At 45.2% G+C, this 57,671-nt stretch carries 33 protein-coding genes (1 of these 33 cut by a window edge); 20 read left to right on the forward strand and 13 right to left on the reverse strand.

Going from position 1 to position 57,671, the window contains the following annotated elements; genetic code table 11:
* From phnD to phnE (AC3CKG_RS09640), 4 genes are all read left to right on the forward strand, one after another.
* Positions 1–705: the 3' portion of a phosphate/phosphite/phosphonate ABC transporter substrate-binding protein gene (gene phnD / locus AC3CKG_RS09625; RefSeq protein ID WP_488528262.1), read on the forward strand. It extends 252 nt beyond the left edge of the window; the window shows 705 of its 957 coding nt (coding positions 253–957); the start codon falls outside the window, past its left edge; the stop codon is at positions 703–705.
* Between the two features lie 142 nt (positions 706–847).
* A complete protein-coding gene (gene phnC, locus AC3CKG_RS09630) occupies positions 848–1,666 on the forward strand; it encodes a phosphonate ABC transporter ATP-binding protein (protein WP_372144711.1) in 819 nt (272 codons plus the stop codon).
* The gene (phnE, locus tag AC3CKG_RS09635) at positions 1,663–2,517 is read left to right on the forward strand and encodes a phosphonate ABC transporter, permease protein PhnE (RefSeq protein ID WP_372144709.1); all 855 of its coding nucleotides are present in this window, start codon (positions 1,663–1,665) and stop codon (positions 2,515–2,517) included. Before phnC ends, phnE (AC3CKG_RS09635) begins: the two co-directional genes overlap by 4 nt.
* A gap of 10 nt (positions 2,518–2,527) precedes the next feature.
* Positions 2,528–3,358, forward strand: coding sequence for a phosphonate ABC transporter, permease protein PhnE (gene phnE, locus AC3CKG_RS09640; RefSeq protein WP_488528263.1), 831 nt, complete (start codon positions 2,528–2,530; stop codon positions 3,356–3,358).
* Between the two features lie 285 nt (positions 3,359–3,643).
* On the opposite strand, the gene AC3CKG_RS09645 is transcribed toward phnE (AC3CKG_RS09640), so the two are convergent.
* Both AC3CKG_RS09645 and AC3CKG_RS09650 read right to left on the reverse strand, forming a co-directional pair.
* Positions 3,644–5,797: a heparinase II/III domain-containing protein gene (locus AC3CKG_RS09645; protein WP_488528264.1), complete on the reverse strand. Its 2,154-nt coding sequence runs from the start codon at positions 5,795–5,797 to the stop codon at positions 3,644–3,646.
* 2 nt (positions 5,798–5,799) lie between these two features.
* The gene (locus tag AC3CKG_RS09650) at positions 5,800–7,998 is read right to left on the reverse strand and encodes a heparinase II/III domain-containing protein (protein WP_136996253.1); all 2,199 of its coding nucleotides are present in this window, start codon (positions 7,996–7,998) and stop codon (positions 5,800–5,802) included.
* Positions 7,999–8,331: 333 nt separating this feature from the next.
* Here AC3CKG_RS09650 and AC3CKG_RS09655 point away from each other — a divergent pair, with 333 nt between their 5' ends.
* From AC3CKG_RS09655 to AC3CKG_RS09675, 5 genes are all read left to right on the forward strand, one after another.
* Positions 8,332–8,667 carry a cupin domain-containing protein gene (locus tag AC3CKG_RS09655; protein ID WP_009846518.1) on the forward strand — a complete coding sequence of 112 codons (336 nt, stop codon included), beginning with the start codon at positions 8,332–8,334 and terminating at the stop codon, positions 8,665–8,667.
* Between the two features lie 34 nt (positions 8,668–8,701).
* Positions 8,702–9,634, forward strand: coding sequence for a 2-dehydro-3-deoxygluconokinase (gene kdgK / locus AC3CKG_RS09660; protein ID WP_102308420.1), 933 nt, complete (start codon positions 8,702–8,704; stop codon positions 9,632–9,634).
* 73 nt (positions 9,635–9,707) lie between these two features.
* Positions 9,708–10,334, forward strand: a complete 627-nt coding sequence (locus AC3CKG_RS09665) for a bifunctional 4-hydroxy-2-oxoglutarate aldolase/2-dehydro-3-deoxy-phosphogluconate aldolase (RefSeq protein WP_017110887.1) — start codon at positions 9,708–9,710, stop codon at positions 10,332–10,334.
* Between the two features lie 618 nt (positions 10,335–10,952).
* Positions 10,953–12,719: a sodium:solute symporter family transporter gene (locus AC3CKG_RS09670; protein ID WP_004733505.1), complete on the forward strand. Its 1,767-nt coding sequence runs from the start codon at positions 10,953–10,955 to the stop codon at positions 12,717–12,719.
* A 261-nt stretch (positions 12,720–12,980) separates the two neighbouring features.
* Positions 12,981–13,745, forward strand: a complete 765-nt coding sequence (locus AC3CKG_RS09675; protein WP_102308422.1) for a transporter substrate-binding domain-containing protein — start codon at positions 12,981–12,983, stop codon at positions 13,743–13,745.
* 74 nt (positions 13,746–13,819) lie between these two features.
* Here AC3CKG_RS09675 and AC3CKG_RS09680 read toward each other — a convergent pair whose 3' ends face one another.
* From AC3CKG_RS09680 to speA, 4 genes are all read right to left on the reverse strand, one after another.
* Positions 13,820–30,721, reverse strand: coding sequence for a T1SS-143 repeat domain-containing protein (locus AC3CKG_RS09680; RefSeq protein ID WP_488529244.1), 16,902 nt, complete (start codon positions 30,719–30,721; stop codon positions 13,820–13,822).
* A 158-nt stretch (positions 30,722–30,879) separates the two neighbouring features.
* On the reverse strand, positions 30,880–34,203 hold the full coding sequence (locus AC3CKG_RS09685; protein ID WP_488528265.1) for a retention module-containing protein: 3,324 nt from the start codon (positions 34,201–34,203) through the stop codon (positions 30,880–30,882).
* Between the two features lie 664 nt (positions 34,204–34,867).
* Positions 34,868–35,797, reverse strand: a complete 930-nt coding sequence (gene speB, locus AC3CKG_RS09690; protein ID WP_488528266.1) for an agmatinase — start codon at positions 35,795–35,797, stop codon at positions 34,868–34,870.
* Positions 35,797–37,686 carry an arginine decarboxylase gene (gene speA, locus AC3CKG_RS09695; protein WP_029223534.1) on the reverse strand — a complete coding sequence of 630 codons (1,890 nt, stop codon included), beginning with the start codon at positions 37,684–37,686 and terminating at the stop codon, positions 35,797–35,799. The genes speB and speA overlap by 1 nt, the downstream gene beginning before the upstream one ends.
* Before the next feature lie 442 nt (positions 37,687–38,128).
* On the opposite strand from speA, the gene AC3CKG_RS09700 reads away from it, so the two are divergent.
* From AC3CKG_RS09700 to AC3CKG_RS09720, 5 genes are all read left to right on the forward strand, one after another.
* Positions 38,129–38,833 (forward strand): class I SAM-dependent methyltransferase, encoded by a 705-nt coding sequence (locus tag AC3CKG_RS09700; RefSeq protein WP_102486498.1) that lies wholly within the window; start codon positions 38,129–38,131, stop codon positions 38,831–38,833.
* A 248-nt stretch (positions 38,834–39,081) separates the two neighbouring features.
* Positions 39,082–40,518 carry a coniferyl aldehyde dehydrogenase gene (locus tag AC3CKG_RS09705; protein ID WP_488528267.1) on the forward strand — a complete coding sequence of 479 codons (1,437 nt, stop codon included), beginning with the start codon at positions 39,082–39,084 and terminating at the stop codon, positions 40,516–40,518.
* Entirely contained in the window at positions 40,515–41,093 is a 579-nt protein-coding gene (locus AC3CKG_RS09710) for a TetR/AcrR family transcriptional regulator (RefSeq protein ID WP_065103388.1), read from the forward strand. Before AC3CKG_RS09705 ends, AC3CKG_RS09710 begins: the two co-directional genes overlap by 4 nt.
* A 489-nt stretch (positions 41,094–41,582) precedes the next feature.
* A complete protein-coding gene (locus AC3CKG_RS09715) occupies positions 41,583–43,157 on the forward strand; it encodes an ABC-F family ATP-binding cassette domain-containing protein (protein ID WP_488528268.1) in 1,575 nt (524 codons plus the stop codon).
* A 114-nt stretch (positions 43,158–43,271) separates the two neighbouring features.
* On the forward strand, positions 43,272–44,510 hold the full coding sequence (locus AC3CKG_RS09720) for a leucine-rich repeat-containing protein kinase family protein (RefSeq protein ID WP_280620338.1): 1,239 nt from the start codon (positions 43,272–43,274) through the stop codon (positions 44,508–44,510).
* 92 nt (positions 44,511–44,602) lie between these two features.
* Here the strand turns inward: AC3CKG_RS09720 and AC3CKG_RS09725 are convergent, their stop codons facing one another.
* From AC3CKG_RS09725 to thrS, 6 genes are all read right to left on the reverse strand, one after another.
* The gene (locus AC3CKG_RS09725; RefSeq protein WP_280620339.1) at positions 44,603–45,037 is read right to left on the reverse strand and encodes a hypothetical protein; all 435 of its coding nucleotides are present in this window, start codon (positions 45,035–45,037) and stop codon (positions 44,603–44,605) included.
* A gap of 40 nt (positions 45,038–45,077) precedes the next feature.
* On the reverse strand, positions 45,078–45,395 hold the full coding sequence (gene yqfB, locus AC3CKG_RS09730; RefSeq protein ID WP_280620340.1) for a N(4)-acetylcytidine aminohydrolase: 318 nt from the start codon (positions 45,393–45,395) through the stop codon (positions 45,078–45,080).
* Positions 45,396–45,584: 189 nt separating this feature from the next.
* Complete coding sequence (rplT, locus tag AC3CKG_RS09735) at positions 45,585–45,938, reverse strand: 50S ribosomal protein L20 (RefSeq protein WP_004733517.1); 354 nt, start codon at positions 45,936–45,938, stop codon at positions 45,585–45,587.
* A 42-nt stretch (positions 45,939–45,980) separates the two neighbouring features.
* Positions 45,981–46,175, reverse strand: coding sequence for a 50S ribosomal protein L35 (gene rpmI, locus AC3CKG_RS09740; RefSeq protein WP_004738430.1), 195 nt, complete (start codon positions 46,173–46,175; stop codon positions 45,981–45,983).
* A 104-nt stretch (positions 46,176–46,279) separates the two neighbouring features.
* Entirely contained in the window at positions 46,280–46,750 is a 471-nt protein-coding gene (gene infC, locus AC3CKG_RS09745) for a translation initiation factor IF-3 (protein WP_009846505.1), read from the reverse strand.
* Positions 46,751–46,833: 83 nt separating this feature from the next.
* Positions 46,834–48,762 carry a threonine--tRNA ligase gene (gene thrS / locus AC3CKG_RS09750; RefSeq protein WP_029223062.1) on the reverse strand — a complete coding sequence of 643 codons (1,929 nt, stop codon included), beginning with the start codon at positions 48,760–48,762 and terminating at the stop codon, positions 46,834–46,836.
* Positions 48,763–49,164: 402 nt separating this feature from the next.
* On the opposite strand from thrS, the gene AC3CKG_RS09755 reads away from it, so the two are divergent.
* Positions 49,165–50,148, forward strand: coding sequence for a DUF3187 family protein (locus AC3CKG_RS09755; protein ID WP_488528269.1), 984 nt, complete (start codon positions 49,165–49,167; stop codon positions 50,146–50,148).
* 119 nt (positions 50,149–50,267) lie between these two features.
* Here the strand turns inward: AC3CKG_RS09755 and AC3CKG_RS09760 are convergent, their stop codons facing one another.
* Positions 50,268–51,011 carry a sporulation protein gene (locus tag AC3CKG_RS09760; RefSeq protein ID WP_280620342.1) on the reverse strand — a complete coding sequence of 248 codons (744 nt, stop codon included), beginning with the start codon at positions 51,009–51,011 and terminating at the stop codon, positions 50,268–50,270.
* A 181-nt stretch (positions 51,012–51,192) separates the two neighbouring features.
* On the opposite strand from AC3CKG_RS09760, the gene hutC reads away from it, so the two are divergent.
* The 5 genes from hutC (at position 51,193) to hutH (ending at position 57,638) form a co-directional block, all read left to right on the forward strand.
* Positions 51,193–51,906: a histidine utilization transcriptional repressor HutC gene (gene hutC / locus AC3CKG_RS09765; protein WP_280620343.1), complete on the forward strand. Its 714-nt coding sequence runs from the start codon at positions 51,193–51,195 to the stop codon at positions 51,904–51,906.
* A gap of 113 nt (positions 51,907–52,019) precedes the next feature.
* Positions 52,020–53,270: an imidazolonepropionase gene (gene hutI, locus AC3CKG_RS09770; RefSeq protein WP_488528270.1), complete on the forward strand. Its 1,251-nt coding sequence runs from the start codon at positions 52,020–52,022 to the stop codon at positions 53,268–53,270.
* A complete protein-coding gene (gene hutG / locus AC3CKG_RS09775; RefSeq protein WP_488528271.1) occupies positions 53,257–54,306 on the forward strand; it encodes a formimidoylglutamase in 1,050 nt (349 codons plus the stop codon). The genes hutI and hutG overlap by 14 nt, the downstream gene beginning before the upstream one ends.
* 90 nt (positions 54,307–54,396) lie before the next feature.
* Positions 54,397–56,091, forward strand: coding sequence for a urocanate hydratase (gene hutU, locus AC3CKG_RS09780; protein ID WP_280620346.1), 1,695 nt, complete (start codon positions 54,397–54,399; stop codon positions 56,089–56,091).
* Positions 56,092–56,105: 14 nt separating this feature from the next.
* Positions 56,106–57,638 (forward strand): histidine ammonia-lyase, encoded by a 1,533-nt coding sequence (gene hutH / locus AC3CKG_RS09785; protein WP_488528272.1) that lies wholly within the window; start codon positions 56,106–56,108, stop codon positions 57,636–57,638.
* Positions 57,639–57,671: the final 33 nt, after the last annotated feature.

A 57,671-nucleotide genomic window follows, 5' to 3' on the forward strand; every position in this document is an offset into this window, starting at 1 on the left:
AAAACGGTTCGTTTCTTCCCTGTTCAAAATAACGCAGCTCAAATTGAAGCAATGCGTTCAGGTCGTCTACATATCGCAGGTTTCAACACAGGTTCAACGCCGCTAGCAGTTAACTGTGCTGGCTTTGCTCCATTCACAATGATGGCGGCTGAAGATGGCTCTTTCGGTTACGAAATGGAAATCATCACACACCCAGGTTCGGGCATCGAAAAAGTGGAAGACCTAAAAGGCAAAAACCTATCATTCACATCGCAAACGTCAAACTCTGGTTTCAAAGCCCCTTCTGCGATTCTGGATGCTGAATACCAGCTTCAACCTGAGCGTGATTTCAAACCGGCTTTCTCTGGTGCGCACGACAACTCCATTTTGGGTGTGGCACACAAAGATTACGACGCAGCAGCCGTCGCTAACTCAGTACTGAACCGTATGCTTTCACGTGAAGTCGTGAAAGAGGGTCAAATCAAGAGCATTTACAAATCACAAACCTTCCCAACAACGGCTTACGGCACAGCGCACAACCTGACACCAGAGCTTCAAGAGAAGATTCAAAAGGCCTTCTTCACTTTCGACTGGGAAGGCACGAAACTTCAAGAAGAATTTGAGCGTAACGGCGAAGCGAAGTTTGTTCCGATCACTTACCAGGAGCACTGGGAAGTGATCCGCACTATCGATACCGCGAATAAAGTGTCTTACACGTGTAGCTAAGTTCAACCGAACTAAAAAGCCAATCACACATTGATAAAACTAACTGCGGGCTTACGCGCCTGCAGTTATTCATCACTCTTTCGGTTTACTTTCCATGCCTGTCTCAGGCGAACTCTTAGTACACCGCTCTTATAGGAATTCTATGTCTACTCTTACCCTTAAAGGGCTTACCAAGCACTACTCCAGTTCTGATAAAGCCCTGACCAACGTTAGCTTATCGGTGAATGCCGGCGAAGTGGTTGGATTGATTGGCCCATCTGGTGCGGGTAAATCAACGCTGATTCGCTGTATTAACCGACTAACCGAGCCCACCAGCGGCGAAGTTATCTTCTCCAACACCAACCTTGAGGCACTGTCTAAGCGACAACTAAGACATTCACGACGTGAAATAGGGATGATTTTCCAAGAGTACGCATTGATTGAACGCTTAACGGTGATGGAAAACGTACTATCTGGGCGTTTGGGATACGTAAACTTCTGGCAAAGTTTTACTCGTCGCTTCCCAGAGTCGGATATCCAAGCCGCTTATGCCCTACTTGACCGTGTTGGCTTATTAGAGCACGCCAATAAAAGAGCCGACGCCCTATCAGGTGGCCAGCGTCAACGTGTTGGTATTGCACGCGCACTCGCTCAGAAACCAAAATTACTTTTGATTGATGAGCCAACAGCAGCACTTGACCCACGTACGGCTCGCCAAATCATGCGATTGATCAGCGAGATTTGTTCAGAGCAACAACTCCCTGCGATCATCAATATTCACGATGTTCAGTTAGCCAAACAGTTTGTCGACCGTGTTGTCGGCCTAAATGCTGGCTGTGTGGTATTTGATGACAAACCAAATTTGCTGACCGAAGACGTACTCACACAGATCTACGGTGAAGAAGATTGGAGCCAACAAGTAGAAGAAGAGGAAGATGATCTCATCATCATGAACCCTCGCTTGTCTGAGGCAACAATATGACTCAGCCATATCCAAAACAAGCTCAACGGCATTTAAAGTCTGCACAACAGAACCCCAAACAATACCCGACACAGTGGGCCAAGCCGCCACTGATATCTAATTCATGGTTACGTTGGAGTTTGATCATCATCGTCGCGGTGTACTTATACCTTGCGACTCAATCGGTACACGTCAACTGGGCTCGAATTTACGAAGGCAGCGAACGCGGCTGGCAGTTCATTTTGGCTTTCATGAACCCAGATTTTGGTGGCCGTTGGAACAACATCTCACAAGGTTTGATTGAGAGCTTAACCATGACGCTCACATCAACCGTGGCAGGTGTCATTCTTTCAATCCCATTCGGATTAGGCGCAGCCAAAAACCTTGCCCCTACTCCCGTTTATCTATTCTGCCGTGCGTTTATTTCGGTTGCTCGTAGCTTACAGGAGATCATCGTTGCGATTCTGTGTGTGGCTCTGTTTGGCTTTGGTACGTTTGCGGGGTTTGTCACGCTGACATTCGCAACCATCGGCTTTCTCGCAAAACTGTTTGCCGATGAGATTGAAGCCATTGACCCAGCACCACTCACCGCAATGCGTGCGACTGGCGCGAGTTGGTTACAACAAGTGAACTATGCGATTCAAGCACAGGTAATGCCACGCTTTATCGGGCTTTCGATGTACCGACTCGACATCAACTTTCGTGAATCTGCTGTAATCGGTATTGTTGGCGCAGGGGGTATCGGCGCAACATTGAACACCGCCATGGACCGCTACGAATACAGCGCAGCGGCCGCTATTCTATTGATTATTATCGTGATCGTGATGTTTTGTGAATACCTATCGACCATCATCCGCAAGCATGTGCAGTAAGGAACGACCAATGAGCACGCTAAATGACACACCTTCAAGCGCCATGAATCGTACCCAATGGGAACGTTACGACAGTAAACAGAGCCTAATGCTATGGCTAGGCTGGCTTTGCTTTGTTGCCCTAACGGTTTTTGCATGGCAAGTCATGAACAAGGACACGATTTGGTACTTTGTGACTGACTCACCGAATCAACTTGCTGATATATCGTCACGTATGTGGCCACCAAGATGGAGTTATTTAGAGTCACTTTGGAACCCTTTGTGGGACACAATCAACATCGCAACACTTGGCACACTGTTAGGGATCGTACTGGCATTTCCAGTCGCGTTCTTAGCCGCCCGCAACACAACGCCAAGCACAACGTTTATCAGGCCTATCGCACTGTTCATCATTGCGGCAAGCCGTTCGATCAACTCCCTAATTTGGGCGCTCCTGTTGGTGGCTATCATCGGCCCGGGGTTATTGGCCGGTATTATCGCGATAGCGCTACGTTCGATTGGTTTCGTGGCTAAATTGATGTACGAAGCGATTGAAGAAGTGAACGTCACGCAGATGTCAGCGATTCAATCAACGGGGGCATCCCCACTGCAAGTATTGAACTACGGCATTCTCCCGCAAGTAATGCCAAGTTTCATCGGCACGAGCTTGTTCCGTTGGGACATCAATATTCGAGAGTCTACCGTCTTAGGTTTGGTGGGCGCAGGCGGTATCGGCTTAAAACTGCAAGAGTCGATGGCAATGCTCGCATGGCCTCAAGTAACCGTGATTTTCTGTGCGATTCTAGTGACGGTCATCTTCTCCGAATGGGTGGCTGCCAAAGCAAGAAAAGCCCTTATCTAAATACTAAAAACAACGTCAAATAGACGGTTAGCTAGTCAATAAGATCAAAGCCTACTCACTGAGTAGGCTTTTCGTTTGTTGGAACGTTCCATTTGTTTCCTATACGCATAAAAAAACCGAGCAACTCGCAGTGAGTTACTCGGTTTGACTTATTCCCGATGTATTCAGTCGTTGTTGGTATCAACGAACGATTTTGCAATCACGACTGAATTCAATGTGATGCTTCGTTCCCGCAAAGCACCACATCAACACAAGCCATCGTTAAATAACTTGCGTGTCAATCATTTACAGTTGAGCAAATGATCCTTCCCACGAGTATGTCTCACCCGCGAACTCAACAGTGTGAGTTGCTTGCTGCGTGTCTTCAGCTTGGTTTGAGATACCGTAGTGGTAAGTGTTGCCAGAAGTAGTCTGAATGCGAACAACAGTCCCGACACTGTTATGGCCCACAACAGATACTGATTTAACTAGACCACGAGCGCCTACAGAGGCTTCGATAGACTCGTTAAAGTAACCATGCGTTTCTAGTACAGAAGCAAACACGTGGTTTTGACCAGACTGACGTAAGATGAACGCAGGCTCACTCTTAAGATTGAAGTCTGGATCGTTAGCACCAGTGCGAGCAAAAATCACTTCGCTGCCCGCATTCGCGCTGGTTACTAGGCTGTAGTAGCTGCTGTCATGTAGCCAGCTAACTAAAGAACCTTCTTCGTTCACTTTGCCTGAAGCCACGTTCCACAGATGTTGGTAACCGTTGTCTTCACCTAGCGGCTTAAGCGTTGTTTCCATGTTGTAATCAAAGTCAGTACGGATGATCTGGCCAGAGTGGTGAACTGGTAGGTCGTACTGGTGCTCAGCGTCAGCTTCGATGCGGTACACATCAATCACTAGCGGTTTTTCGAACTCAGGAAGTTCAGCAAGAATCACGCTGCGTTGCATGTCTACGCCAGTGTAGTACTCAGAAATAGTGCCGCTCATGCCTTGTAGAGACAGGTCGTCTGCTACGAAGAAGTGCTTTTGACCAAACTTAGACTCAGCCAATGCGGTGTTGAAGTTGTTCTGTGTTTTCTGATCAACCGTTACTGTGTTGTGAGCAACCGTCTGCTTACAGTAAGACTTGTTCTCTGGGATGTAACGCCCGCCAAACTTAGGCTCAACGTTTACCCAGCGACCGAAACCGTAATCGTGCAGCACTTCGTGGCCACGGTTGAATACGCTTAGGTGCAGGCCATCGTAGTGACCGTGGTCTAGCGCAGAGTGGTACTGGTGATCGCTGCCGTGTTGACCAAACCAGATCAACGCCATTGTGTCGTCGTCTTTCTCATCACGGTGACGAAGAATGCTAACGCCGCCTTTCTCACCTTCAGGGCCGTCGGTAACAAACAGGCTACCCCAGTTGAATGGTTTGATTTCATCAGCTGCTTCAACAGCATCAGACAATGTTTGACCTGAAGCATGAACCCAAACGTTTTGTTGGTGGTTAGCCATACCAAGCAGAGTTTCAGTCTGCTCGTAACGGTGGTAACACACAGACGTTGCCATGATAACGCCTTCATCGTTGATAGAGATTGTCTTCGATGAATCGTTCAGAGCTGGCAATGTACCGTCTGGGAATGCGGTTTTGAATACAGAGTAAGACGTTGTCTTGATCACTGAATCGTTGAATTCATAGATACCCACTTCAGGCTGACGACGTTCAATCGCTTCTGCGAACAGGTAGATTGGACGTAGAGAGAAACGGTGGTAGTAAGGACCTTCCATGTAGTAGCCGTCAGGCGAGAACAGTTGGTCAAGTTGCGCTAAGAAACCGCCGCTTACTTTATCTAGTTTCAGGCCGTAAAGCGCTTTGTCTACAGACTCTTGGTCGTTGATTGCGTAACCACAGATACCTACTGCTGCCACTGCCCATAAGCCGTGGTTGTGTACGATATCGAAGTCGTGCGCGTAAGTCACAACGAACATTTCGATCATTTGCTTAAGAAGATCGTCTTCGATCAGACGTTTTTGCTCTTCAGAGATCGTGTGGTAGATGCAGCTGTACGCACAAGAAGCGTAAAGCATCCACATGTTCTCGTTCAACGTTTGGTGGAACAACTTACCCGGAGGGTTAGAGTCACGGCTTACGTTGCTTTCAAGCGTTGGGTATACCGTCGCGTACGCAGTGAGCATATCAACGATGTAGTCACGGTATTTTGTTTCCTCAGTGATAAGGAACAAACGGCCAGCTAGATCCATGTGGATGTAGTTTTGCTTGTGACGGTTATGTTCGTAACCGCCGCCTTCACCGTGACCTGGAACTTCAATGCCAACTTCAACCATGTAAGCGTCAGTTTGTTTAATATCGCGAGTCAGTGTGTTACCTAAAAGGCTATCCTTGCCAAGTTCTTTACGAAGCTCTGCTGCTTCATCAAAGTTAAGTAAAAGTGGTTGATAGCTCATTATTATTTCCCCTGCTCTGCTGTGCTTGCTAATTCTGGGTTTAAAATTGTTTCTACTGAGTAGAAGCCTGTCCAGCTGTATACTTTGCCGTTCAGTTCTACTTTGTGTTCAGTGCTGTCAGTCGCGCCAAGTTGGTTGCTGATCATCACTGTCACGTTTGATTTCTCTGTCGTAATTTCTACTACTGAACCGATATTGGTGTGAGCCACTACTTTGATGTCTTTCACAACACCACGTGCGCTTACAGATTGCTCGAATTCTTCGTTGAAGTAACCATGCGTTTCAACAACAGAAGCAAACAGTGTTGTTTCGCCTTTGCTGCGTAAAATGAATGCAGGCTCTGAACGTAGGTTGAAGCTTGGATCGTTAGCGCCAGTGCGAGTAAAGATCACTTCAGCATTGTCGTTAGAGGTTGCGCCTAGCCAAGTGTAGTAAGTGTTGTTTTGTAGCCAGCTTACAAGTGCTGTGCCCTTCACTTCACCGCTTGCCACGTTCCATAGGTGTTGGTAACCGAAATCGTCACCTAGAGTGTTTAGCTCTTTGTTTGCTTGGTATTCAAAGTTAGTGCGAACAATCTGACCCGCATATTGGTGTGAATAGTCGTATTGGTGTTCGCCTTCGCCGCCTTTTGTAGAATCTAAGCGGTATAAGTCTAACAATAACGGAGATTCTAGCTCTTCAAGGTTTAGCATGAACACGCTGCGTTGCATGTCAAAGCCTTGGTAGTGATCGTTAGCAAATGCACTCATACCGTTAATTTGATCGTCTTCTACTTTAAAGAAGTGAGGTAAACCGTGTACTGAGTCTGCACGTTCAACATCAAAGTTGTTCTGACATTTTTCATCAATCGTAACTGCATTGTGAGCAATCGTTTGACGAGCGTAAGATTTGTTTTCGTCTAGGTAACGGCCGCCGAATTTAGGCTCAACGTTCACCCAACGACAGAAGCCGTATTCACGTAGCACTTCTTGACCACGGTTGAAGAAAGAAATACCCAGCGTATCAAAGTTGCCGTGACCCATGCCGTGTTGGCCGTAGTTCATAACAAGTTGAGAAACGTCGCCTTTCTTATCCTGCATACGGATAAAGCCTTGCGCACCGTTGTGACCTTGAGGGCCTTCATTCAATTCAACACTTGGCCAGAAAGGCATGCCGATTTCTTTCTCTGCAGAAGCGGCTTCGTATGCTTTAGATAGCTCAAGACCACATGGGTGCATCCATACTGCGTCTTGAATCTTCGCCATACCAAGAATGTTTTGGTCTACACCGTTTTCAGAAGAGTAGTGCTTACTGTAAACACTTACCGCAACCTGAACACCCATGTCTGTGATACCCATTGTACGAGAAGCATCATTCAGAGCCGGGAACTCACCGTTCGGGTAAGCCGTCGCAAGCATCGCTTGTACTGTGTTGCCAATCACGCCACCTTTGTAGTCATAGATATCTACTTCAGGCATGTGGCGGTGAATCACTTCAGCGAACACACACGTTGGGCGAATCGCATAACGGTGGTAGTAAGGGCCTTCCATGTAGTAACCAGAAGGTGCAAATAGCTGAGAAACTTGCGCTAGAAAACCGCCAGTATCGTTACGGTCGATGCCGTACACTGACATCTCAAGGTACTCGCGTTTGCCTAAAGCAAGACCACAGATACCGACAGCAGCAACAGCCCAAATGCCGTGGTTATGGATACGGTCAAAGTCGTGTGCGTATTTAACAGTGAACATTTCTAGCATTGGTTCAAAAATGCGAGACTCAATGTTGTCACGCTGCTCTTGTGTCAGTGTCGAAGCAACACAAGAGTAAGCTAAGCTTGAGAACATTAACCAGCAGTGTTCGTTCAGGATTTGGTGGAACAAACGACCGGTAGGGTTGGTGTTTTTCTGTACGTGATAATCAAACGTTAGATATTTGTCTGCGTACTCTTCGAGTAATTCTGTAACAAAGTCAGCGTACTTTTGCTCTTTAGTGATCAAGAACATGCGACCAGCTAGGTTCATGTACGTGTAATTTTGCTTGTGGCGGTTATGTTCGTAACCCCCAGCTTCACCATGACCTGGGACATCAATAGGTAAACGCATGAATGCTTCTAGATCTTTCGCGTTCGCTGCAATGGTTTTGCCCATTAAGCTAGAACGGCCCACTTCAAGATGAAGCTGCTCGATTTCTGCTTCAGTCAACAATACTGGTTTAGTCGTCATATTCTTTGTCACCCTCAATAAAGAGTTTATCTGCTTAAACTTTGATTAAATTTTTAAACTCCATATAAAGTAATACAATAAGAGCTTTAATTATACCTATTCGTTACCAAATGATGATTAGAGTCACACAATCAACCGTAAGTCATTGATAAAAATGACTAATGATAAATATCAGCCATTTATTAAGTTATTGATTTATTTACGCTATATAAAGTATCGCTTGATCAATATCACACAAATTTAGATATATTGTATTACAATTGAGCTCATTCCCTTATGATGGATCCAAGTTAAGTAACACTTAAAAGATTTAAACAGATTAGGAGATACACAATGAACTCTTTCTTTATCCTAGATGAAAACCCATGGGAAGAACTTGGTGGCGGCATTAAGCGTAAAATCGTTGCTTACACTGACGATCTTATGGCTGTACACCTGTGTTTTGATAAGGGCGCGATTGGCCATCCTCATACTCACGAAATTCACGACCAAATCGGTTATGTTGTTCGTGGTAGCTTCGAAGCTGAGATTGAAGGCGAAAAGAAAGTCCTTAAAGAAGGCGATGCTTACTTCGCTCGTAAACACATGATGCACGGTGCGGTTGCACTAGAGCAAGACAGCATCCTTCTTGATATCTTCAACCCTGCGCGTGAAGATTTCCTAAAATAATTAATAGCGCAACCTCAGTTGCTAAGGTAAGCATATGAAATCATTAAACATCGCGGTCATTGGCGAGTGCATGGTTGAGCTACAAAAGAAACAAGACGGGCTTAAGCAAAGTTTTGGTGGCGATACGCTGAATACGGCACTTTACTTGTCACGCTTAACAAAAGAGCAAGATATCCAAACAAGCTATGTTACAGCGTTAGGTACTGATCCATTCAGTGTCGACATGTTGAAAAAGTGGCAAGCAGAAGGTATCGACACGAGCTTAGTGGCTCAGCTTGATTACAAACAACCAGGGCTTTACTACATCGAGACCGATGAAACTGGTGAGCGCAGCTTCCACTACTGGCGTAGTGACGCTGCCGCGAAATTCATGTTTGATCAGCAAGACACCCCTGCTCTACTTGATAAGTTATTCTCTTTTGACGCGGTTTACCTAAGTGGTATTACGCTTGCTATCTTGACTGAAAACGGACGTACGCAGCTATTCAACTTCTTAGACAAGTTCAAAGCTCAAGGCGGCCAAGTATTCTTCGACAATAACTACCGTCCTAAACTTTGGGAAAGCCAACAAGAAGCAATTTCTTGGTACTTGAAAATGCTTAAGTACACTGACACGGCTCTACTCACGTTCGATGACGAACAAGAGCTGTACGGTGACGAAAGTATTGAACAGTGTATTGCACGTACGTCTGAGTCTGGTGTGAAAGAGATCATCATTAAACGTGGTGCAAAAGATTGCTTAGTGGTTGAAAGCCAAAGTGCTCGATACGTTGCACCGAACCCTGTAGACAACATCGTTGATACTACCGCAGCTGGTGATTCATTCAGTGCTGGCTTCTTAGCTAAACGCTTAAGTGGTGGTAATGCTAGCGATGCAGCATTAGCAGGTCATATTGTGGCAGGGACTGTGATTCAGTATCCAGGTGCTATCATACCTCTAGAAGCGACGCCTGATTTGTCTCTATAATTACGCACTTTATATATTAATCAAGGGTTTGCTTAGTTGAAAGCAAGCCCATAATTAACGTGAGAAAGAATTCATGACTACATTAAATGAACAACTAGCAAGCCTAAAAGTAATCCCTGTAATCGCTATCAACCGTGCTGAAGACGCTATCCCTCTAGGTAAAGCACTTGTTGAAAACGGCATGCCATGTGCAGAAATCACACTACGTACAGAATGTGCAATCGAAGCGATTCGCATCATGCGTAAAGAGTTCCCAGACATGCTAATCGGTTCAGGTACGGTACTGACTAACGAGCAAGTTGATGCATCTATCGAAGCAGGCGTTGATTTCATCGTAAGCCCAGGTTTCAACCCTCGTACTGTTCAATACTGTATCGACAAAGGTGTTGCAATTGTACCGGGTGTAAACAACCCAAGCCTAGTTGAGCAAGCAATGGAAATGGGTCTTCGCACGTTGAAGTTCTTCCCTGCTGAGCCTTCTGGCGGTACTGGTATGCTTAAAGCACTAACCGCAGTTTACCCTGTTAAATTCATGCCAACTGGCGGCGTAAGCTTGAAGAATGTAGATGAATACCTATCTATCCCTTCTGTACTTGCGTGTGGCGGTACTTGGATGGTTCCAACTAACCTTATCGATGAAGGTAAGTGGGACGAACTAGGCAAACTTGTTCGTGACGCAGTTGATCACGTTAACGCTTAATCTGTTTTAGATTTCGTGATAAAGCCTCATTTCGGTGGGGCTTTTTGTTATCTGAGGTTTTTCAATAACTGAAGATTTTGTTATCTAGGTCTTTGAGTAACTGAAGTTTGATAGTTTGTTGGACAAACCAAGCCCCCAACACAAGAACAACAGAAAATTTGGCGGATAAATCGCGTAGATAAAGAGTACGGATAAATAACGAACAGATCGGGACGTGAAATAGAAAATAGCGACATAAAAACAATAAGCTACACTTAAATTCCAGAAACAATATTTTGCGATTTAGCACTGAGATTTAACGTGAATCCGATCGCACAACCATGCTCAGTTGTAGCACATTTGTTACGGTTATAATTAAAATCTTATAAATAAGCTCAACCAACACACCATTACTTATATTGTAATACATATAAACATTTGAGCATCAATTTTCCTTGAATCTGAAGCAAATCATAAAAACAAATAAACCCAACAAAAACAACATCTTAAATTAACTTACAGAGCCATTCCAAAAATCAATGCGACCTAGATCATACTAAAGACATATTGTAGTACAAATAAACCTTTGGACGCGTTAATCTAAGCGCAGTTAATTATGATATTTAAAAGGCTGAAAAGATGACTATTGATACTTTTGTTGTTCTCGCCTACTTCTTCTTTTTAATCGCTATTGGTTGGATGTTCCGTAAGTTCACCACGTCGACTAGTGATTACTTCAGAGGGGGCGGCAAAATGTTGTGGTGGATGGTTGGTGCAACCGCCTTCATGACACAGTTTTCAGCATGGACGTTTACAGGTGCCGCAGGACGCGCGTTCAATGACGGTTTCGTTATTGTAATCCTATTCTTAGCCAATGCTTTTGGCTACTTCATGAACTATATGTACTTCGCTCCAAAGTTCCGCCAACTTCGTGTGGTAACAGCGATCGAGGCTATTCGTCAGCGCTTTGGTAAAACGTCTGAACAGTTCTTCACATGGGCAGGAATGCCTGACAGCCTTATCTCTGCGGGTATCTGGCTAAATGGTCTCGCTATCTTCGTAGCAGCGGTATTCAACATCCCAATGGAAGCAACCATTGTGGTAACGGGTATGGTTCTAGTATTGATGGCAGTAACAGGCGGCTCTTGGGCGGTTGTTGCTTCTGACTTCATGCAAATGCTTGTTATCATGGCGGTAACCATTACTTGTGCGGTTGCAGCTTACTTCCACGGTGGCGGCTTAACGAACATCGTTGCTAACTTCGACGGCGACTTCATGTTAGGTAACAACCTAAACTACATGAGCATCTTCGTTCTTTGGGTTGTGTTCATCTTCGTGAAGCAGTTCGGTGTAATGAACAACAGCATCAACGCTTACCGTTACCTATGTGCAAAAGACAGTGAAAACGCACGTAAAGCGGCAGGCCTAGCATGTATCCTTATGGTTGTTGGCCCACTAATCTGGTTCCTACCACCTTGGTACGTAAGTGCATTCATGCCTGATTTCGCATTGGAGTACGCTTCAATGGGTGATAAAGCGGGTGATGCTGCTTACCTAGCATTCGTACAGAACGTAATGCCAGCAGGTATGGTTGGTCTTCTTATGTCAGCAATGTTCGCTGCAACAATGTCTTCTATGGATTCAGGTTTGAACCGTAACGCTGGCATCTTTGTAATGAACTTCTACAGCCCGATTCTTCGTCAAAACGCAACTCAGAAAGAGCTGGTTATTGTAAGTAAGCTAACCACTATCATGATGGGTATTATCATCATCGCGATTGGCTTGTTCATTAACTCTCTACGTCACTTGAGCTTGTTCGATATCGTAATGAACGTAGGTGCGCTAATTGGCTTCCCAATGCTTATCCCTGTACTACTTGGTATGTGGATTCGTAAAACGCCTGACTGGGCTGGTTGGTCTACGCTAATCGTTGGTGGCTTCGTTTCTTACATCTTCGGTATCTCGCTTCAAGCAGAAGACATCGAGCACCTATTCGGTATGGAAACAGCGCTTACTGGCCGCGAATGGAGCGACTTGAAAGTGGGTCTTAGCCTAGCGGCTCACGTAGTGTTCACCGGTGGTTACTTCATCCTAACTTCTCGCTTCTACAAAGGCCTATCGCCAGAGCGTGAGAAAGAAGTTGACCAACTATTCACTAACTGGAACACGCCGCTAGTAGCGGAAGGTGAAGAGCAACAAAACCTAGATACTAAACAGCGTTCAATGCTTGGTAAGCTTATCAGCACAGCAGGTTTCGGTATCCTAGCAATGGCTCTGATTCCAAACGAACCAACAGGACGCTTGTTGTTCCTACTATGTGGCTCAATGGTACTCACCGTTGGTATCCTACTGGTTAACGCATCTAAAGCTCCGGCTAAGATGAACAACGAGTCTGTTGCTAAATAGCTAAACAGCTAAACAGCTAAACAGCTAACAAGTTAAACCAATAATGAAGCCCATGTTATTCGATAACATGGGCTTTTTATTTGCTTTCCATTCATCAAATCAGAATATGAAATGCATCTCTATCAATGCTCACAAGCCCATCGAAGTCCCTGTCTCCTGCCTTCGCTTTATCTTCTTTTACAACCTTTCCAATGGTTTGATCTCTTTCTCTGGTTGTTTCTGTTACTTTGAATGACAACACAAACACAACAGATAATTACAATGAAAAAAACATCACTATTACTTGCTTCCATTACTCTGGCTCTTTCTGGTGTAGCACAAGCTGACCAATTAGAAGACATCCAAAAATCAGGCACACTTCGTGTCGGTACTACAGGCGACTACAAACCTTTCTCTTACTTTGATGGCAAGAGCTATTCTGGTTATGACATTGACGTAGCCAAGCATGTTGCAGAGCAGTTGGGCGTTGAATTACAGATTGTCCGTACTACATGGAAAGATCTGCTAACCGACCTCGACAGCGATAAATACGACATCGCGATGGGCGGTATCACGCGTAAAATGCAGCGTCAGTTAAACGCAGAACAAACTCAAGGCTACATGACCTTTGGTAAGTGTTTCTTAGTTGCGAAAGGCAAAGCAGAACAATACAACAGCATTGAGAAAGTGAACCTTTCTTCTGTGCGTGTTGGCGTCAATATCGGCGGGACTAACGAGATGTTTGCGGATGCTAACTTGCAAGACGCGAGCTTCACACGTTACGAGAACAACCTAGACGTTCCGCAAGCCGTTGCGGAAGGTAAAGTTGATGTCATGGTGACAGAAACTCCTGAAGGTCTATTCTATCAAGTGACAGACGAGCGTCTTGAAGCTGCTCGTTGTGAGACACCGTTTACCAACAGTCAATTCGGTTACTTGATTCCTAAAGGTGAACAACGTTTATTGAACACTGTGAATTTCATTATGGATGAGATGAAATTGAAAGGCGTTGAAGAAGAGTTCTTGATCCACAACTCTCTTAAGTAACTCTTTCGATTTATACAGTGACAAAAAAGAGGCCAGCATTGCTGGCCTCTTTCGTTACGGTTTAATGGTTCGCTTTAACCGTGAGTGATGACATTCTGTTGCACTAACGCATCCAAAATATCTGACGGCATGGTGCCACTTAGCGTTAACTGAGGAGCAAGGTCTTCAACCACAATCACTTGCTCTGTGGTGCCCAAACCATCAGGGTTGATGGTTAGCTCTACATCATTTCCATCCACTTTTGCATCGATATGTTGCAACAGCGTCGTCATGTTCACAGTGGCATCTTTCAGTTCCGGCAACACCTCTCGTAGGTCAATCTGATCGCCTTCAGATAGATTGAAATCGGTAATCGTGTCTGCGACACCATCTTCAATATTAAGCCACACAAACGAATCCATTCCATTGCCACCCGTCAGGATATCGGAACCACCTCCACCAATGAGTGTATCGTTGCCGTCACCGCCAACCAACGTATCGTCACCCGCGCCACCTTCCAGTCGGTCATTTCCAGAACCCGCAGTTAGGTCAGTCGCATTCGCACCGGCCAATAGTTGAATATCGTCGGTTTCCGAAGCCAGGTTAATGTCGACCGCGTCAGACACAATGTTCAAATTCAGGTCAATCGACGCAGAGGTCGCTGTATCGTTGTTATCAGTCTCTTCAGAAACCGCCTCAACTTTAAGCGTGTAACTACCCGGAGTTTGAGAAAGCCCTACTGCTTGCAAGCTTTCGATTGCATCCGCCGTTGCTACCCAAACACCGCCACCGAGGTCGGTCACAGAGCCAACATCACTGGTGATTTGAGCACCAGCAGGCACATCACTGATATGCAGCGTTAGCTCCTCAGTAATGTCCGTTAAGGCAGCGATAATTCCAACCAAAGGAATGCCACTCGCACTGACTGACTGGCTCGCAGTAATGTTTCTCACGTAATTAGACGCAGTATCAATCGACAAGGTTGGCGCATTCGCGACTGGTGTTACCGCGATGTTGTAAACAACAGGCGTCGTCTCTATCGCGATACCAGAAGGGTTTCCGCTGTCTTTGGCGACAACTTCTAAGCCAATGCTATTGGTCGGAGACAGGCTCGCATCAAGGAACACACCGCTTGGACTGGTTGGTGTATCAATCAGTGCATTTAGGTCACTCAAAGTGCCGACTAAGATAACCGAACCAGTGTTGTTGCCGTTGACCATCACCGTAGTCACTGCCGGAAGTGAAACGTTCAATGTACCGTAATCCACTGTCAGCGTGACGGTCATGAGATCATCGGAAAATGTATCAACATAATCAGGGTCACTGACATTGATACCACTCAATAGCTGACCAGCGTCCTCATCAACAACCGTGGTGACACTGTCACCATTAACGACAGGTGTATCGTTCACTCCATCGACAATCGCGGTGATCTCCGCAGTATCGGTTAGGAAATCATTGGCACCGTTGGTAGTACCATCATCTTCGACGGTGTAGGTGAACTTAACGTTACCGTTGTATTCATCAGCCGCCGTAAATATCCAGTACGGGCCAGTAATCATAGCGTCATCAGCACCACCTATGTTCTCAAAGCGCTGTAACTGGCCTTGGCCTTCGTCGAGCACCAGATTAGTCACGGTAATCGTGTCGTTTTCCGGATCGCTAGTAGCAGCAATTAAGTCTTCCTCTTTGATGATCAACTGACCTTCTTCAAGGATGTTACCTAAGTCGATATCCGTTGCCACTGGCTGATCATTCACTTCTGTTACCACAACACTGATTTCGCCGGTATCTGTTAAGAAATCATCAGCGCCATTGGTTGTGCCATCGTCCTCAACGGTATAAGTGAACTTAACATCACCGCTGTACTCGTTGGCTGCGGTAAATACCCAGTATGGGCCAGTGATCGTCGCATCATCAGCACCGCCCACGTTCTCAAAGCGTTGTAATTGGCCCTGACCTTGATCGAGCACCAAACTGTTCACAGTAATCGTGTCGTTTTCCGGATCAGTGGTTGCTGAAATCAGGTCTTCCTCTTTGATGATCAACTGACCTTCTTCAAGCATGGTGCCCAAATCAATATCCGATGCTACTGGCTGGTCATTGACTTCAGTAACTACGAGGCTAATTTCAGCATTATCAGTTAAGAAATCATCCACACCGTTGGTGGTACCGTCATCAATGATGTCGTAATTGAACTTCACATCGCCATTGAAATCACTGGCTGCAATGAATATCCAGAATGGTCCAGTTATCCCAGCGTCATCAGCACCACCAGCATTTTCATAGCGTGTAAGCTGACCTTGCCCTTGAGTAAGAGTCACACCGGTTACTGTGAGATTGTGGTTTTCTAGATCAGAACTGGCTGCAATCAAGTCACTTTCAACAATCACGATTTGACCGTCTTCCGCAATCGAGCCTAAATCCACATCAGTCGCCACCGGAGCGTCATTCACTTCCGTCACCTTAATGGTGAACGTAGTTTGATTGGTTTGAGCGGTATTCGGATCACCCGCGTCAATCAAGCCGTTATTGCCACCATCATCGAGCGTTGCATTGATCGTAACTAAACCACTCTGGTTGAGGTAGTTCTGGTCTGGATCGGGTTTGAATGTCACAGCCCCATTGGTCAACGCGGTATTGATGTCGGCCTCTTTACCTGTAATCACCAATGAGCCGTCAGGTTGCAATACAAACGTCACGTCAGGTGAGCTCGTAAACTCAAATACACCTTGCGCTCCTGGCAGTGTTTGATCCACTTGTAACGTCAGAACATACGGCGCATCTGGGTTATCAAAGTTAGCGTCAACATCGTAGATACTGAAGTTGTCGATAGCGATGCTAATATCTTCTGGCGTTTCAATGTTGGTCACATTCACAAACGTCGGTTGATCGTTGATAGGATCAATCACTAAATCAACATCGAAGCTGGTTGGCGTACCTAAGTATTCGGTGTTGTCAGCGTCTGTATCCACCGAGCGAACCGTAATTTGCAATGGCCCATTGATGCCAAGCGCATTGCCCGCATCGCTGTTGTGTTCACCCGAATTAAATACGATCTTATCGAGTGACTGAGCAGGAACATCAAGTGTCCATAGTTGTGTCGCCGGATCGTAGCTAGCCAATGTCGTGCCATCTGGATAGAAAATAGAAGCATCTTGAGGCACACCCGCCACTTCAACTCGAAGTGTTTCAGGAGCATTTTCAGTAAATGTTCCGCTTCCTGTTGCAGACAATTCTTTGTCCAAAATCGTCGCATTGATTTCGATATCAATGTTTTGGCCTTCATTGCCTGTCGCAGAGTCAGTTGGGTTAGTATCGACATCATCGCCAACAGGTACCACATGCAGTTTGAAGCTTGGCAAGTTTGCCGCAGCAGTAGGCACGCCCAACAAAGATTCTTGAGTGAAGACTTCAACGCCAAACTCGGCCGTACCACTGAAGTTTTTCGGTGGTAAAATCCACAGCTCACTCAGGTCGAATGACAGTCCTGATGCTTGGGGCAGTTGAACACTCCATTCACCACCACCGTTGTTCTTCACTGTGTAAGTTGAGGCAGCATCTGCACTCATTAAGAAGCCATCTGGTACACCCGTAAACTTAATCGAAACGAACTGCTCTGAGCCATCAAGGTCAGTCAATGCGATCGATACTGGCCCCGTACCGGACAAGGAAATAAGCTGATCTTCGTTACCAGTAATCTCGATAACATCCGGATCACTACCCGGCCCTGTGACAGACACTTCATCCACCACAGGAACGACTTCAAAGCTGACACTTGTAGAGAAGGTATCGGAGTCTGTTGCCGTACCCACAGGAGAAGCTGGATCATTATAGGTTGCTGTATCGGTAACGGTGCCGCTGACATTAACCTGCACTTGGTTAATATCATTGCCCGTTGGGTAATTTTCGATTGCCCTAAAGAGCACATTATCGAGTGCACCTGCCGCAATTTCAGCCTGGTTAAACGTCACAGACGTACCTAATGAGGTACCCGTATTGTCATAAAATGCGCCTATAGAAGGATCGTCCAACGTCAAGGTAATCGATGTAAACTCTTCTTGACCGCCTTCGACGCCTGATACTTGATCCGAAATAGTCGAATTGAAGTCGAGTTGAATATAAGTGTCTTCGTAACCCACCGGATCTTGTCCGGCTTGGCCATCGTTATCGACAGGATTAAAGGCATCATCAAGAGAACCCACGACATTCACCTCAATCGTTGGGTCCGTCTCCGCATCCGGTGCGACTTTGATGATAACTTCGGTCACTAAGGTCTTCTCATCGCCAGATTGTAAATCTTTGGTCACTATGGTCATTGGCAACCTAAAGTCACCAGAGTAGTTTGGTGGCAGGTTCAACAACAAACCTGAGGAATCGACGGTTGTACCCTGTTCAACTGTTGTCTCGTAAACATATTTCCCGTTCACAAAGTCAACATCACTTCTTCCCGAGAGGCTAATCGGGAATGATGTAGTAGCATCAATGACCAGGATACCATCAATGATCACCGTCACTTGGTCAGGAGAATCATCACGGCCCGTAAAGCTCAAAATGCCATTGAGTGCCGCGCCGAGATCAAGTTGAGTATCTTCAACCGCATCGATAACGCTGTCTTGAACAATGGAGATCCCAGCTGCAACTTTATCCGGAGCAACGAGTACTTCAGGATAAGAAAGCGTTACCTCACCAGTGCGTTGCTCTTGGACGGACGTTTCATTGTTGGCATCTCCAGGATCTGACACTAAGGTATGAATCGTCATCTTGATATTATTAAAGTCCCCTGCCACGTCATCTGTATCATTGGCAGGGGTGAAATCTAATCCATTGGGTGCACTGACGCTAAAGGCATCTTCATTGGTCACAACCCATCGGCCACCACCTTCGTATGAGGCACCCGTTACTAAAAGTTGCCCTAAAATATCATCCGACAACGCGCTTCCGTCAGTGTTAGTCAGCTGAACAATCACTTCGTCAACTTGCTCTTCTACTGTGCTTAAATCCGTTTCTTGGTATCGGACGACGTATTCACCGTCCCAGATTTCATCTCCGTTAGTATCCGTCGTTTGGTTATCACTGTTGGTTGTAAATTTAATTACGCCATTAGCGTCAGCCGTAATCGTAGTCAGATCTACAGAGCCATCTTCGTTTGAAACAACAATCTTGTTGTCGGCATCTCCAGGCTCAACGACAGGCCGCACGACAACATTAATCGTACCGGTGATCGTCGCCGTTACAATGCCTTGCCCAGGGTTTGAAGCATCGACATATTCATGATCTCTCTCTTCAATCATTACCACGGTATCAAGCGTGAAATCAGTACTTGAATCTTGAGCTGGTGTGATTTGGATGAAGTTATTGTTCAGCGCAATTTGAGTGAACTCTTCTGGCGTCTGGCCACTCTTAGGTGTGATGGTTAAAGTGCCTGCGGCAGCATTGTAAACCCAAGTGACGTCGCCATTAACCACAACACTTTCAACATCCGTTGGAATGTCACTGATGATAATAGAAGTGAAATGCTCATCGTCATCAATATAGTCAGTACCCTCTGGGTGCCAATCAATATTGATAGCAGTATCTTCATTCCCACGAGTCACTGTATTGTACGTCGCTGATGTATCGATTATAGGTTCGACTAGCACTCGAATTTCTTGATCAAACGTAAGCGTGTGACCATCATTCTCGGTCACAATCACTTTACCTTGGATGTGGATATTCTCTGTCGATGAGTCGACAGGTCGAATGCGAATGCCTGAGGTTTTACCTGCCTCAGTAATGTTCGCTTCGTAGATAGGTTTGGACAAGTCAGGACTACCGCCCGGCCCAGTTTCGTAACCGACAAAGTTAAGGTCAATCACTGTACCGTCACCGTCTTCTAGAACAACCCCATCGGGTATACCCGATAGAATAACGGTTATTGATTCTGAACCGTCGTCAGGCAATGGGGTTTGATCTACAGCTGCCGGATCAGGTCTTCTTTCTCCAGATAACACAGTGAAGTCAAGCAGAGCAAAGTTATCACCGTTTTGACTTTCTTGAATCGTGGTTTGAACGCCGGTTATGCCACCTTCGTTAAACGTCGTCCAATCTGTACCATTCGTCCCACCATAAGGCGTGTCGGCAACACCTTTGACCTCGACGTTGACCGTCTTAGTACCCAGTATTTCTTCATCGACTTGCGCACCTGAAGAAAGGTTCGCGGTGTCTTTAACCACACCGGTGACATCGAAAGTAAAATCCACATTGCTGTGTTTGGTTGGAACAACTTCCACGTTAGCCAAATCGGAATACGCAATTTCTTGGTAATCAACGCCATTGATCGTGATGGTCGGAACGACTGTCGTGGTACCTAAAAAGTAAAGTACCGCGCCTTCAGTAACATTGCTGATACGAACAAACAGCTCTTCAGAGCCATCGGTATCCACTGACCCAGTCATGGTGATGACTTCGTCTAACGTGAACGCGTCTTTGTTGTCCAAAGGACCAATGTAATCAGGGTCATCGATGTTATCTTCGTTGATCTTGATACGACTCACACTGAATTTGCCCGGGTCGGCGTCAGCAGTGACATCAATAATGATATTTTGCTCTACAGAACGAGCGGTCGTCTTATCGTTTGTTCCACCGTTGGTTGAATCATCGTATGGGTTAAGCGTCTCTTCCGTAATTGCCGTCACTTTGAACTCAATTTGCCCAGAGAAGTTATCAATAGGGTTAACTACGGTGCTATTGATATCAGCAGATGCAATGATATAAACACCATTAACTGGCGTAAGTACTGTGCCATTTTGGTCAAGCAGCTCAAACTTCCCGTCGCCTTGAACAGCTTCAAGCTCATAGGTAATGGTTTCAGTTTGGCTATTATCTTGTGACACTGCGTTCAGTTGCAACGTGACATCGTCTTCATCTTCGTTCACTTGATATTGATACGTGCTACTGGTGTCATCCCAAGTCGCAATATCCGCTACCGCTTCAATCTCGATTCTGAAGTTTGAGTTAATGGTGTGCTCCGTAGTGCCATTTTTCTCAATTTCAAGCTCATAGCGAACTCGCCCACCAGCTTCATCTGAACTAGCGTGTTGGTCCGGAACAAAAAACAGATTATCTATCGTCGCGATAGTTTGTCTTGGTTCATTCGGGTTTGGAGCAAAACTTTGTTCGAGTTGAGGAGAACCAAATATAATGCTCCCATTTGGCGCAGGCACTAATTCAATATAATCAGTACCATCGAAGTAATAAAACGTACCTTGATGACTGTCACCTCCATTCGGGCTTTTAATCGTCAACTGCCCAATAGATTCAGCGTTGTCTTGGTCATACAGGTTAACTTGCAGTGCAACTTGCGCTGGTGCATTAGGCAAACCATTTTGGTTATCTTGAACATTCTCAAGAGTCGGCTCATCACCTGTTGCGTAAGGTATGGTTGAGTCTCTACCAGCATCCTCGAAGGTCGTCACTTTCAGCGCAATTCTTGTAGAATCCCTATCAGTAATAGTGATGTCTAACGGTGTTTCAGAGGTGTCTAAATCGCCATCCGTCGCAATCACGTTAATCGAGAAATCGATGGTGTCTAGGCCGTCATGATCGAGATAGCCGTTAGCTCTGAATTCAACCTCACCATTTGAGTCGATACGTAATCGACCAAGCTGACGAGTATCAGCTCCTCCATTTGTTTGCTCGTAAACGCGAATCTGTTGGCTGCCACTATTTAAATCAAAGCTGCTACTGTACGATCCATTGTTCCCAATACGGAAAACAATATCCGCTCCATTATTTGAGATGCCCTCAATTCGACTCAGTACCGCACCATCAGCCCCCACATCTGTTGCATTTGCAAACATGTCGACTTTAGAGTTGTTGTAACCCTGCCCTTCAAGACGGGTGATTGATTGAGTTGTCACCAACGGAACATCATCCGTCACTGTGATTGTCAGATCAATCGCGTTTGATTGGTCTTGGTCAAAGTCTTCAGCCACAACTGAGAAACCAAGTTCGATGTTGTTTTCATCGGCACCATCAGGGTGTTTGAGGGGTTTAAACAGTTCAAACTGGTAACTGTTGTTTGAGGTATCGAAAACAATTTTGAATACCGCTTCATTACTCGTTACGGTTTGAGCAACATAGGTAAATGTTGTGCCTACCTGTGAAACAGTTAACCACTCTAAGCTTTCTCCATCGGAGGTTAAGCCAGCTAGAACCAAGTCTTCATCAACCAGTTCATACTTCACAACGCCATCGGCACCTTCATCGACGGTGAATAGTCCATTAATAATGGTGTCTTCAGAACGATCCGAACCAATCCCAGTAAGATCGTCTTCATCAACAACGGTTTCACCGGTCGGAGCAGTCATCACTGGCACATCATCTAGCACCTCGATTGGCAATACATATTGGTTAGAATCATCGCCATCACCGTCAACGGCAACAACATCAAACGGTATTGTTAATGTATCGAGGTTACTCGGTGTCGTGGCGTGATTGAGAGGGCCCAGCAAGGTAAAGGTGTAAGCACCATCATCAGTCAATACTAATGTAAAAATTGGCGTTCCACTTGGGTCGGTTGCCCCTTGGTAGGTGGTCGTGTTAGCAGCACCAGTGATTTCGGTGATCTTAATACCTTCACTGCCCGACGATAGCGTTGCTTCCAGCGTTGAGATATTACGCAGCTCGTAAACCTCAACTTGGTCTGCACCTTCTGTGGTAACAAACGAACCCGTTGCTTGTGCCAGAGTGCCTAAATCATCTTCATCAACCACAAACGTACTCGCGACAGTCGTATCAGTAATGGTTGGCACATCATCAGTAATGGTCACCGTTAACGGTTTCATCGCTGAGTCAGTGTTATCTTTGTCGACAGCGATAACTGGTAAGGTAAAGATTTGATCGTTATTACCCTGTACTGGCAAGTGATCTAACTCTTCCAGTAAGGTGAATGTGTACTCTCCTAGAACCATGCTGCTAAACGTGATGGTGAAGATATCCGTTTGAACACCGCCGCTTTCAACGTAACCAATATAATTATCGCTGTTCAGAGGATCTTCTTTTAGCTGAACCACCAAGCCATCCGCTTTCAGATCACCTGATGTGTTGAATTGAGCCGTATCAATGCGGAAGTGGCTGACATCATCACTTCCTGCTGTGAAAGTAATGGTTTCAGTTTGGCTCACAGGTAATCCCGGTGAAGAGCCGTCGACCAGATTCGCTTCTTCCAATGCAACCGTTGGTACTGTGTCTATTACTGGTGGAGCACCATCTGCAATAGTCAGCGTCACTGTTGAAGTGACAATATCGCCATCTTTATCTTCCGATGTCACCGTAATGGTCTTAACAATGTCACCACCCGAATGATCGAGGTTACGGTTAGGTTCGAAACGTACATCACCTTCAAGATTGATAAACAGAGAACCTTCAGTGAATACAAACTCTTGCTCACCCGTGTCGGTTTGTACCAAGGCTGTTTCAGCTTGATTGTCATACACAAACTTAGTAATTGTCGCGCCATCAGCACTTTGCGCAGGCATCACATCAAAGACTGCTGTAGTCGGTGTACCAGTGGTTGGTTCAGTAATGTTGAGCGCACCGGATTGCATCAGCTGAACATCATCGGTGATGGTGACTGTCAGCGGTTTAGACGCTGAAATATCACCATCGGTATCTTCTGCATAAACAGAAAGATCAAAGCTCAGATCGTTATTTCCTAAGCCATCAACATGGTCTAAACGTTCAAGCAGAGTAAAGGTATATTGGCTCGGATTCGTGTCATCAAAATCCAGAGTGAAGATAACTTTCTCAACACCCGAACCATCCGTCGTAAATGCTACGTAGTCGCCAGAGTTTGCAGGGTCTTCGCGCAAACTCAATTCAAGGCCATCCGACTTCAACGCGCCATTGGTATTGAACAGCCCTACTTCCACCACTATTTCAGCAATATCATCACTGCTTGCAAGTGAAGTAATGGTTTGAGTCATACTCACAGGGTTTACGCTAGGCGTAGAACCATCCGCAAGTAAGCTTTCTGACAATGCCACACCCGGCACAACGTCGATTGTTGGCCCATCACCATCAACAATGGTGAGAGTGACTTTTGATGAGAATATGTCGTTATCAAAGTCTGAAGAGGTGAACACAATCGATTTAACAATGTCGCCCGCAGAGTGATCAAGGTTCCGATTTGGCTCAAACCTCACATCACCATCTAATGTCACAAACAGTGAACCTTCAGTGAAAACAAACTCTTGTTCACCGCTGATACTTTGATTCAGAGTAATTGGAGAGCTACCGTCGTACGTAAACTGCGTAATATTCGCGCCGTCTGCACTTGGTATTGGCATCACATCAACTGTAGGCGTTGTAGGAGTACCAGTATTAGGCTCAGTGATGGTTAAGAAGCCATCTTGCATTTGCTGGATGTCATCTTCTATCGTAACCACTACATCGCGCTTTGTTGACTCAGAATCATCTGTATCAACAGCATAGATAGGTAAGCGGAAAGTAAGGTCGTTGTTGAGCACGCCATCAAGATGGTCGAGTGCCTCAATCAAGGTAAATGTAAACTGAGCTTTGTTTACACTATCAAAGCTAATGGTAAATACATCGGTAACGTTACCCATACCATCATCGGTATAACCAATGTAGTCACCAGCAGAAGCAGGATCTTCTTTTAGTTGAACGACAAGACCATTTGATTTCAACAGATCGCCCGGATTGAATTCGTTGGTCGCAATTCTAAAGTGACTAAAATCATCACTTCCTTCGGTGTAAGTGATTGTGTGAGTCGAACTGACTGCAGAACCACTTGGCGTCGAGCCATCCGCTAGGTTAACTTCCGATAAGTTAACATCTGGAACCACATTAATAACTGGATTGATACCATCTTTGATCGTCAAAGTGACGTCCGCAGTATCGGTATCGTTATCAAAATCACTGGTGGTGACGACAATCGTTCTTACGATATCGCCAGATGAATGGTCAAGATCTCGGCTCGGTTCAAAACGAACCTCCCCTTCAATGGTGATGTACAGCAACCCATCAGTTACAGTAAAGACTTGTTCTGTAGAGACGCTTGGGTCTAACGTTACAGCGGTGCCACCATCGTAAGTAAACTGTGTCACTTTCGCGCCATCAGCACTCTGCGTTGGCATAACATCAATGATTGGTGTCGTAGGTGGCGTACCCGATGCCAAATCAGCTAATGAAGGCTCAGTGATACTCAAGGTACCATCTTGAACGCCTTGCACGTCATCGGTGATCGCAACCGTCATCGGCGACATTGCAGAATCATCACCATCCGCATCAACCGCTAACACAGGGACATCGAAACTTAGTGTATTGTTTTGTAATCCATCGACATGATCTAATGCTTCAAGCAGTGTGAACGTGTATTGCCCTAAATTACTCGTCGAGAAACTGATCGTGAAGACGTTGGTTTCTACGTTAGAACCGTCTTTAACGAAGCCAATGTAATTACCAGAATTAGCTGGTTGCTCTTTTATTTCGACATCTAGCCCGTTCGATTTCAAAGCCCCTGAAGTATTGAACTGCGTAGGGTCAATTCTGAAATGGCTTACGTCGTCACTACCTGCGGTGTAGGTAATGGTTTGTGTCATTGTCACTGGATTACCGGTTGGCGCAGAGCCATCAGCCAGTTCCACTTCAGATAACGTAATTCCGGGAACAAGGTCGATTGTAGGAAGGTCACCATCAACAATCTTCAGCGTCACGGTCGAAGTAACAATATCGCCATCGAGGTCAACAGACGTCACCTCAATCGACTTAGTAATGTCACCGGCAGCATGGTTTTGGTTACGCACAGGTTCGAAACGTATTTCACCCTCTGTCGTAATGAATACCGAGCCTTCCGTGAAGACAAATTTTTGTTCACCATTTACATTTAAATCAAGGCTTTCTGCAGTATTACCATCGAAAACAAATGAAGTGACTTTCGCTCCATCAGCACTTTGGCTTGGCATAACATCAAAGGTATTTGATGTTTCTACACTTGCTGCCGGCTCACGACTGGTGATTGTGCCATCTTGCATCAATTGCACATCGTCGCCAATGGTCACACCAAGCTGAGAAACTAACGAGTCATCGCCATCACTATCCACCGCATACACGGGCAGATTAAAGCTTAAATCGTTGTTGCCACGCGCATCTTGATGATCCAGAGCTTCGATTAAAGTAAATGTGTATTCACCTAAGGTTCCGGAGTTGAAGTCCAGTGTAAATACTGTCGTCTCTACATTAGACGAGCTGGTAGTAAAACCGACGTACTGACCAGAGCCTTGAGGATCTTCGCGCAGTTCGACCGCTAAGCCATTCGATTTAAGTGAGTCGTTAGTATTGAACTCGGTTGGTTCTAAACGGAAGCGAACCACATCATCACTTTGGTTGGTGAAAGTAATCGTCTCCGTTTGACTAACCGCACTACCACTTGGCGCAGAACCATCAGCTAGGTTTGTTTCTGAGAACGTAACGCTTGGTACAGCATCGATGGTTGGAATATCACCATCGGTAATGGTCAGCGTAACGGTTGAAGTCACAGGATCGTTATCAAAATCACTTGAAGTAACGACAATCGACTTCACGATGTCTTCGCTGGCAGAGTGGTCAAGGTCTCGATTCGGTTCAAAGCGCACTTGGCCTTGAAGAGTGATGAATAGCTCACCTTCAGTGAAACTAAACTGCTGCTCGCCTACGATGCTTTGATCGAGTGTTTTAACAATACCGCCAAATGAGAATTCAGTGATCGTCGCACCATCGGCACTCTGATTTGGCATCACATCAATGGTGTTGGTTGTGATGGTTCCGTCTGCAAGGTTTGGCTCAGTAATATCTAACGTACCGTCTTGCATTATTTGGACATCATCACCAATGGCCACATTGAGTTGAGACACCAGTGAATCATCGCCATCACTGTCGACAGCGTAAACAGGCAGGTCAAAGCTTAAGCTGTTATTCGCAAGGCCATCCACATGGTCTAACGCTTCAAGTAAGGTAAAGGTGTATTCGCCCAACGTACTTGTAGAGAAGGCAATCGTGAATACAGGAACTTCAGTATTCGAGCCATCGGTAATAAAACCTATGTAAGTACCCGGATTAGCAGAGTCTTCTTTTATCTCGACCGCAAACCCATTCGATTTAAGTGCACCACCCACATTGAACTCGGTTGGTTCAATACGGAAGCTGGTCACATCATCACTTTGATTGGTGAAGGTAATCGTCTCAGTCTGACTGACTGCACTACCGCTTGGTGCTGAACCGTCATTAAGGTTGGTTTCAGACAGAGTCACACTTGGCACCGCATCAATGGTTGGGATATCACCATCAGTAATCGTCAGCGTCACTGTTGATGTCACCACATCGTTATCTAAATCACTTGAGGTCACCACAATCGACTTCACGATATCTTCGCTCAGCGTGTGGTCAAGATTGCGGTTTGGTTCGAAGCGAACTTCACCTTGCAAGGTGATGAACAGTGAACCTTCAGTAAAGACAAACTTCTGTTCACCTGTATCGTTTTGATCGAGCGTTATTACCGCTCCGTTATCGTAGATAAACTGAGTGATTGTCGCACCATCGGCACTTTGACTAGGCATCACATCAACAGTGGCTGTCGTCGGAGTACCCGCAGCCAAATCAGCAACCGTAGGCTCAATAATATTAAGCGCTTGGTTTTGCATGACCTGTACATCATCACCAATGGTCACATTCAGTTGAGACACCAGTGAATCATCACCATCGCTATCAACGGCATAAACAGGAAGATCAAAACTCAGATCATTCTTCGCTAAGCCATCTACATGATCTAGAGCTTCAAGTAAGGTAAAGGTGTATTGGCCTAAATTAGTATCCGATAAGCTAATCGTAAACACGTTAGTTTCAACATTCGGAGCAGTCGTCACAAAACCGATGTAGCCGCCCGGAGTGGTTGGGTCGGGTTTCAGCTCAACCGCCAATCCATTTGATGTGAGAGCACCACCAACATTAAACTCAGTCGGTTCAATGCGGAAACTCGTCACGTCGTCACTTTGATTAGTAAAGGTAATGGTTTGAGTTGAACTTACCGCACTTGCATTCGGAGCAGATCCGTCACTCAGATTCGTTTCTGACAGCGTAACGCTTGGCACTGTGTCTATGGTTGGGATATCGCCATCGGTAATGGTTAGCGTTACCGTTGAGGACACAAGATCGCTATCGGAATCACTTGAAGTTACGACTATCGACTTCACGATATCGCCACCAGTATGGTCAAGGTTGCGACTTGGTTCGAAACGAATATCGCCTTGCAGAGTGATATACAGTGAACCGTCAGCAACCACGAATTTCTGCTCACCCGTGTCGCTTTGGTCAAGCGTCAATACCGCCCCACCATCATAAGTGAACTGAGTAATAGTCGTGCCATCAGCACCTTCTTCATCAAGTACATTAACGGTAGCTGTCGTCGGAGTACCTGCTGCCAAATCTGCAACCGTTGGCTCTTCAATTGTGAGAGAGTCATTAACCATCACTTGAATATCATCAGTGATAGTTACAGCCAGTGGCGACATTAACGAATCATCACCGTCGCTATCGACAGCGTAGACTGGCAAGTTGAATGTTAGATCGTTATTGCCTTGAACAGGCGTGTGGTCAATCGCTTCCAGAAGCGTGAAGGTGTACTCACCCAGCGTGGTACTGCTGAAATCGAGTGTAAATACCGTGGTTTCGACATTTGAAATATCAGTCGTGAAACCTATGTAATTACCTGAACCTGTTGGCTCTTCTCGAACCTCAATGCTCAAGCCATCGGACTTGAGCGCATTGTTAGTATTAAATTCACTTGGTTCTAAACGGAATTTCTCAACGTCATCACTTTGATTAGTGAAAGTGATGGTTTCCGTCTGACTAACCGCGCTGCCACTTGGCGATGAGCCATCAGTTAAATCAGCTTCTTCAAGTAAGACGCTCGGCACCGTATTAATAATCGGATTGTCACCATCAGTAATAGTCAGCGTAATGGTTGAAGTCACCGGATCATTATCGAAGTCGCTTGAAGTCACGACTATCGACTTCACGATATCTTCGCTAACAGAATGGTCTAGATCGCGGTTCGGCTCAAAGCGCACTTCCCCTTCAAGAGTGATATATAGCTCGCCTTCGGTGAAGCTGAATTGCTGCTCACCTGAAATGCTTTGATCCAGCGTGTTTACAACACCGTCATACGTAAACTGAGTGATCGTCGCGCCATCAGCACTCTGATTTGGCATCACATCAATGGTGTTGGTTGTGATTGTTCCGTCGGCAAGGTTTGGCTCAGTAATATCTAACGTACCGTCTTGCATGATTTGGACATCATCACCAATGGTCACATTAAGCTGAGACACCAGTGAATCATCGCCGTCTGTATCAACCGCATAAACAGGCAGATCGAAGCTCAGATCGTTATTCGTTTGGCCATCTGCATGGTCTAACGCTTCAAGCAGAGTAAAGGTGTATTCACCCAACGTACTCGTAGAGAAGGCAATCGTGAACACTGGAACTTCCGCGCCCGAACCATCAGTAATAAAACCGATATAACTACCTGGGTTAGCAGAGTCTTCTTTTATCTCGACCGCAAAACCATTTGATTTTAACGCACCGCCGACATTGAATTCAGTAGGCTCAATACGGAAACTCGCCACATCATCACTTTGGTTCGTGAAAGTAATCGTCTCAGTCTGACTGACTGCACTACCGCTTGGCGCAGAGCCATCAGCAAGATTGGTTTCAGACAAAGTAACGCTTGGCACGGCATCAATGGTTGGGTTATCACCATCCGTAATCGTCAGAGTTACTGTTGAAGTCAATACGTCATTATCTGAATCGCTTGAGGTCACCACAATCGACTTCACGATGTCTTCGCTGAGCGTGTGGTCTAAATTACGATTTGGTTCAAAGCGCACTTCACCTTCAAGAGTGATGAACAACTCACCTTCCGTGAAGCTAAATTGCTGCTCACCGTTGTCAGATTGATCAAGCGTTCGAACTTGCCCGTCATAAGTAAACTGAGTGATCGTCGCGCCATCGGCACTCTGATTTGGCATCACATCAATGGTGTTAGTTGTGATTGTGCCGTCTGCAAGATTTGGCTCAATGATATCTAACGTACCACCTTGCATGATTTGAACATCATCGCCGATGGTTACGCTCAATAGAGAAACCAAAGAATCATCACCATCGCTATCAACAGCGTAGACTGGCAAGTCGAAACTCAAATTATTATTTGCTAGGCCATCTACATGGTCTAACGCTTCAAGTAAGGTGAAAGTGTATTGGCCTAAATTGGTATCTGAAAAGCTAATCGTGAATACGCTGGTTTCAACATTCGAACCATCCATAACAAAACCGATGTAACCACCCGGTGTGGTTGGGTCGGCTTTCAGTTCGACGGCCAATCCGTTTGATGTGAGAGCGCCACCAACATTAAATTCAGTCGGTTCAATACGGAAGCTTGTCACATCATCACTTTGAGTGGTGTAAGTAATCGTTTGAGTTGAACTCACCGCGCTGCCGCTTGGTGCAGAGCCATCACTCAGATTGGTTTCCGACAAGTTCACAGTTGGAACATTATCAATGGTTGGGATATCACCATCGGTAATGGTCAGAGTGACGGTTGAGGTCAGCACATCGTTATCGGAATCGCTAGATGTCACCACGATCGATTTCACGATGTCTTCGTTCAGCGTGTGGTCTAGATTACGATTGGGCTCAAAGCGTACTTCACCTTCAAGCGTGATGAACAGTTCACCTTCTGTGAAGCTAAATTGCTGCTCACCATTGTCAGTTTGATCCAGAGTTCGAACTTGCCCGTCATACGTAAACTGAGTGATCATCGCGCCATCGGCACTTTGATTCGGCATCACGTCAATGGTGTTAGTTGTCACTGTGCCAGCGGCAAGATTTGGCTCGACGATATCTAACGTACTATCTTGCATGATTTGAACATCATCGCCGATAGTGACGTTTAACGGAGACATCAGCGAATCATCACCGTCACTATCTACCGCATAAACAGGCAGATCAAAGCTGAGGTCGTTGTTGCCTCGAGCATCTTGGTGATCCAAGGCTTCAAGTAAAGTGAAAGTATACTCACCTAATGTAGTGCTAGAGAAACTCAGCGTAAATACCGTGGTTTCTACATTCGTAGCACTGGTCGTAAACCAATATAGTCACCCGACCCTGCCGGATCTTCACGTAACTCAACGGCTAAACCGTTCGATTTAAGATCGTCGTTAGTATTAAATTCCGTTGGTTCAATACGGAATTTCTCAACATCATCACTTTGATTGGTAAAAGTAATGGTTTGAGTCGAGCTTACCGCGCTGCCACTTGGAGCAGAGCCATCACTCAGATTAGTTTCAGAAAGGGTAACGCTTGGAATAACATCAATCGTCGGGTTATCACCATCAGTGATCGTCAGCGTTACGGTTGAAGTCAGAGAGTCATTATCAAAATCACTTGAAGTCACGACAATCGACTTCACGATGTCTTCGCTCACCGAGTGGTCTAAGTTTCGGTTCGGCTCAAAGCGCACTTCACCTTCAAGGGTGATAAACAACTCACCTTCAGTGAAACTGAATTGCTGCTCGCCAGTGTCATTCTGATCAAGTGTTCGTAGCTGGCCATCATAAGTAAACTGAGTGATCGTCGCGCCATCCGCACTTTGGTTTGGCATCACATCAATGGTGCTGGTTGTCACCGTACCGTCGGCCAGATTTGGCTCGATGATATCTAACGTACCGTCTTGCATGATTTGGACATCATCACCAATGGTCACATTCAGTTGAGACACCAATGAATCGTCACCGTCTGTGTCAACCGCATAAACAGGTAGGTCAAAGCTCAGATCGTTGTTATCTAAACCATCCACATGGTCTAACGCTTCAAGCAGAGTAAAGGTGTATTCGCCTAACGTACTCGTAGAGAAACTAATGGTGAACACTGGAACTTCAGCGTTCGAACCATCAGTAATAAAGCCTATGTAAGTACCCGGATTATTGGGGTCTTCTTTTATCTCAACCGCAATTCCATTCGATTTCAGTGCTCCACCCACATTGAACTCGGTTGGTTCAATTCGGAATTTGGCTACATCATCACTACCAGCGGTAAAGGTAATCGTTTCGGTAGCGCTGACCGCACTTCCGCTTGGAGAAGATCCATCAGCTAGATTGGTTTCAGAGAGAGTAACAGGAGGGACCAAATCAATGATTGGATCTTGGCCGTCAGTGATACTTAGCTCAAGCGTTGAGGTATCAGTGTCTCCATCACCATCTTCAGCTAAAAATGAAAATTGTTTGACGATAGTTTCGCTGCTTGAGTGGTCGATATCACGAGCGACTTCAAAACTGAAATCACCGTTTAATGAGATAGTGACGACACCCTCAGTAAAACTAAAAGTTTGAGTAGCATCGGGGAGCAGGCTTTGATCTAGCGAGTAATCAACACCATCATAGTTAAACGATTGAATTGTAGAGCCATCTGCACCTTCAAAGTTGAATAGGTTATACGAAACCACGGTATCGCCCGCTAAAGTCGGCTCAGTGACAGATTCAACCTTATCGACTAACTCAACAACATCATCTGTGACATTAACGAGAATCTCAGCAGCTTCTGGTGTGTTCGAACCCCCAGATAGTGCAGAGCGGTCACCATCTGCATCAACGGCATAAATTGGCAATGCAAAAGTTAACAGCGCATCTTCAGCACCTTGATGTGAAAGGTCTTCATACAGGTTAAATTCGTAAGTCCCCAATGAAGGGCTATCCACTTTAACGTCAAAGACCGTAATTCTCGAACCATTGACCTCAACATAACCTTCGTAAGTTCTTACACCGTTGGTTTCATCAATCAACTCAAGTAGCACAGCCTCACCATTTGAAACCAAGCTGCCGCCAGTATTAAATTCTGCCGGTTCAAGTTCATAATGGTCAATGATGTCACTTTCAAAAATATCCGCGGTAATACTGCCGCTGCCAGACACTGCCGCCGTGCCCTCTTGTGAGCCGCCAACAATACCCGCTTCATCAACATCAATACTGTCAACATTAATGATAACAGGGCTATCACCATCAGTGATGGCAATGTTGATGGTATTGGTTACAACATCTTGGTCGAAATCGGTAATCGTGATTGGTAATGCAAACGAAAGAGTATCGGTTCCAACTTCTTCTATCGGTTTAAACTGTTGAAAGTTATACGTGCCATCAGTATCTAGGGAAATGGTAAGAACAACCTCACCTCGACCTTGAATGGACAGAGTAATCGTTGTTCCATCATCAGAAAGTCTGGCAAGCGTGTTTTGATTATCACTGAGCAACCCATCAAACTGGTCCAGTGCACTTGCATCAAATACGACTGATTGAAGATTATCACTACCAATATTGGAGAACGTTCCTTCGATTGCCGCGCTGCTAGTTTCAACGTTAGTGATATTTACACTTTCAGTCGACGGATCTACCCCGTCAAACACTGAAACTTGTGCGTTGACGGGTGTTGCTAGCGGATTCCCAGCAATGTCTTCGCCTTGAATATCAAAGGTAATATCTATTTGATCGCCAGTATAGGAAACTTGGCCGCCACCGACAGACGGAACATGATCAATCGGCTGAAAAATCGTTGTGGTTAGAGAAAGCTCAATGTTATTACCAGCACTGACGGCATCAATATCGATGTTTAAAACTGTATCGGAACCTTGAACACCAACGATAGAATTGGTCGCTGCGTCATACGTGAAGGTGACGGGCAAACCACTTGAGGTAATGTCGCTGTTTAATTCACTAAGCAGTGAAGCGAGGGATAGCGTTTCTGGAATGAAAGAGTCAGGGGCGAGAGCTAAACTACCAGCAATGATCGTTTCGGTAGTTGTTATAGATTGGGGATAGGTATTGCCAGATATGGAGCCTTCAGTCAGTGTTTCACTGATTGATTGACCACCGGATGAACGAGTAATTGACCTAAATTCTTCTCTGTCTTCATCAACGGTTTGTTCTGCTAGACCAGCGGTCTCAAAGAATGTCGATGGATGAGTTTCTGTGTAGTTATAATCAATCGTCACAAAGCCAGCATTTGCAGAACCTAATCCGCCACCAGCAGCCGTTGCCTCTAAGATTTGAGTCGGATCGGCACCACCTAAAATGGCTTCTTGAATTGCAGCAAAGTCGTCTTCGGTGAAGGTTTCTGCGTCTGTTTGCTGTAAATCAAAATTAACCTCACCGGCGATTGGAGCGTCTACCCATGCGGCAGTCTCATCAACACAGCCAACACAATTCTCTCCAACCGGAATCGAATCATTCTGAACGCCTAATACAAGCTCTGACTTGTTGGCCGTAATCACGATCTCATTTTCACGGATGATATCGCCAACTGAAATCTTTCTTGCGCTGCCGTCAGGCTTAACTACGACGACATCTCCACTAGTTGCTTCAACTACCGCAACCTGGCGCGAAACTTCGATATCCATATATCCCCCGTTGTCACAAAGCACTATTCTCTAGAGCTGCGAAAATTATTTGTAATAGCAATTTCAGGTTTTAATTAAACACATATTTAGCTCTCATCAATGGCAATCCATTGTTATGCCCAATCGGCTTGAAAAGAGAGAAGTATTTCACCTGTTTTTTTATAGTTTACTTACCCTTAAGCCTAGTCTTCCCCATAAAAAATGCCATGTCTGTGCGACGAGACGTCTTTTCACAAATCTAGGTATTGTGGCTGGGATTTGAAAACCTGAGTTAAAAGTTAGTAGGATGCTGATTTATATGCAAATAAACGCACAGTGTAATTGCACCTTTTCGTTTTATAAATATATACAGTAATAAAGTTGATAAATCATTAGCGAATATGGGGTATTAATAGAGGTGAGATATGCGTTAACAGCAAAGCAGAGGTAAGTCCCATATTTGAGACAACAACCAGCGTAAAGATGATGTATTTCTACCCAGAATCAATTAAACGACTTGCATAAGGCACACCTGATAGCGCATTAATTCATAAAAGGGAGAAGCTGCTCCTTTCCAACGATGAGTTACTCTATTTGTCCACCACCAAAAATAAAAAAGCCCACTAAGTTGAACCTTAGTGGGCTTAAAATCAGTATGTAGCGTTACACTGTTAACAATCAAACACTATGATTTAGCGAGGCGATTTGCCGTCCAAACATAAAGCAGCTCTAGTGCGATAGTTGCACCAGCTAGAGCCGTAATTTCGCTTTGGTCATAGGCAGGAGACACTTCTACCACATCCATACCAACCATATTGATGCCCTGTAAGCCACGGATGATTTTGAGCACTTTATCTGAATTCAAACCACCACACACTGGCGTGCCGGTACCCGGTGCAAACGCAGGGTCCAGACAGTCAATATCAAACGTTAGGTAAACTGGCTTATCACCAACAATGCCTTTCACTTGAGCAATGATCTCATCCACGCTCATGTCATTCGCTTGCATCGCATTGATGACATTAAAGCCATGACCTTCCTGCTTATACTCTGTACGAATACCTATTTGCACAGAATGCTCAGGCGAGATTAGCCCTTCGTTTGGTGCATGATAGAACATGGTGCCGTGATCGTAACGACTGCCCTGACTGTAAGTATCAGTGTGCGCGTCAAAATGAATCAAAGCCATTTCACCGTACTTCTTGCCGTATGCTCTTAGCAAAGGCAATGTAATGAAGTGATCGCCACCTAAACCTAACAGTGTTTTTCCACTGTTTAGAATCGCATTTGCAGCCGCTTCTAAACGCTGAGTTAAATCTTCAGCATCACCGCAATCAAACACAAGATCGCCAGCATCAATCACCGAGGTATGTTCAAATACATTGAAGTCCCAAGGAAACTTTTTGCCTTCCCACGCCAAGTTTACCGACGCACGACGAATCGCATCAGGCCCCATACGAGCGCCCGGACGACCCGACGTCGCCATATCTAACGGCGCACCCAACACAACCACATCAGCATTGTTATCAATTGGGTTCTGTACCAATGGACGACGCATAAAAGTCATCGCATTGGAGTACAACGAGTAATCTGGTTTCGTAAATAGATCGTTCATTAAAAATCCTCAAGATAGGTGTAACCCATCAAGCCTTGCTCTAACTCTTCAAGCACGCTTTGTTGCTCTTGAGCTGGTACTTTCGCCGTGACCAAATCTTTGTAGTTCTGACGAATCAGATCTGTATCGATGTGAACATAACGCATCATGTCTTCAACCGTATCGCCTTCATTGATGTAGTCGATATTCGCTTGACCGCTTTCATCAACATTCACCACTACACTGTGGGTATCACCAAATAGGTTATGCATATCACCCAAGATCTCTTGGTATGCGCCGACTAAGAAAAAGCCCATCAGGTATGGTTCATCTGGGTTCCACGCAGGCACTGGCAGCGTTGTTTCAATACCTTGACCGTCAACATACTGGTCAATCGTACCGTCAGAATCACAGGTGATATCCAATACAACAGCACGACGCTCATCCGCATTGTCTAAACCACTTAGAGGCAACACTGGGAACACCTGATCTATACCCCACGCGTCTGGCAACGATTGGAACAGCGAGAAGTTCACGAAGAACTTGTCGGCTAAACGCTCGCTCAACTCGTCCAAAATTGGACGGTGATAACGGTTCTTAGTGCTCATTCGAGAACTAAGTTCATAGTTAATACGCAAAGACATCTGCTCTGCCCAAGCACGGTGCTGAAGATTCAGCATACCTGTGGCAAATTGATTGTGCGCTTCTGCGATATCACTCTGCGTGTCGTTGTAGATCTCGATCAACGCTCGGTCATCATTACCCGCATCTAGCTCTAAGAAGTTCTTCCACATGTTGTTTAGCAACATTGGTGCGTCAGCTTCAGGCGCAGCCATATCTTCCGGAGAATAGCTTTCTGTACCGATCACGTTAGTAACAAGAACAGCGTGATGCGCAGTCAACGAACGACCAGATTCAGAAATGATCACAGGTTGTGGCTGATTATAGAGCTTACAGATATCCCCCACTGTCATTACGATGTTGCGTGCATACTCAAGCAAGCCGTAGTTCATTGAGTTTGAAGACTGGCTACGTGTGCCGTCGTAATCCACAGCCAAACCACCACCAACATCCAAGTACTTCAATTGAGCACCGATATCGCGCAGTTCACAGTAGAAACGAGCCGCTTCGCTCACACCATTTCGTACATCACGAATATTGGCCATTTGTGAGCCAAGATGGAAATGTACTAACTCAAGAACATCAAGCTGATTTTCTGCTTTTAAACGTTCAATAACGGTAAGCACTTGTGATGCAGACAAACCGAACTTCGACTTCTCACCACCACTTGCTTGCCATTTTCCTGCGCCTTGAGAGGCAAGACGAATACGCAAACCTAAACGAGGTTTCACGCCAAGCGCTTTCGCTTCAGAAAGAACAAGATCAAGCTCTGACAGCTTCTCTAGAACGATAAAAACTTTATGACCCAACTTTTCGCCAATAAGCGCAAGACGGATGTATTCTCTGTCTTTATAACCGTTACACACGATCACGGAGCTTGCTTTTTGAGCCAGCGCCAATACCGCTAATAGTTCAGGCTTGCTGCCCGCCTCTAGGCCTAGCTGCTTTTGCTCTAATTGAGCTTGGCTCGCTAAGATCTCGTCAACCACTTCTTTCTGTTGGTTAACTTTAATCGGGTAAACAAGCAGGTAACGGTTGTCATATTGATATTCGTCGATCGCTTGGTTAAATGCGTTACAGATATTGTGCACACGTTGGTGCACTATTTGAGGAAAACGCACAAGAGCAGGCAAACCAATATTTCGCTGCTCTAACTGTTTTACGATCTGACTTAGCGGAACTTGATGATCGGTTTCGCTCGGTGAAACATACACCTCGCCATTATCATCAATTCCATAAAAACCTTGGCTCCAGTGCTTTACATTATACTCAGCACGGATGCGTTCCAAATTAACCGAATTTTCCAATTCTAGAGACCTCACACTATAGGGCCATCGACAGAAGATACCTCATTGGAATAGCGAGGTATAACCCAACAAAAAACGTTCGAAAACGATTTGTTGGCTGCATTAACCGATATTATTAAGAGTGAGTCCAACCATTGATATTTGTGGTTACGATTACGTTTTTTTATCGTCGATCCGACTTAAAGTGACAGGTAAGGTATTACAAGGTTTTAGGCCAAAAAACAGGCTGAAGCGCATTAGATTTAAAGCACTTTCTAACAAAAAATCAGGTGAATAAAATACCAAAGACACATAAAATTCTTGGCTAATCTGGTCAAGTTAAGTCAGGGTTGTGACAAATATAACCACTTATCTACCCGAACTGTCGCTATCATCCCGATACCTTGTATCCTGTTATCCCATGCCTATTGATGAGTGCTAAATCATGTCTGAAATGTACACTACCTATGCTAAGCAATACGACTCTGCTGCCCGCGATAATATTTACAATGCACTACTTGAACGCCCATCAACAATGGCATTGCTTGATGATGTAAAAGACATGGATATTGTCGACCTAGGTTGTGGATCTGGTATTTACGCGCAATGGTTTATTGACCAAGGCGCGAATAAAGTGACGTGCACCGATCTATCTCAGGATATGGTCGACTTGGTGAACGGAAAACAAATCCCCAATGTGACCGCATACGCGCAAGATGCTGCTCTTGGCCTACCGAATGAACAAGATAACAGTGCCGATGTCATCGTGTGTCCGCTAGTCTTGCACTACATTGAAGATCTAAAACCCGTCTTTGATGATATTCATCGAGTCCTTAAGCCCGGTGGTTACATCGTCTTTTCAACACACCACCCTTTTGCTGACTTTGAATGTACGATTTCTGGTAATTACTACGAACGTGAATTCATTCAAGAAGAGTGGTACACGGTAGGCACGCCCGTTCAAGTGAGCTTCTACCGCCGTTCTTTAACCGAACTTTGCCAAGCGGTGACTCAATCAGGTTTGCTGATTTCAAAAATCACGGAAGGCACTATCGATGAGAAAGCCAAAGAAATTTCCGAAGCGACATACGAGCGACTGTCAAATAACGTTAACTTTATCTTTCTCCGTTGTGAAAAGGCCCCTGCGTAGTCATTAAACGCTTATCTCGGTGCCTTTGACTCCGTTAAAGGCACTCGTTATCTTCTTATCTTCTTATCTTCTTACGATAGCTATTATCGCCCAACGTCTAAGCCGCTTTTCCTCAATTCCCCTTCGAACAAACAACGTGCAACTGAACAAAAAATAAACTTTTCTCGCACATATCTTGTATTCGGTTCAATCTTCTTGTAATTTTAACCGACCGACCAATCGGTCAGCTTTCGAATTTAGGGGATACTATGAGCCATAATCTAGACCTTGAACCAACCACGTCGAACATCAACGACATGGATCAAATATTCAACCGACAAAAAGATCACTACCGCAGTAATGTTCATCCAGCGCTTGAGCAGAGAAGAAAAGACCTCTCGAAATTAAAAGCGTTGCTAATGCGCTACCAAGGGCAATTGATTGATGCGGTGTCTGAAGATTATGGCCATCGAGCAAAACACGACAGCTTGATTGCTGATATCACCCCTTCTCTTCACCAGATCAATTACAGCCTGAAGAACCTTAAGAAATGGTTGAAGCCATCTCGTAGAAAAGCAGGCTTAATGCTGGCACCTGCGAAGATCACCGTTCATTATCAGCCAGTGGGTGTTGTCGGTATCATTGTTCCTTGGAACTTCCCTGTGATGCTCTCTTTAGGGCCCCTCATTACTGCGTTGGCGGCAGGTAATACTGCAATGCTCAAGATGTCGGAGTTCACTCCAGCGACCAACCGAGTGTTAAAAGCCATGTTGGCTGAAGGATTTAACGAAGATCAGGTTGCGATTATCGAAGGTGAAGCTGACGTTTCCGCGAAGTTTAGCCAACTCCCGTTTGATCATATTCTATTCACAGGGTCGACCTCTGTGGGTAAGCACGTAATGAGAGCAGCAGCCGATAACTTAACGCCAGTAACTTTGGAATTGGGTGGCAAGTCTCCCACGATTATTGCTCCGGACTTTGATGTCGCTGACGCCGTTGAACGCATCCTATTTGCAAAAAGCTTAAACGCTGGCCAGATTTGCGTGGCACCCGATTACATCTTATTGCCACGAGAAAAAACCGACGCGTTCATCACAGCTTATAAGCAGTACTTCAAAAAGCTTTATAAAGCCGGTATTGAAAGCAAAGACTTAACCTCAGTCATCGATATGCGCCAATACAATCGCTTGAAGGGTGTGATTACAGATGCTCAGTCTAAAGGTGCGGTTATTCACACTGTCACCGAGCAAGCACAAGATGATGTGAACCACAGAATGACGCCACATCTTCTAACCGAAGTGAACGACGACATGGTCGCAATGCAAGAAGAGTTGTTTGGCCCTATTCTGCCTATCGTGCCTTATGATTCGATTAACGAGGCAATAAGCTACATCACCACCCGAGAACGTCCACTTGCGCTGTACCTAATGAGTCACGATAAGAAAACCCAAGACCGATTCCTATCGGATACTCACTCAGGCGGTGTTTGTATTAACGACTCGCTAGTGCATGTAGCAGCAGAAGATGCGCCGTTCGGTGGCATTGGTCCTTCAGGCATGGGACACTACCACGGCATTGAAGGCTTTAAGACCTTTAGCCATGCCAAAACCGTTCTAAGTAGAGGAAAAATTAACTTCACCAAGTTAATGCACCCTCCTTACAACAACCCAATTAAAAAGATTCTGTTCAAAGTACTAAATAGATGATTACGAAAAGGCAAAAAATCCTAGATGCTGCACTCCTGCTCTTCTCTCAGCAAGGGCTAGAGGGCACATCTACAGGACAAATAGCGAAAACGGCAGGCGTGGCGAAAGCGACACTGTTTCATCACTTCGAGAACAAATCTCTACTGATTGATGAACTGTTTCGTGAACTGAAAATAGAGCTATTTTCTACCCTTGACCAGCACACAGAAATCGCTGAACAAGATCGCTACCAAGCCTTTAAGTTCATGTGGATCACAGGGCTTGAATGGGCGTTAGAAAATCCAGTTGCGATGAAGTTTTTCACCAATGTTCATTTCGACCCGACGACTCAAACTCGAGAAGTGATTGTTTCAAAGATGTTCGCATCGTTAGACGAGATCATTTTGAAAGGACAAGAAACTGGTGAGCTGATGGTGTTAGACATCAACCTTGTTAGGCACTTCATCCACAGCCACTTTTTGATTTGTGCAAACTGGTTGATTGAGCAGAATGAGTTACCACCAGAGCAGTCAGGCAAGTACATCAGCGATAGCTTTGACATGTGTTGGCGAGCTGTCGGCGGACAAAACCTGTAATTTCCACATTCGTTGAAGCCTTTGCTTTCAAAGAACACTCTAAAGCGCCTCATGGTTATATCTATATAGGCATGAGGCGCTTTAATTATTTGGATACATTTTAATCACATCACTATATTGACTTTAAGCACCCTCTTTCAGTAACATCCCACCATCATTTCAAAAGAGAATAACGCCATAATGAAGTACTAACATCCTGACATCCGATTTATTTTTATAAAAATCATTTGGACACTCGGGGTTAGTGGGCGTTACTTCGTCATCTATTTTCGCGACAAATCAAGTTCTTAAAGATCCGTTTTTTGACAACATTTATCTTGCAGAACTGTACCTCAAAGACAGAAATTATCTCAGCGCAGCTTTTCTATCTTTGATTGGTCATCTACCTAAGTAACGTCTTGGCGATCTATTCTTAGACTCCTATGTTGGAGTCTATGTAGAAAAGCGCCTCACCCCTTTTACTCGTTTACACGTAAAGGGAGGTATTTTATGCCTACTATATTAGCCAACAATCTCTCATTCCAACTCGATACTGGTGAGTGGTTATTCAAAGACATCACCTTTCATCTGAACACGCGCCTTACAGGTCTAGTTGGAAGAAATGGAGCCGGGAAATCACTACTGCTTTCGTTACTGGTCGGGCAAACACAACCCACATCAGGCAGTGTTTCCAAACAAGGCTCGATCGGCTTTTACTCCCAGTTGCCTTCAAAGCTATTAGATAGCACAACCAGCATTGCTGACTTCTTGGGGATCGCCGAAAAGTTAGACGCATTACACGCCATAGAACAAGGCAGCTGCGAACTTCAGCACTTCAATATCGTTGGCGAGGATTGGGATTTACAAGCGAACACAAAGCAACTTTTAGCCACATTGAAAATAACCAGCGGGTTGACCACACCTTGCCATACATTGAGTGGTGGGCAACTCGCCCTTTTACAGCTTCATCAATTATTCGTATCAAACCACGACATACTGATTCTCGACGAACCTTCAAACCATTTGGATAGCGACGGACGCAATTGGTTACTAGAACAGTGCCAGTTGTTTGAAGGCAAAGTGCTTGTCGTCAGTCACGATCGAAGTTTGTTGAGACACATGGAAGGGATCTATCACCTCAACAGTTTGGGCATGCGTTTCTATAAAGGGAATTACGATGATTACTTCACGCAAATGTCGAGTCAAAGTGAAGCACTGGACAAGCAGATAACGCATCACCAATCGGAGAAGAAACGACTCGAGCGCCAAGCTCAGACTAACAAGGAAAAAGCACAACAACGTGAATCTCAAGGTAACCGACTCCGAAAATCAGGTAGCCAACCCAAGATATTATTGGATGCCATGAAAGATAAAGCAGGGCGAACCCAAGGAGCATCAGCAACAAGCCACAGGAACTTAAAGGATCAAAACCAAGATAAACTTCAATCTCTTAAAGAACAACAAGAGCAACTGAAGCCACAAGCGTTGTACCTACAACAAGCGAATAGTTCTAAAAAACACTCACTATTAACCGTTGAAGAGTGTCGCCTAAGTTTTGGTTCTGGTGCTCCTATTAGCTTCTCGCTATCACAAGGAGAACGATGTTATCTAACTGGGGCTAATGGGTGCGGAAAATCGACACTGTTAAAAGCCATTCATGGCCAACACTCGAACTATATCGGTTCCATTAAGCGCTTAGGGGCGACGGTATACTTGGATCAACACTTTGGCTTGCTAGACGCCAACGACACTATGTTCGATAGCTTAATGACACACAGCTTTGGGTTAACAGAGAGTGACGCACGAACCTTGTTGGCTGGAATAGGGTTCAGACGAGACTCCGTATACCGAAAAGTGGCACATTTAAGTGGTGGTGAAAAAATGAAACTGGCGATGTTGATCGTTAGCCACAAGCAAGACTCCCCGCTTCTATTACTCGATGAACCGGACAACCACCTAGACATCGACTCAAAACAAATATTGGCGTCCGCTTTACGTGAATACCAAGGTGCATTTATCTTAGTGAGTCATGACAGCGACTTTGTTGAGGAGGTCGGCGTCAGCCAAAATCATATACGACTTTAACTTTCTTAAATTCGTTCACTTAGCTTAGTTAAGCGAGCATCGTTCCGGTGCTCGCCTTTCTCGATTGAGACAAGTAAACTACGCGCCTCGAACATCTATTCATAAGGCTAAGGTTTGCATACTCTAGAACAACTAAAATCAGGGCAACTTAAAGGTATTAAACGCTTAAAACTGTCAGAAGGTCTCACCGAGTTTCCTTTAGAGATCTTGGAACTTGCTGATTCTCTTGAGATCCTAGACCTTTCAGGCAATCAGCTGTCAGATCTACCAAAAGAGTTATCACAGCTGACTAACCTGCGTATTATCTTCGCGTCGAATAACCTATTCACGCACCTGCCTGATGTTCTGGGGTCACTTCCTAAGCTCGAAATGGTTGGCTTCAAAACCAACCAAATCAAAACCGTTAGCGAGCAGTCTCTGCCTACTCTATTACGTTGGTTGATCCTGACAGACAATGCAATCGAGGTTCTCCCTCACTCGTTGGGTGAAAGACCACGCCTGCAAAAACTCGCATTGGCGGGTAACAAGATTCAAGTTTTACCAGAAAGTATGGAAAACCTATCGAATCTTGAGCTGGTTCGCCTGTCTGCAAACCAACTGACTGAATTCCCAGAGTTCCTCATCAAACTACCAAAACTGGCTTGGTTAGCGTTTGCGGGTAACCCGTTTTGCAAACACCCAAGCAGCTTAGATAGCGTGCCTGCCGTAAGCTCGCAATGCTACTCACTCAATCAAGTGCTGGGCCAAGGTGCGTCTGGTGTGATTTCTCATGCTAACTGGTTAAATGGTGACTTTGATTTCCCACAAGAAGTGGCGGTTAAAGTATTCAAAGGCGAAGTAACAAGCGACGGTTACCCACACGATGAACTCGAAGCGTGCCTTCAAGCTGGTCATCATAGCAACCTAGTGAAGTCTATCGCTCAAGTTGATGAAGAGAACTACCTAGCATTGGTGATGGAGCTTATCCCGAGCAACTATTACAACCTAGGCTTGCCCCCTACTCTTGAAAGTTGTACTCGTGATACGTTCAACGAAGGCTTCGAGCTTTCAATTGCTCAGATCAACAGCATTACCGAACAAATGATTGATGTGTTTGAACACCTTCATGCCAATAAGGTTTGTCACGGTGACTTGTATGCGCACAACACCCTAGTCAATGAGCAAGGCCAAATGATCTTTGGCGATTTTGGAGCAGCGACTATCTACGATTACCTAACAGAAGAGCAGCAACAAGGAATTCGACAAATCGAAGCTCGCGCTCTCAAGTACTTTATTGAAGACCTACTGACCGTATGTGCAAAGCAAGACCAAGACAGCGAGCTTTATACTAAACTGGCGAACTTCGAAGCTTAATAGTTCATTGATCAGAAGTACTCGGTCGAATTGAAAACAACAAAGCCAACATCACTGTTGGCTTTTTATTTGCTCATAAAACGAATCAGCGTTTAGCTTTCAACTTGAACAAGCTTCAAGTACGAATGTAGCTCACCGTTCTTATACTCAACCGCAGAGTGGATATTGAGGTCTTTACACGCGACAACATCAAACTGGTAACGATTGTCACCTTTATTGATTTCGACTTGCAGCAACCCGCTTTTCAGCAACCAATGACCTTGGGTTTCAAATCGGTCAAACAAACGATATTCCGTTAGACTACCATCAGAATGAAAGTGAACCTCGGTAATGTACCCTGCTGGGCAACTTTTTACCCAAGTCCGCCCTAAGACATCTTCTTCAACAAAGTTTCTTTTGCTCTCGCACCACTTTAAATAATCGGCACTCTCGCTCAGTTCACTATCAAGGTCATTCTTAGACAGTAACGTTTGGTCTTGCTGTTCACGACAGTAAAGCTGAAGTAGTGTCTGCTGGTTATTACTCATAAATCGCCATCCCTAGCTAGTCAATCTAATCCAATCAGGATTAAGCTACCAACTCATAAGAGACAACATAAAGTTCAGAGATCCCTGGGTAGATATCTTGAATCACACCCTTCAGAACTTCTAGCGTCATGTTCTCTTGCTGAGCATGGAACTCACCTAATTCATCAAACAGGATTGGTTCAACGCTAATGATCTTAAGATTACAGAATACACGTCCTTGCTCTAGCGTTGATACTTCTACAACACTGCCCGGCTGGTAATCGCGCTCAGATTCATCACGAATCGTAATGGTCTTTTTGCCTGAAAGGATATCGGTTTCAAAACGTTCGAAGAACGTCATAGTAGTAGGTACGGTCATTTATCTCGGTCGCTTAACATTTAAAGGTTAGGTAAATGTTTATATACCAGAATGCTTGTTCAAGCGAATAAAAATTAGATGCGAGATGCGAGATGCGAGATGCGAGAGAATGCGGCAAAGCCAAATAGCAGGCAATAAAAAAGGAGAACCGAAGTTCTCCTTTTATTAAACCTTTAAGCTAACTCTAAATTATAGAGATGCTTTCGCTTTTTCAACTAGAACAGCAAATGCTGCTTTGTCGAATACTGCGATGTCAGCAAGAATCTTACGGTCGATCTCGATAGATGCTTTCTTAAGGCCATTGATGAAACGGCTGTAAGATAGACCATTTTGACGAGATGCCGCGTTGATACGTGCAATCCAAAGTTGACGGAATTGACGTTTCTTGTTGCGACGGTCACGGTAAGCGTATTGACCAGCTTTGGTAACTGCTTGGAAAGCTACGCGGTAAACACGTGAACGTGCTCCGTAGTAACCTTTAGCTTGTTTTAGAACTTTCTTATGACGTGCACGAGCTTGTACACCACGTTTTACGCGAGGCATTATGCTTCTCCTAAACTAAACGAATTTATAAACTAAAAAGAATTAAGCGTATGGCATCATACGTAGAACTTGAGCAACTTCACATTTAGGAAGGATCGAGTTCGGACGAAGCTGACGCTTGTTCTTAGTAGTACGCTTAGTCAGGATGTGACGTTTACCAGCGTGCTTAAACTTAATACCACCAGCAGTTTTCTGGAAACGCTTAGCAGCACCTTTGTTGGTTTTCATCTTAGGCATGATGAATAACTCCGCATTGTTGAGTTGTTAATAACATAGTAATTAGGGCGAATAAAACCCCGCAACCTGAGGCTGCAGGGTTTAATTACTTGCAAAGCCGTTAATTACTTCTTTTTAGGGGCCAACACCATGATCATCTGGCGACCTTCAATTCTCGTTGGGAAAGATTCGACAACTGCAAATTCTTCAGTATCTACTTTCAAACGATTAAGAACGTCAACACCGATTTCTTGGTGAGCCATTTCGCGGCCACGGAAGCGAATTGTTACCTTCACTTTGTTGCCGTCTTCAAGGAAACCAGTCAGGTTGCGTAGTTTTACCTGATAGTCTCCAATATCAGTTCCAGGTCGGAATTTAATTTCCTTGATCTGAACCTGCTTTTGCTTTTTCTTCTGCTCTTTCGCAGCTTTGCTCTTCTCGAAGAGGAACTTACCGTAGTCCATCACACGACAAACTGGCGGCTCGGCGTTAGGGCTGATCTCTACAAGATCCATACCAGCTTCATTTGCAGCTTCCATCGCTTCAGCGATTGTTACTACACCAACAGCTTCGCCGTCTGCGCCAGTTAGACGCACTTCACGAACGCCACGAATGTCACCGTTTAAACGGTGCTGGTTTTGTTTGGCCGGTTGTTGGCCACGTCTTCCGCCTTTAATAGCTATTCCTCCAGATTGAGCTTACGGCTTGAAACCTCGGCTTGGATGTATGAAATAAAGTCATCCACTTTAAATTTGCCAAGGTCCTTACCTTTACGTGTACGTACTGCAATTTCGCCGGCTTCCATTTCTTGGTCACCACACACAAGCATGAACGGTACACGTTTCAAAGTATGTTCGCGGATTTTAAAGCCAATCTTCTCATTTCTCAAGTCTGCTTTGACTCTAAATCCACTTTTTTGCAGTTTTTTCGCAATTTCTTGTACATATTCAGACTGTTTGTCTGTAATGCCCATAACAATTGCTTGTTCTGGCGCCAACCACGTTGGGAAGAAGCCAGCGTATTCTTCAATAAGAATACCGATGAAGCGTTCTAGTGAACCTAAAATCGCGCGGTGAATCATAACTGGCGTGTGACGCTCGTTATCTTCACCTACGTAAGTTGCACCTAAACGTTCTGGTAATGCAAAATCGAGCTGCACTGTACCACATTGCCATGCGCGGTCCAAACAATCATGCAAAGTAAATTCAATCTTAGGTCCGTAGAACGCACCCTCGCCTTCTTGAATCTCGTATGCAATCTCCATCGCCTCAAGCGCTTGCTTAAGATCGGCCTCTGCACGGTCCCACATTTCGTCTGAACCTACACGTTGTTCTGGACGAGTAGATAGCTTAACAACGATGTTTTCGAAACCGAAAGTTGTGTAAGTATCGTAAACCATTTCAATACAAGCTTTAACTTCTTGCTGAACTTGGTCTTCAGTACAGAATACGTGAGCATCATCTTGAGTGAAGCCACGAACACGCATAATGCCGTGAAGTGCGCCAGACGGCTCGTTACGGTGACATGAGCCAAACTCAGCCATACGTAGCGGTAGATCACGGTAAGATTTCAAACCTTGGTTAAAGATTTGAACGTGACCAGGACAGTTCATTGGCTTGATCGCGTATTCACGGTTCTCTGAAGAAGTCGTGAACATCGCTTCAGCGTACTTATCCCAGTGACCAGAGCGTTCCCAAAGAACACGGTCCATCATTAATGGGCCTTTAACTTCTTGGTAATCGTACTCAGTCAGCTTCTGACGAATAAATACTTCTAGCTCACGGAAGATAGTCCAACCGTTGTGATGCCAGAACACCATGCCTGGTGCTTCTTGCTGCATGTGGAATAGATCTAAGTGCTTACCGATTTTACGGTGATCACGCTTAGCCGCTTCTTCTAGACGCACTAGGTGAGCCTTAAGCGCTTTCTTGTCGTGGAATGCAGTGCCGTAGATACGTTGAAGCATCTTGTTGTCACTGTTACCACGCCAGTAAGCACCCGCTACGTTAAGTAGTGTGAAGTGTTGGCAGAAGCCCATATGTGGAACGTGTGGACCACGACACATATCGATGTATTCTTCATGATGGTACAGGCCTGGACGATCGTCTTTAGAAACGTTCTCATCCAAGATTTCGATTTTGTAAGTCTCGCCGCGAGCTTCGAATGCGTCACGCGCTTCCTGCCAGCTAACTTTCTTCTTAACAACCTGATACTTGGTCTTCGCTAACTCTTTCATACGCTTTTCAATCTTTTCTAGATCTTCTTGCGTTAGAGAGTGCTCAAGGTCGATATCGTAGTAGAAACCGTTATCGATGGTAGGACCGATCGCCATTTTCGCTTCTGGAAAAAGCTGCTTAATCGCGTGACCTAAAAGATGAGCACAAGAGTGACGAACGATCTCAAGGCCATCAACTTCATCTTTAGCTGTGATGATTTCTAGGCTTGCATCGTTTTCGATAAGATCACAAGCATCAACACGCTCGCCATCTACACGACCAGCAATGGTTGCTTTCGCAAGACCAGGACCGATTGATAGGGCAACATCTAGAGTTGATACAGGGTTGTCAAATTGACGCTGACTACCATCAGGAAGAGTAATAATTGGCATTATTTGTCCTTTACAGTGGTGTTGCACACCAAGCAACACATGAAAATGTTTAATATATGTTTTTCAACCAACAAGTATGTTGATCGGAGATATATGCATAATAAAGATACCCACATAGAAGCAAATACAGATGCCCCATTTGTGAGTAGCCGAACATTGTAACGAAATTATATGAAATGACAATGACAGAGAGAATCTGCCCGCTCTACAACCACTTCGTTCCATAAGGTTTTATCGTAATAGTGTTAACTTCCCTGCCCCTTCGAACCCTCTTCCCAATCAAGCTGTATCAACTCAACTAATTCTCCTATCTCTTTTGAGTTCGCTCTTCCAACTGATCTCTTACAAACGAGTTTTTAGAACTAAGCTATATAGAAGCAACGGAATGCGGATGAAGTGCATATGGGAAAACAGACTACTTTTATATCGTTCATACCACCTTTACCATTACTAATAGCAACGGTTGTTTTTACTCCAACCGCATGGGCCAACAAAGATTACGGTCCGCTAATCAGTTATACCCAAGCACCATTACAGTCAGTCCGTCTTACTCCAACGCTCCGCTCTGGCTTTCCGCTCGAAGAAAATAAGGTTGAAGTGTTTGCTTCTTTCACCGCCGCGAGTATCTGGGCCAATTCCCACGACTATCATTTAGACTATTATCAGAACCAACTTCAAACAGGCCTGAAATGGCAACTAACCACAGCATGGCAAGTCGAGTTCAATTATCGCTGGCTATACGCTGCTAACAATCACCTCGATAAAATAACCATCAACTACCACGATTTACTTGGCCTCGACCAAGCTGGACGAACTCGAAAAGACCGACACCAATTTGATGTTTACGCGCCAGACCACGACATCAATATTAGAGACTTCTCTGGCGACACGCTGACTAGCGCTTTCACCCTCTACACTCAATACCAAATCATAGACCTTGAAAACCACGGTTTGTCCTTTGGTGTATCCCTTTATCACAACAATGTCAGCCACGGCGCCTTCGAAGGAAACAGCAACGAGCAAAGCGCTCAATTCAACTATGCATACCAACTCGACATCAATACCTTTTACACAAGCTTAGGGTTCGCCAATCAATCTAATCGAGAGGTAGAAAATGGCTTTTCACACAAGAAAACAACATGGTCATGGATGGGCGGTTATCAACTCTCGCTATTTGAAAACCATGAGTTACACCTTGAATACCGTTGGTATGAAGGTGCGGAAGTTGGTGACACTGAGTTTTCAGAAGCCGCGAATGAAATGATGTTTGGGTATCGATATCTCATGCAACGCTCAGCGATCGAGATATCTATTATCGAGAACATCTTCAACATGGACAACTCTACCGACGTTGCCTTCCAATTGGCCTATCGGCATCAGTGGTAAACCCATGTCAGGACGGGACAGATAGTAGAATCAAAAAAGCCGAACGGATAAGTTCAGCTATAGAAATCGTACTATCTTGTCTCTATTAATAGAAAAAGCGACTACTTACAGAAAGGCAACTACGCACTCATGATTCTTGATACAGCGTTGCGGATGTCTGAGTCAGCCGCGTTTGCAGGCAAGCTGAATGAGATGTATTGGTCGCCACGGAAGCTCATTGAGCGGTCGATTTCTGCTAGGCAGTGAACCATTGAACCTTCTACGATGAATGACAGCTCGATCTCTTTGTTGTTCATGAAACCGCCGCTACGAAATTCAATCTCTTGGTAGCATCCCGAACGTGAAGCAAAGCTGTTGCCTTTCAAAAAGCCCTTCTCTACGTCTGCTTTCACCATTGCCATACCCGATGCTTCAACACCTTGGATAATTTTAGCGACCGTTGGCAATGGGTGTACGGAGATGAAGTCACGGTCTTTAGGGTCAATCGCGAAGCCGATATCTAGGTTGGTTTCTACCCACACGTGACACTGATTCATTTGCGCGTTCAACGCGGTGACTGGCGTTTCATCATTTAACTTAAGACGGAATGGCACCAGTTTGGTTTCACCCGGTTGGATAACGAAAGGCTCTACGGCTTGAATACGACCTAACGAAAATGTTTCGTAGCTGGTGCTACCTTCCGTTTCGACTTTTACTTCTGTGTTGAGAACCAAGTTGATCAGGTCGATTTGTTGCTCAACGTCGCCGCCAACAATGTGAACATTGCCAGACAACTCTCCACCTTGGAAAACTTCAATATTATCTAAGACGGTATCAACTTTTGCTGCACCGATGCCCAACGAGGCCTTTAATTTCTTAAACATATTATTTCCCTTTCTAATTATCTGATTTACGAATAGTTATTGCGTGACAATTTGCGACACTTGCCTCACAGAATCAAGCAATTTGCCCCATCTATGTTGAATAAGGTCACATTGCCCGAGGAAATGTTGAAATCATGAAAAAATCCGTTACTCTATTTGTATAGTCAAATAAGGTTTCATTATGTCGAAAGCGCCGCTCTACCTTCAGATAAAACAGTTCATAGACGACAATATAAGTAGTGGTCACTGGCCAGTGGGTTACCAGATAACCACCGAACTCGAACTCACAGAACAGTTCAAAGTGAGTCGAATGACAGTGAATAAAGCCATTCGAGATCTGGTGTCTGAAGGCAAGCTAATTAGGAAGCCAAGGCTGGGTACTTTTGTTTGTGAACCAGACGAAAAGGCGCAATCTCCGCTGCTTGATATCAACAACATCGCACAAGAAATCAAAGACCGAGGCCAAACGTATACTAGCCAAGTTATCAAACACGATAGTATCAAGGCTGATGAAAGCACGGCTACACGGTTAGGTGTTATGATTAACGCAGAAGTGTTTTATAGTGAAATCATCCACTTTGCCGACAATACACCGATACAATTGGAAGCGCGCTGGGTGAACTCTCAAGCTGCTCCAAAATACCTAGAGCAAGACTTTTCAACCTCGACACCCAATGAATACCTTTCAAAAAGCTGCCCGTTAAGTGCTATAGAGCACACGGTTGAAGCCATTATTCCTGACTCTCAAATCAGAACGTCACTAAAGCTTTCTGAATCAGAGCCTTGCCTTCTTTTGAATAGAAGAACATGGAGCAAAGAACGGCTCATCAGCTTTGCATTGCTCTACCATCCTGGCTCTAAGTACAAATTAAGCTCCAAGATACTTCTAGATTAAAGAACATCATCCTGATCGCCGATCACATTTTTGCAACATCAACTTGATTCGGGTCAGCGTTTAGCCTATTTATTTGTATATACATTTAATATTTAGCAAAGATCTAGGTGATTATGAATTTGATCCTCAAAAACGCACGAGTGGTCTCCATGAGTTCGGGAGCCGATGGTTATCAGCCCTCTTCCCCTCAAAATATCGTTATCGAAAACGGTAAGATCGTGTCCATCTCTTGTTCAAACCACGAGGCACTTGCTTCTGAATTAGAACAAGTAAGTGTTGATGGTTCTTTGGATTACGTCACCTATGACTGCAAAAACAAACTCGTCACCCCTGGGTTAATTGATTGCCACACTCACCTTGTATTTGCAGGTAATCGTGCCAATGAATTTGAGCAGCGTTTGAATGGTGTGTCTTACACCGACATCGCCAAGCAAGGCGGCGGCATTCTGGCGACAGTAGCCGCGACCCGCGCAGCGCAAGAATCCGAACTGGTTGAAATGGCTTTGCCTAGACTCGATGGCCTGCTAAGAAGTGGCGTAACCAGCATCGAAGTAAAATCTGGCTATGGTTTAACACTTGAAGATGAGCTCAAGATGTTACGCGCAGCTAAAGCGTTAGAGAATCATCGCCGAATTAAGATCACCACCACTCTCCTTGCAGCGCATGCTGTGCCACCTGAATATAAAGAACAACCGGACAGCTATATCGATCTGGTTTGCCAAGAGATCATTCCTAAAGCCGCAGAGCAAGGACTCGCCGATGCAGTTGACGTGTTCTGCGAATCTATCGGCTTCAATTTAGAACAAACCGAACGTGTATTTGCAGCAGCCAAAGAACATGGACTAGCGATTAAAGGCCACACAGAACAACTTTCTAATATGGGTGGCAGTGCGCTTGCAGCAAAATACGGCGCACTCTCTGTCGACCATGTTGAGTACCTTGATGAAACTGGAGTAAAAGCACTGGCAGAATCAGGCACAGTTGCCACCTTGCTACCCGGTGCTTTCTACTTCCTGAAAGAGACTCAACAGCCACCTATTGCTTTACTTCGTGAACACAACATTCCAATGGCGATAGCGACCGACTTAAACCCCGGAACTTCTCCTTTTGCTGACTTACCGCTAATGATGAACATGAGCTGTACCCTGTTTGGTACGACGCCTGAAGAAGCGCTACGCGGTGTAACTTGTAACGCTGCAGCTGCCATTGGCGACTCACAAACTAAAGGCAAAATTGAAGTTGGTTATGCCGCTGATTTAGCTATCTGGAATATCGAGCACCCTGCCGATCTAAGCTATCAAGTCGGTGTTCCTCATCTTCATAAACGCATTGTTAATGGCGAGGTGTGTCATGACTCAATCTAATTCCAACGGCATTCAAAAGACCCCAACAACCGTACATAACTTTGTGTGGACAGGACGTAATGATCTTGAAGATGGCGCACTCGGCACACGCGTTCATCACATTACCAAACAAGTGCAACATAGTGATTTAAGTGACGAGCTTAATGACCGCGCCATCGCCTTGGTAGGCTTTGCCAGTGATGCAGGTGTTGCAAGAAACAAAGGACGAGTGGGCGCAAGACAAGCACCCAACCTGATTCGTCAAGCGTTGGCTAATATGGCTTGGCACAGTGACGCACACATCGCGGACCTTGGTGACATCGAATGTAACGATGGTCAACTCGAAGTCAGTCAAAAACAGTGTGCTTCTGTTATTGCTAATGCTTTATCAACCAACAAAGTGATTACCCTTGGCGGTGGTCACGAAGTTGCTTGGGCATCGTTCCAAGGTCTCGCTGAGCATCTACATAAAAAAGCCGAACACCTTTATAAAGATCAGCCAGTACACAAACCTAAGATCGGCATCGTTAACTTTGATGCTCACTTTGATCTTCGAGAATTCGAAAGCGACATTGCTGATGTTAAACCCAGTTCAGGCACGCCTTTTAACCAGATCAGCGATTACTGCCACAAGCATCAATGGCCGTTTCATTACGCTTGTCTTGGCGTGAGTGGTGCCAGCAATACCAAAGCGCTCTTTAACAAAGCTGACCAACTGGGCGTTTGGTATGAACACGACCGCAACATGACCCAAATAAACCAAGTCGCTCAACTGGTTACGTTGCAAAAATTCATCGCTGAGTGTGATTACCTCTATCTCACCATTGATCTTGATGTTTTCCCCGCTGCGACTGCACCGGGTGTAAGTGCACCAGCGGCAAGAGGCGTGAGCTATGAAACGCTCGCTCCTTTTCTAGAACAGATTTTCCAACACAGTGAAAAACTCATTATCGCGGACATTGCGGAATACAACCCAGACTACGACGTCGATGGCCAAACGGCTCGATTGGCGGCACGTTTGTGTTGGGATATAGCCAGTGCAATGGCCAGCGACTAATCCAGCGATACCGATAACTACAACTACAACTACAACTACAACTACAACTACAACTACAACGATATAACGTGAAACAGAAGGAATTCCAAAATGACGGAACACCACAACAGTGACCCTCGTCTCGATACGACTCGCGAAATTCGCGCACCTCATGGCACCACTTTGCGCGCTAAATCTTGGTTAACAGAAGCACCACTGCGTATGCTGATGAACAACCTAGACCCTGATGTGGCAGAACACCCACATGCATTGGTTGTGTATGGTGGCATCGGTCGCGCGGCACGAGATTGGAAATGTTATGACAAGATTGTTGAAGTATTAGAGCGTTTAGAAGACGACCAAACGTTACTGGTTCAATCAGGTAAACCTGTAGGCGTGTTCCCGACTCATAAAAACGCACCTCGCGTACTGATCGCGAACTCTAACCTTGTTCCACACTGGGCTAACTGGGAGCACTTCAACGAGCTCGATAAAGAAGGCTTGATGATGTACGGCCAAATGACAGCGGGCAGCTGGATCTACATTGGTTCACAAGGCATCGTTCAAGGTACTTACGAAACGTTTGTTGCTATCGCGAAAAAGCACTTCCAAGGCGAAGCAAACGGCAAGTGGGTTCTAACGGGTGGTCTTGGCGGCATGGGTGGTGCTCAACCTCTTGCTGCAACGATGGCTGGCTTTTCGATGATTGCGGTTGAATGTGATGAATCACGAATCGACTACCGCTTGCGTACTGGCTATGTCGACAAAAAAGCCACCAGCGTAGATGAAGCGATGGCAATGATTAAAGAATCAGACACACCAATATCTGTAGGCCTATTAGGCAACGCTGCTGATGTATTCCCAGAGTTAGTTGAACGCAATATCACGCCTGACGTAGTGACTGACCAAACCTCTGCCCACGATCCACTGAACGGCTACTTGCCGCAAGGTTGGACGATGGAGAAAGCAGCACAAGAACGTTTAGTTGATGAAGCGAAAGTAGTGAAAGCCGCTAAGCAATCTATGGCGATTCAAGTACAAGCCATGCTAGATCTTCAGTACCGTGGTGCTGCAACCGTAGATTACGGCAACAACATTCGCCAAATGGCACTGGAAGAAGGTGTGGAAAACGCATTTGATTTCCCAGGTTTCGTTCCCGCATATATACGACCTTTATTTTGTGAAGGCGTCGGTCCGTTCCGTTGGGCTGCCCTTTCTGGCGACCCAGAAGACATCTACAAAACAGACCAAAAAGTAAAAGAACTGATTCCAGACAACCCACATCTACACAACTGGCTAGATATGGCGCGTGAACGTATTCAGTTCCAAGGCCTACCAGCGCGTATTTGTTGGGTCGGCTTGAAAGATCGTGAACGTTTAGGCCAAGCATTCAATGAAATGGTTAAGAATGGCGAACTGAAAGCACCAGTTGTTATCGGTCGTGACCACCTAGATTCAGGTTCAGTGGCAAGTCCGAACCGCGAAACAGAAGGCATGATGGATGGCTCAGATGCCGTATCAGATTGGCCTCTATTGAACGCCCTTCTAAATACTGCGGGTGGCGCAACATGGGTTTCTCTGCACCACGGTGGCGGTGTTGGAATGGGCTTCTCGCAACACTCAGGAATGGTGATTTGTTGTGACGGCAGTGAAGATGCATCACAGCGTATTGCTCGTGTACTTCACAATGATCCGGCCACTGGCGTTATGCGTCATGCTGATGCGGGTTACGATATTGCCAAGCAGTGTGCTAAAGAGCAGAAGCTTGATTTACCTATGCTAAACGAAGAACTTCGTCGCCTTTAATGTCTGGAGAAAACATGTTGAATTTATTACTTAAACCAGGACTTCTAGGCCTACCTGAACTGCGTAAGATTAGCCGTAGCCCTGTGAACTTATCACTTGATCCAGCAGCGATTCCTGATATTGAAGCGAGCATGCACGTCGTAGAACAAGTGATTGCTGAAGATCGCACTGTTTATGGTATCAACACGGGTTTTGGCTTATTAGCAAATACCAAAATTGCGCCTGAAGATTTAGAAGTACTACAGAAAAGTATCGTGCTTTCTCACGCAGCGGGCATTGGTAAATTCATGTCTGATGAAACTGTGCGTTTGATGATGGTGCTAAAGATTAACAGCTTGTCTCGTGGCTACTCGGGTATCCGACTCAAGGTCATCAATGCCCTTATCGATCTTGTGAACGCACAGGTTTACCCATGTGTTCCACAAAAAGGATCAGTAGGTGCATCTGGAGATCTTGCTCCCCTCGCCCACATGAGTACGGTACTGCTAGGTGAAGGCCAAGCACGTCACAACGGCAATATCATCACTGGCCTAGAAGCAATGCAGATCGCTGGCTTGGAACCAATCACACTTGCGCCAAAAGAAGGTTTGGCGCTGTTAAACGGTACTCAGGCATCAACTGCATTTGCATTAGAAGGCTTGTTTGCAGCTGAAGACTTATTCGCGTCTGCAACCGTGTGTGGTGCAATGTCTGTAGAAGCCGCGCTGGGTAGTCGTCGTCCGTTTGACCCTCGTATACACCGCGTTCGTGGTCATCGTGGCCAAATGGATGCAGCACTTGCTTACCGCCATATGCTTGACCAAAAGAGTGAGATTGGTGAATCACATACTTGTTGTGAAAAGGTTCAAGATCCTTACTCACTGCGTTGTCAGCCTCAAGTGATGGGTGCTTGTTTACAGCAGATTCGTAACTCAGCAGAGACCTTAACGATTGAAGCAAATGCCGTATCCGACAACCCGCTTGTTTTCGCTGACGATGGCGACATCATTTCAGGTGGTAACTTCCACGCAGAGCCCGTCGCAATGGCAGCCGATAACCTTGCATTGGCCATTGCCGAGATCGGTAGCTTGTCAGAGCGTAGAATGGCACTACTGATTGATAGTGCGCTAAGCAAACTACCGCCTTTCTTGGTCGATAACGGCGGAGTGAACTCAGGCTTTATGATTGCTCAAGTAACATCAGCAGCATTAGCAAGTGAGAACAAAACCTTGGCTCATCCGGCGTCAATAGACAGCCTACCTACTTCTGCAAACCAAGAAGACCACGTATCAATGGCCACCTTTGCCGCTCGTAGGCTTAGATACATGGCTGAAAACACCCGTGGGATATTGGCAGTAGAATATTTGGCAGCAGCACAAGGGCTAGACTTCCGCGCTCCGAATCTATCTTCTCCTCGTGTGGAAGAAGCGAAACAGATTTTGCGTGAAAAAGTCAGCTTCTACGATAAAGACCGATATTTTGCACCGGATATTGAACAAGCGAACTTATTGCTCAAATTATCCGTTCATAATCACCTAATGCCAGAAGGCACTTTGTGCAGTTTCTAGTACTTAAAATACTTTAGTCGACACTAATTAAAG

This window comes from Vibrio sp. QJM3NY_15, assembly GCF_057785995.1.

Excerpts from the sequence above, each read along its gene's own strand:
- hutG (WP_488528271.1), top strand. The coding sequence starts at position 53,257 with ATGACTCAATCTAATTCCAACGGCATTCAAAAGACCCCAACAACCGTA.
- AC3CKG_RS09650 (WP_136996253.1), bottom strand. The coding sequence starts at position 7,998 with ATGACGACTAAACCAGTATTGTTGACTGAAGCAGAAATCGAGCAGCTT.
- kdgK (WP_102308420.1), top strand. The coding sequence starts at position 8,702 with ATGAAATCATTAAACATCGCGGTCATTGGCGAGTGCATGGTTGAGCTA.
- rplT (WP_004733517.1), bottom strand. The coding sequence starts at position 45,938 with ATGCCTCGCGTAAAACGTGGTGTACAAGCTCGTGCACGTCATAAGAAA.
- phnE (WP_372144709.1), top strand. The coding sequence starts at position 1,663 with ATGACTCAGCCATATCCAAAACAAGCTCAACGGCATTTAAAGTCTGCA.
- AC3CKG_RS09665 (WP_017110887.1), top strand. The coding sequence starts at position 9,708 with ATGACTACATTAAATGAACAACTAGCAAGCCTAAAAGTAATCCCTGTA.
- AC3CKG_RS09705 (WP_488528267.1), top strand. The coding sequence starts at position 39,082 with ATGAGCCATAATCTAGACCTTGAACCAACCACGTCGAACATCAACGAC.
- AC3CKG_RS09725 (WP_280620339.1), bottom strand. The coding sequence starts at position 45,037 with ATGAGTAATAACCAGCAGACACTACTTCAGCTTTACTGTCGTGAACAG.
- AC3CKG_RS09675 (WP_102308422.1), top strand. The coding sequence starts at position 12,981 with ATGAAAAAAACATCACTATTACTTGCTTCCATTACTCTGGCTCTTTCT.
- AC3CKG_RS09755 (WP_488528269.1), top strand. The coding sequence starts at position 49,165 with ATGGGAAAACAGACTACTTTTATATCGTTCATACCACCTTTACCATTA.
- hutC (WP_280620343.1), top strand. The coding sequence starts at position 51,193 with ATGTCGAAAGCGCCGCTCTACCTTCAGATAAAACAGTTCATAGACGAC.
- rpmI (WP_004738430.1), bottom strand. The coding sequence starts at position 46,175 with ATGCCTAAGATGAAAACCAACAAAGGTGCTGCTAAGCGTTTCCAGAAA.
- AC3CKG_RS09645 (WP_488528264.1), bottom strand. The coding sequence starts at position 5,797 with ATGAGCTATCAACCACTTTTACTTAACTTTGATGAAGCAGCAGAGCTT.
- AC3CKG_RS09715 (WP_488528268.1), top strand. The coding sequence starts at position 41,583 with ATGCCTACTATATTAGCCAACAATCTCTCATTCCAACTCGATACTGGT.
- speB (WP_488528266.1), bottom strand. The coding sequence starts at position 35,797 with ATGAACGATCTATTTACGAAACCAGATTACTCGTTGTACTCCAATGCG.
- hutH (WP_488528272.1), top strand. The coding sequence starts at position 56,106 with ATGTTGAATTTATTACTTAAACCAGGACTTCTAGGCCTACCTGAACTG.
- AC3CKG_RS09685 (WP_488528265.1), bottom strand. The coding sequence starts at position 34,203 with ATGGATATCGAAGTTTCGCGCCAGGTTGCGGTAGTTGAAGCAACTAGT.
- AC3CKG_RS09655 (WP_009846518.1), top strand. The coding sequence starts at position 8,332 with ATGAACTCTTTCTTTATCCTAGATGAAAACCCATGGGAAGAACTTGGT.
- phnC (WP_372144711.1), top strand. The coding sequence starts at position 848 with ATGTCTACTCTTACCCTTAAAGGGCTTACCAAGCACTACTCCAGTTCT.
- AC3CKG_RS09700 (WP_102486498.1), top strand. The coding sequence starts at position 38,129 with ATGTCTGAAATGTACACTACCTATGCTAAGCAATACGACTCTGCTGCC.
- hutI (WP_488528270.1), top strand. The coding sequence starts at position 52,020 with ATGAATTTGATCCTCAAAAACGCACGAGTGGTCTCCATGAGTTCGGGA.
- AC3CKG_RS09670 (WP_004733505.1), top strand. The coding sequence starts at position 10,953 with ATGACTATTGATACTTTTGTTGTTCTCGCCTACTTCTTCTTTTTAATC.
- AC3CKG_RS09760 (WP_280620342.1), bottom strand. The coding sequence starts at position 51,011 with ATGTTTAAGAAATTAAAGGCCTCGTTGGGCATCGGTGCAGCAAAAGTT.
- AC3CKG_RS09680 (WP_488529244.1), bottom strand. The coding sequence starts at position 30,721 with ATGTCTCCGTTAAACGTCACTATCGGCGATGATGTTCAAATCATGCAA.
- hutU (WP_280620346.1), top strand. The coding sequence starts at position 54,397 with ATGACGGAACACCACAACAGTGACCCTCGTCTCGATACGACTCGCGAA.
- yqfB (WP_280620340.1), bottom strand. The coding sequence starts at position 45,395 with ATGACCGTACCTACTACTATGACGTTCTTCGAACGTTTTGAAACCGAT.
- AC3CKG_RS09710 (WP_065103388.1), top strand. The coding sequence starts at position 40,515 with ATGATTACGAAAAGGCAAAAAATCCTAGATGCTGCACTCCTGCTCTTC.
- thrS (WP_029223062.1), bottom strand. The coding sequence starts at position 48,762 with ATGCCAATTATTACTCTTCCTGATGGTAGTCAGCGTCAATTTGACAAC.
- phnE (WP_488528263.1), top strand. The coding sequence starts at position 2,528 with ATGAGCACGCTAAATGACACACCTTCAAGCGCCATGAATCGTACCCAA.